Annotated in this window: 51 protein-coding genes; 31 read left to right on the forward strand and 20 right to left on the reverse strand. The window is 63.2% G+C overall.

Annotation, left to right across the window (positions count from 1 at the left end):
* Positions 1–232: 232 nt before the first annotated feature.
* The 6 genes from ACP7B7_RS16660 to ACP7B7_RS16685 all read left to right on the forward strand — a co-directional run bounded on the left by ACP7B7_RS16660 (position 233) and on the right by ACP7B7_RS16685 (position 9,887).
* Positions 233–2,341, forward strand: a complete 2,109-nt coding sequence (locus ACP7B7_RS16660) for a TonB-dependent siderophore receptor (protein ID WP_426077378.1) — start codon at positions 233–235, stop codon at positions 2,339–2,341.
* A gap of 63 nt (positions 2,342–2,404) precedes the next feature.
* Positions 2,405–2,800 carry a DUF2946 domain-containing protein gene (locus ACP7B7_RS16665; protein ID WP_426077379.1) on the forward strand — a complete coding sequence of 132 codons (396 nt, stop codon included), beginning with the start codon at positions 2,405–2,407 and terminating at the stop codon, positions 2,798–2,800.
* 88 nt (positions 2,801–2,888) lie between these two features.
* Positions 2,889–4,979, forward strand: a complete 2,091-nt coding sequence (locus tag ACP7B7_RS16670; protein ID WP_426077380.1) for a TonB-dependent receptor — start codon at positions 2,889–2,891, stop codon at positions 4,977–4,979.
* 77 nt (positions 4,980–5,056) lie between these two features.
* A complete protein-coding gene (gene dsdA / locus ACP7B7_RS16675) occupies positions 5,057–6,388 on the forward strand; it encodes a D-serine ammonia-lyase (protein ID WP_426077381.1) in 1,332 nt (443 codons plus the stop codon).
* A 40-nt stretch (positions 6,389–6,428) separates the two neighbouring features.
* A complete protein-coding gene (locus tag ACP7B7_RS16680) occupies positions 6,429–7,241 on the forward strand; it encodes a ferritin-like domain-containing protein (protein ID WP_426077382.1) in 813 nt (270 codons plus the stop codon).
* Positions 7,242–7,442: 201 nt separating this feature from the next.
* Positions 7,443–9,887, forward strand: coding sequence for a DUF262 domain-containing protein (locus ACP7B7_RS16685; RefSeq protein WP_308920937.1), 2,445 nt, complete (start codon positions 7,443–7,445; stop codon positions 9,885–9,887).
* Positions 9,888–9,939: 52 nt separating this feature from the next.
* Here ACP7B7_RS16685 and ACP7B7_RS16690 read toward each other — a convergent pair whose 3' ends face one another.
* On the reverse strand, positions 9,940–10,935 hold the full coding sequence (locus tag ACP7B7_RS16690; RefSeq protein ID WP_308920938.1) for an IS481 family transposase: 996 nt from the start codon (positions 10,933–10,935) through the stop codon (positions 9,940–9,942).
* 126 nt (positions 10,936–11,061) lie between these two features.
* On the opposite strand from ACP7B7_RS16690, the gene ACP7B7_RS16695 reads away from it, so the two are divergent.
* Positions 11,062–11,760, forward strand: a complete 699-nt coding sequence (locus ACP7B7_RS16695) for an MgtC/SapB family protein (RefSeq protein ID WP_374694319.1) — start codon at positions 11,062–11,064, stop codon at positions 11,758–11,760.
* Between the two features lie 121 nt (positions 11,761–11,881).
* Positions 11,882–12,127, forward strand: a complete 246-nt coding sequence (locus tag ACP7B7_RS16700) for a hypothetical protein (RefSeq protein ID WP_308920940.1) — start codon at positions 11,882–11,884, stop codon at positions 12,125–12,127.
* Here the strand turns inward: ACP7B7_RS16700 and ACP7B7_RS16705 are convergent.
* A complete protein-coding gene (locus tag ACP7B7_RS16705) occupies positions 12,111–13,229 on the reverse strand; it encodes a DNA topoisomerase IB (protein ID WP_308920941.1) in 1,119 nt (372 codons plus the stop codon). The two genes, ACP7B7_RS16700 and ACP7B7_RS16705, sit on opposite strands and share 17 nt — an antisense overlap.
* 88 nt (positions 13,230–13,317) lie before the next feature.
* On the opposite strand from ACP7B7_RS16705, the gene ACP7B7_RS16710 reads away from it, so the two are divergent.
* A complete protein-coding gene (locus tag ACP7B7_RS16710; protein WP_426077383.1) occupies positions 13,318–13,698 on the forward strand; it encodes a YkvA family protein in 381 nt (126 codons plus the stop codon).
* 2 nt (positions 13,699–13,700) lie between these two features.
* Here ACP7B7_RS16710 and ACP7B7_RS16715 read toward each other — a convergent pair whose 3' ends face one another.
* The 4 genes from ACP7B7_RS16715 to ACP7B7_RS16730 all read right to left on the reverse strand — a co-directional run bounded on the left by ACP7B7_RS16715 (position 13,701) and on the right by ACP7B7_RS16730 (position 17,778).
* Positions 13,701–13,856: a hypothetical protein gene (locus ACP7B7_RS16715; protein ID WP_308920943.1), complete on the reverse strand. Its 156-nt coding sequence runs from the start codon at positions 13,854–13,856 to the stop codon at positions 13,701–13,703.
* A gap of 114 nt (positions 13,857–13,970) precedes the next feature.
* Complete coding sequence (locus ACP7B7_RS16720) at positions 13,971–15,149, reverse strand: serine hydrolase domain-containing protein (RefSeq protein WP_308920944.1); 1,179 nt, start codon at positions 15,147–15,149, stop codon at positions 13,971–13,973.
* A gap of 146 nt (positions 15,150–15,295) precedes the next feature.
* The gene (locus ACP7B7_RS16725) at positions 15,296–16,591 is read right to left on the reverse strand and encodes a cation:proton antiporter (RefSeq protein WP_308920945.1); all 1,296 of its coding nucleotides are present in this window, start codon (positions 16,589–16,591) and stop codon (positions 15,296–15,298) included.
* A gap of 38 nt (positions 16,592–16,629) precedes the next feature.
* Positions 16,630–17,778 (reverse strand): mechanosensitive ion channel family protein, encoded by a 1,149-nt coding sequence (locus tag ACP7B7_RS16730; RefSeq protein WP_308920946.1) that lies wholly within the window; start codon positions 17,776–17,778, stop codon positions 16,630–16,632.
* A gap of 261 nt (positions 17,779–18,039) precedes the next feature.
* Between ACP7B7_RS16730 and ACP7B7_RS16735 the strand changes: the two genes are divergently transcribed.
* Genes ACP7B7_RS16735 through ACP7B7_RS16745 form a run of 3 tightly spaced genes read left to right on the forward strand, consistent with a single transcriptional unit; the run spans position 18,040 to position 22,947 of the window.
* Positions 18,040–20,316 (forward strand): alpha,alpha-trehalose-phosphate synthase (UDP-forming), encoded by a 2,277-nt coding sequence (locus ACP7B7_RS16735; protein ID WP_308920947.1) that lies wholly within the window; start codon positions 18,040–18,042, stop codon positions 20,314–20,316.
* Complete coding sequence (gene otsB, locus ACP7B7_RS16740) at positions 20,316–21,122, forward strand: trehalose-phosphatase (RefSeq protein WP_308920948.1); 807 nt, start codon at positions 20,316–20,318, stop codon at positions 21,120–21,122. Before ACP7B7_RS16735 ends, otsB begins: the two co-directional genes overlap by 1 nt.
* Positions 21,106–22,947, forward strand: a complete 1,842-nt coding sequence (locus ACP7B7_RS16745; RefSeq protein ID WP_308920949.1) for a glycoside hydrolase family 15 protein — start codon at positions 21,106–21,108, stop codon at positions 22,945–22,947. The genes otsB and ACP7B7_RS16745 overlap by 17 nt, the downstream gene beginning before the upstream one ends.
* Positions 22,948–22,990: 43 nt before the next feature.
* Here the strand turns inward: ACP7B7_RS16745 and ACP7B7_RS16750 are convergent, their stop codons facing one another.
* From ACP7B7_RS16750 to ACP7B7_RS16760, 3 genes are all read right to left on the reverse strand, one after another.
* Positions 22,991–23,593, reverse strand: coding sequence for a hypothetical protein (locus ACP7B7_RS16750; protein WP_426077384.1), 603 nt, complete (start codon positions 23,591–23,593; stop codon positions 22,991–22,993).
* Between the two features lie 71 nt (positions 23,594–23,664).
* Positions 23,665–24,126 (reverse strand): SMI1/KNR4 family protein, encoded by a 462-nt coding sequence (locus ACP7B7_RS16755; RefSeq protein ID WP_308920951.1) that lies wholly within the window; start codon positions 24,124–24,126, stop codon positions 23,665–23,667.
* A 239-nt stretch (positions 24,127–24,365) separates the two neighbouring features.
* Entirely contained in the window at positions 24,366–25,298 is a 933-nt protein-coding gene (locus tag ACP7B7_RS16760) for a LysR family transcriptional regulator (protein WP_308920952.1), read from the reverse strand.
* 121 nt (positions 25,299–25,419) lie between these two features.
* On the opposite strand from ACP7B7_RS16760, the gene mdcA reads away from it, so the two are divergent.
* The 9 genes from mdcA (at position 25,420) to mdcH (ending at position 32,692) form a co-directional block, all read left to right on the forward strand.
* A complete protein-coding gene (gene mdcA, locus ACP7B7_RS16765; protein WP_426077385.1) occupies positions 25,420–27,102 on the forward strand; it encodes a malonate decarboxylase subunit alpha in 1,683 nt (560 codons plus the stop codon).
* A complete protein-coding gene (locus tag ACP7B7_RS16770; RefSeq protein WP_308920954.1) occupies positions 27,102–27,965 on the forward strand; it encodes a triphosphoribosyl-dephospho-CoA synthase in 864 nt (287 codons plus the stop codon). Before mdcA ends, ACP7B7_RS16770 begins: the two co-directional genes overlap by 1 nt.
* Positions 27,952–28,260, forward strand: a complete 309-nt coding sequence (locus tag ACP7B7_RS16775) for a malonate decarboxylase subunit delta (protein ID WP_308920955.1) — start codon at positions 27,952–27,954, stop codon at positions 28,258–28,260. The genes ACP7B7_RS16770 and ACP7B7_RS16775 overlap by 14 nt, the downstream gene beginning before the upstream one ends.
* Positions 28,257–29,111: a biotin-independent malonate decarboxylase subunit beta gene (locus ACP7B7_RS16780; protein ID WP_426077386.1), complete on the forward strand. Its 855-nt coding sequence runs from the start codon at positions 28,257–28,259 to the stop codon at positions 29,109–29,111. Before ACP7B7_RS16775 ends, ACP7B7_RS16780 begins: the two co-directional genes overlap by 4 nt.
* On the forward strand, positions 29,108–29,920 hold the full coding sequence (mdcE, locus tag ACP7B7_RS16785; RefSeq protein ID WP_426077387.1) for a biotin-independent malonate decarboxylase subunit gamma: 813 nt from the start codon (positions 29,108–29,110) through the stop codon (positions 29,918–29,920). Before ACP7B7_RS16780 ends, mdcE begins: the two co-directional genes overlap by 4 nt.
* A 61-nt stretch (positions 29,921–29,981) precedes the next feature.
* A complete protein-coding gene (madL, locus tag ACP7B7_RS16790; protein WP_308920958.1) occupies positions 29,982–30,389 on the forward strand; it encodes a malonate transporter subunit MadL in 408 nt (135 codons plus the stop codon).
* Entirely contained in the window at positions 30,382–31,146 is a 765-nt protein-coding gene (madM, locus tag ACP7B7_RS16795; protein ID WP_426077388.1) for a malonate transporter subunit MadM, read from the forward strand. The genes madL and madM overlap by 8 nt, the downstream gene beginning before the upstream one ends.
* The gene (locus ACP7B7_RS16800) at positions 31,146–31,766 is read left to right on the forward strand and encodes a malonate decarboxylase holo-ACP synthase (RefSeq protein WP_426077389.1); all 621 of its coding nucleotides are present in this window, start codon (positions 31,146–31,148) and stop codon (positions 31,764–31,766) included. Before madM ends, ACP7B7_RS16800 begins: the two co-directional genes overlap by 1 nt.
* Positions 31,763–32,692: a malonate decarboxylase subunit epsilon gene (mdcH, locus tag ACP7B7_RS16805; RefSeq protein ID WP_426077390.1), complete on the forward strand. Its 930-nt coding sequence runs from the start codon at positions 31,763–31,765 to the stop codon at positions 32,690–32,692. The genes ACP7B7_RS16800 and mdcH overlap by 4 nt, the downstream gene beginning before the upstream one ends.
* Here mdcH and ACP7B7_RS16810 read toward each other — a convergent pair.
* Entirely contained in the window at positions 32,670–33,626 is a 957-nt protein-coding gene (locus tag ACP7B7_RS16810; RefSeq protein ID WP_426077391.1) for a LysR substrate-binding domain-containing protein, read from the reverse strand. The genes mdcH and ACP7B7_RS16810 overlap by 23 nt on opposite strands.
* A 153-nt stretch (positions 33,627–33,779) precedes the next feature.
* Between ACP7B7_RS16810 and ACP7B7_RS16815 the strand changes: the two genes are divergently transcribed.
* On the forward strand, positions 33,780–34,742 hold the full coding sequence (locus tag ACP7B7_RS16815; RefSeq protein ID WP_426077392.1) for an aromatic alcohol reductase: 963 nt from the start codon (positions 33,780–33,782) through the stop codon (positions 34,740–34,742).
* 55 nt (positions 34,743–34,797) lie between these two features.
* Here ACP7B7_RS16815 and ACP7B7_RS16820 read toward each other — a convergent pair whose 3' ends face one another.
* A complete protein-coding gene (locus ACP7B7_RS16820) occupies positions 34,798–37,128 on the reverse strand; it encodes a TonB-dependent receptor (RefSeq protein ID WP_426077393.1) in 2,331 nt (776 codons plus the stop codon).
* Between the two features lie 325 nt (positions 37,129–37,453).
* Here ACP7B7_RS16820 and ACP7B7_RS16825 point away from each other — a divergent pair, with 325 nt between their 5' ends.
* Both ACP7B7_RS16825 and ACP7B7_RS16830 read left to right on the forward strand, forming a co-directional pair.
* Positions 37,454–38,632, forward strand: a complete 1,179-nt coding sequence (locus ACP7B7_RS16825) for a hypothetical protein (protein WP_426077394.1) — start codon at positions 37,454–37,456, stop codon at positions 38,630–38,632.
* The gene (locus ACP7B7_RS16830) at positions 38,629–39,654 is read left to right on the forward strand and encodes a DUF4034 domain-containing protein (protein WP_426077395.1); all 1,026 of its coding nucleotides are present in this window, start codon (positions 38,629–38,631) and stop codon (positions 39,652–39,654) included. Before ACP7B7_RS16825 ends, ACP7B7_RS16830 begins: the two co-directional genes overlap by 4 nt.
* On the opposite strand, the gene ACP7B7_RS16835 is transcribed toward ACP7B7_RS16830, so the two are convergent.
* Positions 39,651–40,913 carry a PepSY-associated TM helix domain-containing protein gene (locus ACP7B7_RS16835; protein ID WP_426077396.1) on the reverse strand — a complete coding sequence of 421 codons (1,263 nt, stop codon included), beginning with the start codon at positions 40,911–40,913 and terminating at the stop codon, positions 39,651–39,653. The genes ACP7B7_RS16830 and ACP7B7_RS16835 overlap by 4 nt on opposite strands.
* Positions 40,914–41,130: 217 nt before the next feature.
* Here ACP7B7_RS16835 and ACP7B7_RS16840 point away from each other — a divergent pair, with 217 nt between their 5' ends.
* From ACP7B7_RS16840 to ACP7B7_RS16855, 4 genes are read left to right on the forward strand one after another with little or no spacing between them, the layout of a single operon-like run.
* Positions 41,131–41,961: an alpha/beta fold hydrolase gene (locus ACP7B7_RS16840; protein ID WP_426077397.1), complete on the forward strand. Its 831-nt coding sequence runs from the start codon at positions 41,131–41,133 to the stop codon at positions 41,959–41,961.
* A 14-nt stretch (positions 41,962–41,975) separates the two neighbouring features.
* On the forward strand, positions 41,976–43,520 hold the full coding sequence (locus ACP7B7_RS16845; RefSeq protein WP_426077398.1) for an ATP-binding protein: 1,545 nt from the start codon (positions 41,976–41,978) through the stop codon (positions 43,518–43,520).
* Positions 43,521–43,536: 16 nt separating this feature from the next.
* On the forward strand, positions 43,537–44,448 hold the full coding sequence (locus ACP7B7_RS16850) for a cupin-like domain-containing protein (RefSeq protein ID WP_426077399.1): 912 nt from the start codon (positions 43,537–43,539) through the stop codon (positions 44,446–44,448).
* Positions 44,449–44,483: 35 nt separating this feature from the next.
* Entirely contained in the window at positions 44,484–45,494 is a 1,011-nt protein-coding gene (locus ACP7B7_RS16855; RefSeq protein WP_426077400.1) for an alpha/beta fold hydrolase, read from the forward strand.
* Between the two features lie 194 nt (positions 45,495–45,688).
* Here ACP7B7_RS16855 and ACP7B7_RS16860 read toward each other — a convergent pair whose 3' ends face one another.
* Complete coding sequence (locus ACP7B7_RS16860) at positions 45,689–46,906, reverse strand: MFS transporter (protein ID WP_426077401.1); 1,218 nt, start codon at positions 46,904–46,906, stop codon at positions 45,689–45,691.
* A 246-nt stretch (positions 46,907–47,152) separates the two neighbouring features.
* Complete coding sequence (locus tag ACP7B7_RS16865) at positions 47,153–48,160, reverse strand: aldo/keto reductase (RefSeq protein ID WP_426077402.1); 1,008 nt, start codon at positions 48,158–48,160, stop codon at positions 47,153–47,155.
* 102 nt (positions 48,161–48,262) lie between these two features.
* Between ACP7B7_RS16865 and ACP7B7_RS16870 the strand changes: the two genes are divergently transcribed.
* Positions 48,263–49,180 carry a LysR substrate-binding domain-containing protein gene (locus ACP7B7_RS16870; protein ID WP_426077403.1) on the forward strand — a complete coding sequence of 306 codons (918 nt, stop codon included), beginning with the start codon at positions 48,263–48,265 and terminating at the stop codon, positions 49,178–49,180.
* Between the two features lie 17 nt (positions 49,181–49,197).
* Here ACP7B7_RS16870 and ACP7B7_RS16875 read toward each other — a convergent pair whose 3' ends face one another.
* Together ACP7B7_RS16875 and ACP7B7_RS16880 are read right to left on the reverse strand one after the other, a co-directional pair.
* Positions 49,198–49,575, reverse strand: a complete 378-nt coding sequence (locus tag ACP7B7_RS16875; protein ID WP_426077404.1) for a c-type cytochrome — start codon at positions 49,573–49,575, stop codon at positions 49,198–49,200.
* Between the two features lie 72 nt (positions 49,576–49,647).
* Entirely contained in the window at positions 49,648–50,400 is a 753-nt protein-coding gene (locus ACP7B7_RS16880; protein WP_426077405.1) for an AraC family transcriptional regulator, read from the reverse strand.
* Positions 50,401–50,492: 92 nt separating this feature from the next.
* On the opposite strand from ACP7B7_RS16880, the gene ACP7B7_RS16885 reads away from it, so the two are divergent.
* Positions 50,493–51,407 (forward strand): NADP-dependent oxidoreductase, encoded by a 915-nt coding sequence (locus ACP7B7_RS16885; RefSeq protein WP_308920973.1) that lies wholly within the window; start codon positions 50,493–50,495, stop codon positions 51,405–51,407.
* A gap of 21 nt (positions 51,408–51,428) precedes the next feature.
* Here ACP7B7_RS16885 and ACP7B7_RS16890 read toward each other — a convergent pair whose 3' ends face one another.
* Together ACP7B7_RS16890 and ACP7B7_RS16895 are read right to left on the reverse strand one after the other, a co-directional pair.
* On the reverse strand, positions 51,429–51,914 hold the full coding sequence (locus ACP7B7_RS16890) for a DUF6328 family protein (RefSeq protein ID WP_308920974.1): 486 nt from the start codon (positions 51,912–51,914) through the stop codon (positions 51,429–51,431).
* A gap of 76 nt (positions 51,915–51,990) precedes the next feature.
* Positions 51,991–52,722 (reverse strand): hypothetical protein, encoded by a 732-nt coding sequence (locus tag ACP7B7_RS16895; protein ID WP_426077406.1) that lies wholly within the window; start codon positions 52,720–52,722, stop codon positions 51,991–51,993.
* A gap of 269 nt (positions 52,723–52,991) precedes the next feature.
* Here ACP7B7_RS16895 and ACP7B7_RS16900 point away from each other — a divergent pair, with 269 nt between their 5' ends.
* Positions 52,992–53,426: a YidB family protein gene (locus ACP7B7_RS16900; protein ID WP_308920976.1), complete on the forward strand. Its 435-nt coding sequence runs from the start codon at positions 52,992–52,994 to the stop codon at positions 53,424–53,426.
* Here ACP7B7_RS16900 and ACP7B7_RS16905 read toward each other — a convergent pair whose 3' ends face one another.
* Both ACP7B7_RS16905 and ACP7B7_RS16910 read right to left on the reverse strand, forming a co-directional pair.
* The gene (locus ACP7B7_RS16905; RefSeq protein ID WP_308920977.1) at positions 53,427–54,527 is read right to left on the reverse strand and encodes a LacI family DNA-binding transcriptional regulator; all 1,101 of its coding nucleotides are present in this window, start codon (positions 54,525–54,527) and stop codon (positions 53,427–53,429) included. It lies immediately after the preceding gene.
* A 170-nt stretch (positions 54,528–54,697) separates the two neighbouring features.
* The gene (locus ACP7B7_RS16910; protein ID WP_426077407.1) at positions 54,698–56,716 is read right to left on the reverse strand and encodes an Ig-like domain-containing protein; all 2,019 of its coding nucleotides are present in this window, start codon (positions 56,714–56,716) and stop codon (positions 54,698–54,700) included.
* Positions 56,717–56,758 lie beyond the last annotated feature (42 nt).

Here is a 56,758-nt window from a genome sequence, read left to right on the forward strand (position 1 = left end):
ATCAGGCCACCGCCGCCACCTCCCGCTCAGATCGTCAACCCCGTCTTCCCCCATTCCCCGCGAAGAACCAAAAAATAAGCTGTCTACATCGCTGGCCATCAACCTCGATGACCAGCCACAGCTGAGCCGCTGAAGCACTTCAATGACATTTCTTGCGAATGATTCTCGTTACCGATATCATGTCGGTAACTGCTAGTTTCGATTGACTGTCTTATTGAAGGTTTCACCATCCATGCCCGCCGTATTGCTCCCCCGTTTGCTCCCCCTCGCTGCCGCGCTGTCGCTGGCTTTTGTCCCCGCTGTCCACGCTCAAACTGATGACGACACGGTCATGCAAGCGGTGCAAGTCACAGGCGCCCGCGCGCAAGGGCTGGTGCCGCTGACCACCGAAGCCGGCAGCTTTCGCGGCGCCAATATCATGGACGTGCCGTCGACCGTCAACGTGATCACGCGCGAATTGCTGGAACTGCAGGGCGCCGCCGGACTGTACGACGCGGTGCGCAATACTGCCGGCGTCACGCGCCAGCAAAATGGCGGCGAAACCTGGGACCAGCTCGTCATTCGCGGCATTGCCGTGGAAAACCGCACCAACTATCGCCTGAACGGCTCGATGCCGGTCATGAATTTCTCGCAGGTGCCGATGGAGAACAAGGAGCGGGTGGAGGTGCTCAAAGGCGCGTCGGCCCTGTACTACGGTTTTACTTCGCCGGCTGGCGTGGTCAATTTCGTCACCAAGCGCGCCGGCAGTACGCCCGTCACCAGCCTGGGCCTCTCGCTGGACGACCGTGGCAGCGCGGTGGCCAATATCGACCTGGGCCGGCGCTTTGGCGAACAGCAGCAGTTCGGCATGCGCATCAACGCGGCCGGCGGCACCTTGGGCTCATACCTGGACCATGTCGGCAACGGCAACCGCAGCTTTGTATCGGCGGCGCTGGACTGGCGCGTGACCAACAAGCTGCTGCTGAAGGCCGACTTGGAATACGACCGCCGCAAGGTCACCGAACAGGCGGGCGTCAACCTGCCCACCGCCGTCAATGGCGTGATCACCTTGCCGCGCGCGGTCGATCCAAGCAAATTGATCGGCCCGGACTGGGCCAAGTTCGAAGCACAAACGAAAAACGCCCAGCTGCGCGCCGATTATGCCTTGAGCGACCGCTGGGCGCTGACGCTGGAGGCGGGCCGCTCGGAAACGGCGCGCGACCGCCGCCTGGCCATCTTCCGGTTGAATAACGCCGCCGCGCTGGCGACGGGCGCGGGCCGCATCACCGGCAATATCCAGCATGGCGTGAATACCTCCGACCTGCTGCGCGCGGAACTGGCCGGCCAGTTCAACACGGGATTTATCGCCCATGAACTGACCCTGGGTGCTTCGCGCACCGACAAGTCGCAAGACCCGATTTACCAGCGCAATTACACGATCGCCTCGCAAAACCTGTACAACCCCGTCCCGATAACGAACGTGGTGTTCGGCGCGGCACCGGCATCGCCCACCACGGCGGCGCTGGAGACACGCGACACGGGCCTGTACGCGCTAGACCGCATGGTCTTCAGCCCGCAATGGCAAAGCGTGGTGGGCGTGCGCCGCAGCAGCTACCGCAGCGACCAGGGTGCCAGCCACTATGACGTCAGCAAGACCACGCCGATGGCCTCGCTGATCTACAAGCTGACACCCGCTGTGTCATTCTATGCGTCGCTGGCGCGTGGCCTGGAAGAGGGCGAGACGGCGCCGACCGGCAGCGCCAACCAGGGCGTCAAGATGGCGCCCGGGGTCAGCAAACAGCAGGAACTGGGTGCGCGCTGGATGACGCCGGCAGGCTCCTTGCTGTCGGCCGCGCTGTTCGATATCGTGCGCCCCGGCTATTACACCAATACCAGCAACCTGTTCACGTCCGACGGCGAGCAGCATTACCGGGGCCTGGAACTGGCCACGCAGGGCAAGCTGACGCGCCAGTTGTCTTGGCAGACCTCGGCGCAGTTCCTCGACCCGAGCTTCGAGCATATCAATGCGCTGTACAACGGCAAGGCGCCCGAGAATGCCTCGAAACGCACGGGCAGCGCCTTTGTCTCGTATGCCTTCGACGGCGTGCCTGGCCTGTCGCTCAATGGCGGCGCGTATTACTACAGCGCGCGCCCGGTCAATGACTTGAACCAGGCCTTCCTCGGCGGTGTGACTCTGTTCAGCGCGGGCGCCCGTTATGCGGGCAAGGTGATGAACAAGTCGGTGGTGTGGCAGCTGAACGTCGACAATGTCGCGGACAAGCGCTACTGGGCCGGCGCCGGCACGCGGCTGGCGTCCGGCGCACCGCGCGCGGTCAAGCTGAGCATGAAGGTCGACCTGTAAGGCAGCGTTGCTTTCTTGACGGCGGTGCTGGGAACGGGGCAGGGCGGCGGCTATAATGTCGCCATGTTCACCAGCAAAGCCAGGGCAAGATGGGTACTGTGGATGGCGTGCTGCGCCATCCTCCTGGCCGCGCTCGCCCCCACGCTGTCGCGCGCGCTGACCGTCGCGCAAGGCGGTGCCGTCCCCAGCCTGGAAATCTGTTCGGTGGCCGGCGGCATGAACATGGTGCCGCTCAAGCTGTCCCTCGACGATTCCACGCCCGCCAAAAACGCCATGCAGATGGGCGATTGCCCGTGCTGCGGCATGCATGCGGCCGTGCTGGCGCTGCCGCCGGTGTCGCTGGCGCCTGCTTCCGGCGCGCTGATCAAGGGCTTGCTGCCGGTCCTGTTCTACCAATCCGCCACGCCGCTGTTTGCCTGGACCCCGCTCCAGCCGCGCGGCCCGCCCGCCGCTTTCTGATTCCCCGCTCCGTTTGAACCGCTGCCTGCCGCACCCAAGGTGCGCGCCGGCGGCCGTTCGTCTTGATCATCGAACCGAAAGCAGCATCATGAACCACACACCCTTATTGATTTCCCTCGCGCTGGCGTTGCCGGCATTGGCCCACGCAGACCACGGCGACATCGTCCTGCCCGAACAGAAAGTCATCGTCAGCGCGCTGGCCAACGGCTATCCGGCATCGAGCGACACGGCGCAGATGCTGGGCAATCTGCCCGGCTATGGCGTGGCGGCCGGCGGCGGGGTGTCCGGCCTGCCGGTGGTCAACGGCTTTGCCGACGACCGCCTGAAAATCCGCATCGACGGCATGGAAATCACATCGGCCTGCGCCAACCACATGAACGCACCGCTGTCGTATATTGCGCCGTCGCAGGTGCAGCGCATCCGGCTGATCGCCGGTGTCACGCCCGTCAGCGCGGGCGGCGACAGCATCGGCGGCACCATCGAAGTGCACTCGAACGCGCCGGTCTTCGCCGCAACCGGTGCCGGACCGCTGACGCAAGGCAGCTTCGGCTTGCTCGGCCGCAGCGTCAATAACAGCGTTTCCAGCAATGTGACGGCATCCGCAGCCACTGACACGTTCTCCATCGGCTACAGCGGCGCCTACACGCGCAGCCGCAGCTACGAAGACGGCCATGGCGACAAGGTGCTGGGTAGCATGGTCGAGAGCATCAACCAGTCCATCGTGCTGGCGGCCAAAGGCGATGGCCAGCAGCTGACCCTGCGCGCCGGCGTGCAGCATATTCCCTACCAGGGTTTTCCGAACCAGTACATGGACATGACGGACAACCACGGCCGCTTCGCCAACCTGGCCTGGCAGGACAGTTTCGGCTGGGGCGTGCTGGACGCGCGCGCCTACTGGCAGCAGACCGACCATGAGATGGGCTTTTTCAGCAGCGAGCGCCCCGGCACCATGCCGATGGTCACGCATGGCAAAAACACGGGGTATGCGCTGCAGGCCAGCCTGCCCACCGGCGTGGGCGAGCTGCGCCTGGGCCACGAATTCCACGCTTTCCGCCTCGACGATTACTGGCCGGCGGTGCCCGGCTCGATGATGATGGGGCCGCGCACCTATCTCAATATCAACGACGGCAAGCGCGACCGCGCGGTGCTGTTCGGCGAACTGGAAAGCAAGCTCGATGCGCGCTGGACCAGCGTGCTGGGGCTGCGCGGCGAATCGGTGCGCATGGACACGGGCGACGTGCAATCGTATGGCACTGGCATGATGAATATGGCCGACTCCATGGCGGCCAACGCTTTCAACGCCCGCTCGCGCCGCCAGCGCAACACCAATATCGACGCCAGCGCACTGGCGCGTTTTGTGCCCGACGCGTCCGGCAGCTATGAATTCGCGCTGGCCCGCAAGGCGCGCTCGCCCAATCTGTACGAGCGCTACTCATGGGGCAGGGGCACGATGGCCATGACCATGACCAACTGGTTCGGCGACGGCAACGGCTATGTCGGCAATATCGACCTGAAACCGGAAACGGCCTATACCGTCGCCTTCACCGCGGACTGGCATGGCGCGGGTGACGACAGCTGGTTCGTGCGCGTCAATCCGTATGTCAGCCGCGTCAGCGACTATATCGACGCCGACGTGATCGCGCCGTTCAATCCCTATATGCAGATGGGAGCCAAGGGCAACTTGCTGCGCTTCGCCAATCATGACGCCAGATTGTACGGTTTGAATGTGTCGTGGCAGGCGCCGCTGGCGGCCAGCCCACGCTGGGGCAAATTCACCGCCACCGGCAACGCCGCGTACACGCGCGGCAAGCGCAGTGGCAGTGGCAGTGACGGCGATTTGTACCGCATGATGCCCCTGAATGCCCTGCTGGGCATCGAGCATGCCGTCGGCGCCTGGAGCAACCGCATCGAAGCGAAGGTGGTGGCGCGCAAGGACACGGTCGATGCGCGCCGGCTGGAACCGGAAACCGGTGGCTACGCCATCGTCAACCTGCGCAGCCAGGTGGCGCTGAACAAGCTGGCCAGCATGCATGTTGGCGTGTCGAACGCCTTCAACCGCGCCTATGCCGACCCGCTGGGCGGCGTGTATCTGTCGGGCTTGCAGGCGAACGGCGGCACGCTGCAAGCCTTGCCGGCCGAGGGGCGCTCGATTGATGTGGGCTTGCAGCTGAAGTTTTAAACAGCCACCCGCACGCGCAGCTTTGCCATCGGCGGCGCGATGCGGTCTAATCATGGATTGCTTACCAAGGAGGTCCCATGTTGCCACCCCCATCGATCGCCGTCCTGCGCGCCCAATATCCGCTGATCGAACGCTTGTCAGCACTGCAGCCTGTCAGCTGGTTCAACCCGGCTATCGCGCCCGCAGCCGTTGCGCTGGGCGACGTCGGCCTGGATGCGAACGACGTGGCAGCCGCCAGCGCGCGCCTGGCCCGCTTTGCGCCGTTCCTGGCGCGCGCGTTTCCCGAAACGCAGGCCGCCGGCGGCGTGATCGAGTCGCCGCTGGTGCCGCTGCCGGCCATGCAGGCGGCGCTGGCGGCGCGCCTGGGCCGCGCGATTCCCGGCCAGTTGTGGCTCAAGCAGGACAGCCACCTGCCGATTTCCGGCTCGATCAAGGCGCGCGGCGGCATCTACGAGGTATTGAAGCATGCGGAAGGGCTGGCGCTGGACGCGGGCCTGGTCACGCAGCACGACGATTACGGCCTGCTGGCCAGCGAAGCCGTGCGCGGTTTCTTCGGCCAGCATGCGATCGCCGTCGGCTCGACCGGCAACCTGGGCCTGTCGATCGGCATCATGGGCGCGCGCCTGGGTTTCCGGACCACCGTCCACATGTCGGCGGACGCGCGCCAGTGGAAAAAGGACAAGCTGCGCGAACACGGCGTGACCGTGATCGAATACGCTTCCGACTACAGCGTGGCGGTGGAGCAGGGCCGCCGGCAAGCCGAAGATGACCCGACCTGCCACTTCGTCGACGACGAAAACTCGCATGACCTGTTCCTCGGCTATGCGGTGGCGGGCGAGCGCCTGAAAAAGCAGTTCGACGCGCAGGGTGTGCTGGTCGACGCCAGCCATCCGCTGTTTGCCTACCTGCCGTGCGGCGTGGGCGGCGGCCCCGGCGGCGTGGCCTTCGGCCTGAAGCTGGCCTTTGGCGACCATGTGCACTGCGTCTTCGCCGAACCGACGCATTCACCGTGCATGCTGCTGGGCGTGCATACGGGCTTGCATGAGCTGATCAGCGTGCAGGACATCGGCATCGACAACGTGACGGCCGCCGACGGCCTGGCCGTGGGCCGGCCTTCCGGCTTTGTGGGACGCGCCATGCACCGGCTGATCGACGGCTACGCCACCGCCAGCGACGAAGAACTGTACCGGCTGCTGGCGCTGCTGGAACAAACCGAAGGCTGGCGGCTGGAGCCGTCGGCGGTGGCGGGGTTTGCGGGGATCTTGCCGGTGCTGGAGCGGCCCAGCTATGCGTCAACGCTGGCAAATGCCACGCATCTGGTGTGGGGGACGGGAGGGAGCATGGTGCCTGAGATCGAAATGGATGCCTATGTTGCTCGGGGACGTGATTTGCTGGGACAGGAAATTTGATACACTGCGCCCCTTGTTAAAAACGCGCACCCAGGCTCCCATGCACTTATCTCCCCCGCTTGACCACGCCCCGCAGGAACTGCGCGCCTGCGCACTGGCCTGCCTGCTCGAACCCGATCCGGCGCGCAAGGTGGTGATGGTGGCCGCCATGGTACAGGCCCGTCCCGCCCCCGATCCCGCCGCAGCATTGCAGCCCCAGGGCGACATCCCCGGCCGCCCGGAACGCCCGGAGCTGGTGCCGCCACGCCTGGTCGGCCGGCGCTCGATGATCACGCAGGAAGGCCGCGCCATGCTGGTGCATGCGCTGGCGCATATCGAGTTCAACGCCATGAATCTGGCGCTGGACGCGCTGTGGCGCTTTCCGGATCTGCCGCTGGAATACTACACGGACTGGCTGCGCGTGGCGGCCGAGGAGGCCACGCATTATTCGCTGCTGGTGGCGCACCTGGACGTGCTGGGCCACGCCTATGGCGACTTTCCGGCCCACGACAGCCTGTGGGAAATGGTCGATAAAACGCGCGGCGACGTGCTGGCGCGCATGGCGCTGGTGCCGCGCACGCTGGAAGCACGCGGGCTCGATGCGATACCGCCGCTGCGCGCCAAGCTGGCGCAGGCCGGCGACATGGCGGCCGCCGCCATTCTCGATATTATCCTGCGTGACGAAGTGGGGCATGTGGAGATCGGCAACCGCTGGTACGGCTACCTGTGCGAGCAGCGCGGCCTGGAGCTGCGCGCCACCTATGCCGAACTGGCGGCGCGCTACGAAGCGCCGACCTTGCGCGGACCGTTCAACTTGGAAGCGCGGCGCCGGGCGGGGTTTTCCGAGCTGGAACTGAGCGACCTGCCGGTTTGATACCGCAAAGCACGCTGGAGAGCAGGCGTATATAAAAATGCATGTTTATATTTTATCTGAAACATCGATCTGTTATCGCAATATTTTTAAAATAAATTAAAAAATTAATTTTTTTAATTTTATGGATTTTTAAAATAAAAATATTGATTAATTTATTGCATATATTTACACTTTGGTTTTTGCCTGCTACAGGGAAGTGTGATGAAATTGAATGATCCGGCGATTGAGGTCCAATCAAATTATTTGTTGGCGATTGAGGAGGTCGTGGCTTGGCAAATAGAGGGTTTGCCTGTCCTGAGAAAAAATGGCATGCGCTCCCGCATCCATGCCGAATTGCCCGCTTTGCAGCGAGGTGCCGTATGGAGCGCTGGTAAGGTGGAGGCATTCTGGGATTCTTTGATACGCGGTTTCCCCATCGGATCTTTCTTGCTTTCTCCGTATGACGGGAAACTGGGACGCAGTGATTATAAACTAGGAAGTAATACTGCTCAAGGCACTCATATAGATCGATTTCATTTGCTTGATGGGCAACAGCGCGCAACTGCAATAGCAAGTGGATTTGTTGATGTGTGGGCTGATTCGCGTACTGAACATGGACTCGCGCTGTGGGTTGATTTGGGCAATCGCTCCAGTCCAGCGGGAGATCGCGCATTTCTATTTCGCCTTTTGACCCGTTCACATCCTTGGGGATACCGGGCAGTAGATCCCGGCATGCGTCTGACTCATGGATATATCCGTTCAGCCTTGACCAGCTATCGTACAATCGCGAATGATCCCACTGTGCGCGGTGCAACATTGCCTTTGCGTTTTGCCTGGCCTTGGGATTCTGTGTGTCCTATGCCTGTTGCTATATTGATCAAGGCCGCAGCACACGAGGACTGGCGTGCAGAACTGCAGCGCCAGTTACAAGCATTGCCCATGTGGCATGAGGACGCAGCCTTGATTGATCAAAACAAGCTTGTTGTCCAATGGCGGAAGGCGCTGGAGGGAGAGTTTTATGCGCGGTTGGAGTGGATGATCGCAGCGTTGCGTGAAGAATTACACACCCGGACAATTCCCGCGCTTATCATGCATGAGCGAGCATTACCCCACGAATTGCAAGCAAATCCTTCTGAAAACGGCATCGAGCCATCGGTTGATGCCATTGAGACGCTGTTTGTACGCATAAACACGGCCGGGGTGCCACTCAGCACTGAGGAATTAATCTATTCCTCGCTTAAGGCAGTGTGGCCAGATGCACCCAAAGAACTGGATGCTTTACTCGGCAAGCAACGTATCGTGGCACCTGAGCACATGGTGACCTTTCTATACCGTTTGCATCTGGCTTTTCCAGTTGACCGCGTCACTGACAAGCTGCCTTTGACGCCTGATGTTGCTTCGTTCAGAACCGCCATGCGCGACGATGAAAAATTGGAGGCTTTTCAGACGTTTGTCACTGACAGGGTGCGTGGCGCCACCCTCTTGCGCTTGTTTGACCTCGTGCGACTTAATGGCCCCATGGATAAGGCCTCATGGAAATTGCCGCCTACTTTGGCTGCAGCTATGTTTTCGGGCGGGAAAGGGCTGGAACTTCTGTTTATCAGCGCCGCTTGGATACTACGCCTGGAAAGGGCCGGTGTCGGTATTACGCAGCTAACGGTAAAACAGCAGAGACGATCACTAGGATTTCTGGTTGCCATGTCCGAATTTGCTATCTTGCCAGAGCAATGTATCGCGCGTTTGTGGGAGGAATTGTATCAGTTTCCAGTAGATAAATTGCCAGATTTTTTCAATGCCAAGCGTTATGAAATGCTATTGCCAACTCACAAAGATAATTTTGTTATGTTACCTTTGGTGCCACCTCATGTACTTGCGGACGTAATACGTTGCCGGGTTACCGGTGGTCAAAAAGGATTTCCTGGTCCTGCCCATACTGAATTCTGGAAAGCAGAGCCGCTGTGGCATCACTATTATTCTCGCCTCACACCTGAAAGTTTCAGTCAACTCGAATCTGGTCTGCGCAATTGGTTGTACATACAGAATATGGAGGAGAAGGGAAAAGATATCCCTGATGATGCAACAAAGAAAGATCGTCGTCGCTTGGCCTGGAAAAATTTCTTTGATCGATTGTGGGATAAACGTTCTTTGGTCGATTATGCTCAGCGAGCTTGGCTGATGCGCTGGTTTCCTGACTATGACCCAACGCTTCCTGGTCAAATGGAAGATGTGAATCGTCCGTGGGATTATGACCACATTCATCCCCAAGGTTTGTTATGTAATGAAATGCCCTCGGCAATCCGGGACTGGCATCGATCAATCGGCAATTTGCGTGCGTGGCCGCTAGAATTGAACCGTGCGGATCAAAAGGATGCTCCGGCGAAAAAGCTTTTGAAGGCGAAGGGCGGCGATGAACTTGATGCCAACAATTTTGGCTTGGTTGACGGTGCAGCCATGCGTGCAGCCAGCTTCATATGTGAAGATCAGCAATGGATTAATTGGACTGGATGTGTCCCGGATGAAAGCAGATTTCACCAACGCTATCTGGCTATTTATCCTGAATTCAAAGACGAGGGCAATGCGCTCGTCAACGCTGTGACTTCGCGCTTTTGCGCCATCTATACACATTGGTTCGAGCACCTTGCACTAGGGGAATTACAGCGAAAATAGCAAAGATGTGGCGTGTCAATCAATATGGCTAGCAGCGCTTGTATCAAGGAGGCTAGCTGTCAAGACCCGCTTGGTTATAAACACGTTTAACGAATAATTCTGGCTTTTTTGCCTGCCATTTCTTCATTGCCTGAATCGGCGTTTCGTTGTTGAGAGCACGCTGTGGGATGTTGTGGTTATAGATTTTCAGGTAATTGCGCAGTGTTGATTCGAGCTCGGCCCTGGACGCGAAGCGAGTCTGGTTGACGACCTCGCTGACGCGGCCGTTGAAGCGTTCAACCATGCCGTTGGTCTGCGGATGACGTGGCGGGATCAGGCGATGTTCGATCGCCAGTTGCTTGCATAGAACGTCAAACGCGTGCTTACCGCTGGGAATCCGCTCGCCCGTTTCCGGGTCTTTTTTCCTGCTGCTAAAGCGGTCGGTGAACTGGCTGCCATTGTCGGTGAGCAGCTTGACGATGGCAATCGGACAGGCTTTGTTGAGCTTGATCAGGAAGTCGGTGCTACTACTGTCGGACTGGTCGGCATAGATCTCCATGAAGACCCAGCGCGTGGCGCGGTCGATGGCGACGAACAGGTAACGGCGTTCGGTTTCATCAGGCATCTGCGGCAAGTACTTGATATCCATATGTAAAAAGCCGGGCTCGTAGTCCTTGAACGACTTTTTGGTGACGGGCTTGTCGGTTTCCCGGGCGGCCAATTCAAGCAGGCTGGAGACACCATGGCGACGCAGGCAGCGCCCCAAGGCGGCGCGCGAAAGCGCTGGATTGACGAACTCGCGGGCCACCGCCAGCAGGTCGTCGGTGGGCAGCAGCAGCGTGGTACGCAGCTCCACGACGATCAATTCCTGCGCAGGCGTGAGCGTGGTGTGCATGGTACGTGGCCGGTGCGAAAGATCCTCGGCGCTGTCGCGGTTCTGCCATTTGCGGATCGTCAGACGACTAACGTTGTAGCGCTCAGCCAGTTCCCGTTGAGAGAGCGTCGAGTTGCGGATTTCGTCCCGGATCAGATGAGTGGTGCGGGCTTGGCTGTGAAGGGCTTGGCTCATGGCGCTGGTAGTTGGGTGACAGAATTCAACAGTGTACTCAAAAGCAACCTAGCCCTGAAAAATGGCAGGCTGCGAGTTGGAATATGATCACCCAAATCTAAACACTTAAGGAGAAGCGCAATGGCATTGGCATCGGAATGGGAACTGGTAGGACGGCTGGCGTTTTCGGCCTTGCTGGGCAGCGTGATCGGCTATGAGCGCGAGCGGCTGGCGTGGGTGGCGGGGCTGCGCACGCATATGCTGGTATGCGTGGGGTCGACCCTGATCATGATCGTGTCGGCCTATGGTTTTTCCGAGGTGCTCAGCGAGCGGGTGACGCTCGACCCTTCGCGGATGGCGGCGCAGGTGGTGTCGGGCATCGGTTTCCTGGGCGCCGGGGCGATCCTGGCGCGTGGCGAGATCGTGCGCGGGCTGACGACGGCTGCCAGCGTGTGGTCGGTGGCCGGCATCGGCCTGGCCGTGGGTGGCGGTCTGTACACGCCGGCGGTGGCGGCGACCGTCATCATCCTGATTATCCTGGCGGGCATCAAGCCGCTGGAAAAGCGTTTTATCGGCAGCCGCCAGCGGCGCGAGCTGTTGATCACGGCCGAGCGCGATGCGCTGTCGCTGGACAAATTGCATGAAGCGCTGGGCGCTGGCACGACGCGGGTGCAGCAATTCATCATTCGCCAGAAAGAGGGTGTGCCGCAGCTGGACGATATCGTCATCACGTTTGCGCGCGTGACGCCGATGCAATTTCTGGCGCTGCAAAAACGCCTGGAAGCGGTGCCTGGAGTATCGAGCGTGAAGGACCCGGATGCCGACCAGGATGCCCCGCAACCCTGATGTAGCCTAGGGTTGAGCTTGTCAGCATAGTCCTACCTCAGCTGCGGTAGCTGTCTGATTGTATGCATTGTGAAAACACGAGATGATGATTCCACTCTGCAACCAATCAACGGACAACGCCATGAACAAGCCAGCGATCAACAAAAACAACGGTGTCAACAAGCCCTTCGTGCTGATCTGCCTGTTCACGGTATCGACCCTGGCTGCCACCGTCTGGAATGGCGATGTGAATGCTGAAACGACGGCGGCCAAGGCCACCATCGCCGCGCCGACCCAGATGGCAGGCGATGAAGGTCGCGCCTTGCCGGCATGCGGCATGCGCGAACTGAGCCTGTCGGCCCAGTGCCAGCCTAGCGGCGACGCTTGAGCTTCTGTTTGATCGGTTCTTCGCTTTGCAGGCGCCGTTGCAGCAGCGCCAGCACGGCCGCTTCCTCCGGCGCCAGCGCATGCAGGTCTTCCTTGAGTTCCTGTTGCGCGCGCGCTTTCAGTCCCTCCAGCAAGCTGCCGTCCAGGTAGGAATCGAGTACCGCCGGATGCACATAGCATTTGCGGCAGATCGACGGCGTATTGCCCAGCTTCTTGGCCACAGACTCGATGGCCTGCACGATATTTTTCTTGGCCTGCGCCTCGGAATCGACTTTTTCAAATTCTTCCAGGGCCAGCGCGGCCAGCAGGGTGCCTGACCAGGTGCGGAAATCCTTGGCCGTGTAGTCCTCGCCGGTAATGTCACGCAAGTAATCATTGACGTCGCCTGAATCGACGCCATGGCGCTGCCCGTCTTCATCGAGGTACTGGAACAGCTCCTGGCCCGGCAAATCGCGGATGGTTTGCAGCACGCGCGCAAGGCGCCGGTCGCTGAGCTTGATGTCGTGGTGCACGCCGCTCTTGCCGCGGAAATGGAATTCCACGCCGCTGCCAGCCACTTTCACATGGCGCGTGCGCAGGGTGGTCAGGCCGAACGACTTGTTGGTGCGCGCATATTCTTCGTTACCGATACGCATCATCGTCAGTTCCAGCAGGTGGACGATGGTGGCCAGCACTTTTTCGCGGGGCATGCCGGGCAGCTTCATGCCGGCCTCGACGGCTTTTCGGATGGCGGGCAGGGCGCGGCCAAAGCTCAGCATGCGTTCGTACTTGGCTTCGTCGCGCACCTGGCGCCAGCGCGCGTGGTAGCGGTATTGCTTGCGGCCACGGGCGTCGCGGCCGGTGGCCTGCACATGGCCGTTGGCGCGGGCGCAGATCCAGACGTCGGTCCAGGCCGGCGGTATCGCCAGCGTCTTGATGCGCGCCAGGATATCTTCGTCGCCCAGCTTCTTGCCGTCGGCGTCCAGGTAGTGAAATTTGCCGGGCTTGCCATGGCGGGCGATGCCGGGTTGATGATCGCCCACATAGCGCAGGCCGGCCGCCCTGGCAATCGCCGGCGCCGGATCGGCAGTGGGGGTTTCAAGAGCGGGTGTTTCCATTTTCATGTACGGTACTCCAGGGTTCGCCATAGGCGATTTATGATAATGTGCGCGTTCAAGCAGCCAGGCCGCGTGTGGCAAAGAGGAGCAGCATATGTTTGGCAAGAGAAAAACTCTCGATCAGGATCATTCCGCCCAGGCCAAGGCCTACGAAAAGAAATATACCGACGACAGTTTCTGGGACAAGGTCATCAAGTTCGCCAAAACGGCCGGCCGGGAAGTGATCGAAAAGGCGCTGTGGCTGTATTACGCCGCGCAGCAACCGAGCACGCCGCTGTGGGCCAAGACGGCCATCTACGGCGCGCTCGGCTACTTCATTTCGCCGATCGATGCGATTCCCGACATCACGCCGGTGGTGGGCTACGTGGATGACCTGGCCGTGCTGGCCGCCGCCGTGGCAACGGTGGCGACCTATATCACGGCCGACGTCAAGCTGCGCGCCGCCGACAAGCTGCAGGGCTGGTTTGGCGCCTGAGCTTATGCCGCCGGCTGTCCCTTGACGGCATTGCGGTATTTTTCTTTCGCGATCGCTTTTTTTACCGCCTCGTTGGCGATATTCGATGCCTTGATGCGGGCTTTTTCGCTTTTGCTGCGTTGCTGGGCGATATCTTTGTTGCCGATGCGATTGGTCATGCTGGTCTCCTGATATAGGTCAAGTAAGGTCAAATAAAGTCGATGTGACCGTTCCAGCATACTTCCCTGGCAGTTCGCCACCGTGCGGCCGCCCACACAATGGCGCCAGGCACCTTACTTCTTGACCGTCTCGTTGGCGCGCGCCAGCAGGCGCTGCACGACTTCCTTCTGGAAGCTGCGGAACTCGCGGTCGGCGCTGATGTTGGAAAACGCCAGCACGGCCGTCTTGCTGGCCGTATCGACGCAGACCACCGATGCCGCGCCCGGGTCGCCGCCGCTATGCGAGGCCAGCTGCATGCCGTCCAGGTCGCGCAGCACCCAGGCCAGCGCCTGGCGTACCTGCGCGTCGGCGGCGGCCATGCTGACCGGCTGCGGTTCCAAAAAGGCCTTGACAGTCTCTTCCTTCAGATAGCGGTGGCCCTTGACCATGCCGCCATTGCTGAAAATCGCCAGGAAGCGCGCAAAATCATGGGCCGAACTGCGCAAGAGGCCGGCCGGCCAGTCGGGATAGCCGACCGGCGGCAGCACTTGCAGGCCCGGGTCCTTGTCTTTGTAGGGCTGGGCCACCGTCGTGCTGCGCGGCAGGCCGGCCAGTTTCCAGGCCGTGTCATCCATGCCCAAGGGGTCGAACAGATGATCCTGGGAATAGATATCGAGTCCTTCGGGGTTCAAACGCCCGACCAGATAGCCGAGCAGGGCGTAGCCGACATTGCTGTAGCGCCATTCGGTGCCGGGCCGTCCCGCAAACGACAGGTCGGCGTCGTACCAGCCGCCACCGCGCGACAGATAGCCCTTCAAAAAGTCGCGCAGGGGCAGGCGCGGGTCGCCCTCGACGGAAAACGCCGGCGTTTTTTCGTACACGGCGTCGGAAATGCCCGAGGTATGGGTCAGCAGATGGCGGAAGGTGATCGGCACATCGGGATATTTCGGATGCAACAGGGGAAAATCCAGATGCGGCGCGACCTTGTCGTCGAGCTGGAACAGGCCTTGCTCATGGAGCATCATGATGGCGGTCGCCGTCACCACCTTGCTGACGGAGGCGATATGGAATGCCGTGTCGGCGTCCGCTTGTTGCCCGTCTTCGACATCGGCCATGCCATAGCCGCGGGCAAAGATGGTCTTGTCGCCGCGCACGATGGCCACGCTCATGGCCGGTGTTTCGGTGCGTGCCAGCCCGTCGCGTATAAAGGCGTCAAAGTCGGTTTCCCAGGCCGTGTCGGCGGGATTGGTGGCGCAGCCGGTTTGCAGCAGGGCAAGCGCGACGCCCAGTCCCAGTACGCTTCGTCGTTTCATGGTGTCTTTTCTTTCTCGGCTAAATTCTTGCCAGGTGCGGGCGTTTTGACGTTTTGATTATCTTATCTTAACAATATTTTCTCAAAAAGCAGTGCCAATTGGCAAAACATTGCTGCGCAGCAATGACAAGCGTCGCAGCGCGCCGTCTATTCCCGCCAATAGCGATTCAGCATGGGCGTGACGCTGATACCGTGCGCGACGATGGACACCATCACCACCACGATGGTGATATGGCTCAGTTCGCGCGCCAGACCCACCGGCAAGCCGTGGTTGATGGCATAGCACAGGTAGTACACCGAACCGATGCCGCGCACGCCGAACCAGGCGGCCATGCCGCGCAGGCGCAGGCTGGTGTTCGATCCCAGCAAACCCAGCAGGACGCTGACCGGGCGCGCCACCAGCAGCAGGAACAGCGCCATGCCGACCGTGCGCCAGTTCCAGACCGACTGGCTGACGGCGCCGCCCAGCAGCAGCACCAGCGTCAGTTCCGACAAATGTTCCAGGTGTTCCTTGAATACCAGCGACTCGGCGCTGACGGTCAGCGGTGCTTGCGGTTCCTGCGGCTTGACGGCCGACCCCGCATGCACTTCCTCGGCCTGCAGCAGGCCCTGCTTGTCTTCGGGCGCGCCGGCCAGGCGCAGTTCGGTCTGGCGCAGCGCCACGCCGGCAAAAAAGACGGCCAGGAAACCCCAGGCGTGCAGCCAGGTGGTCGCGCCATACACGACGGCGATCAGGCCCAGCCCGACCAGGTCGTCCAGCACTTCGTGCTTCGGATCCTTGCCGCGCAACTGCCAGCCCAGCCAGGCCAGCAGCGCGCCGCCGGCCACGCCCAGCGCGATCGCCGCCGCGCTGGCCCATAATAAATCGTGCCACAGCCAGGTCCAGCCGGTGTGGCCCAGCTCGTGATAACCGAGCAGGCCCAGGCCCAGCATCACGAAAGGAAAGCCACTGCCGTCGTTCATGCCCGCTTCGCAGGTGAGGGTAAAGCGCAGCTGGTCGCTGTCGCCGGGGCGGCGCACCTGCACGTCGGTGGCCAGCACCGGGTCGGTGGGGGCCAGGATGGCGCCGATCAGGATGCCCGCGCCCAGCGGCAGATCGAGCACCAGGCAGGCAAAGGCGGCCACCAGCCCCACCGACAGCGCCATCGACAGCCAGGCCAGGCGCAGCGACGGCAGCCAGCGTGCCAGGCTGAACGGCACCGGCATCTTGACGCCGGCCGAGAACAGGGAAATCAGGACGGCGATTTCGGTCAGGGTTTCCAGCAGCGGCGCCTGCTTGACCAGGTCGAGCGAAAACAGGCCCAGTACCATCGGGCCGACCACCAGGCCCACGCCCAGGTAGGCCATCGAGGAAGTGAACGGCAGGCGGGCGATGCTGGTGGCGGCCAGGCCGCGCGCCAGCATCAGGCAGCCGATCAGGATGAACCAGGCGGTGGTGCTCATGTCGGTTTTCCTTCAGGCTGGGGTGTTTGAAGCAGAGCTTACACCTTGGCGGTCGGCGCGCCGTCGATAATCGTCTCGAGCGCGTCCGGGGTGTTGATGACCCTGGCCGCGGTGGTGTTGAGCTCGACCGGGTCGATCGACGAGCGCAGGCGCGGCAGACCGTGTGGATAATGCTGGGCCACATAGCCGAGGATGCCTTCGCGTATCACGCAGCGCAGCTCGAATGCGTCGCCCGAATTGTTGGCGCTGATCAGGAAACGCAGCTGCATGGCGCGGTCGGTGGCGTCCGTTACCTGCACCTTGCAGACGCGCTGGTCCCATAGCGGCGATTCCTGGCAGATGCGGTCCAGTTCGGCGCGCAGCGGCTCGACCGGCACGCTGAAGTCCAGCCACAGGAACACCGTGCCGAGGATGGTGGACGAGGTATGGGTCCAGTTCTCGAACGGGTTTTCGATAAACCAGGTCAGCGGCACGATCATGCGGCGCTCGTCCCAGATGCGCACCACCACATACGTGCCCTTGATTTCCTCCACGCGGCCCCACTCGCCATTGACGATCAGCACGTCATCGATGCGGATCGGCTGCGAAAACGCAATCTGCAGGCCGGCGATAAAGTTGCCCAGCACGGGCCGGGCGGCAATACCGGCCACCAGGCCAGCCACACCGGCCGAGGCCAGCAAACTGGCGCCGATCTGGCGCGCCCCGGGCAGGGTCAGCAAGATAAACGACAGGCCGAGGATGATCACGATGGCGTGTGCGCTGCGCGTGAGAACCCTTGCCTGGGTGATCAGGCGGCGCGCGCGCAGGTTGTCGGCCACGTCGACCGGATTGATTTGCGCGATGGTCAGGCTGAGCGCTTCGATGCATTTCATGGCCAGCCAGGTCAGCGCCACGATCAGCGCCACGTTGGCCAGGTGCGACATGCCGACCAGGCCTGGCGTATCGCCCGGCGCGCCGGCCAGCACGATGCGCAGGCCAAACATGATCAAGCTCAGTTGGCTGGCGCGAAACGCCACCCGCGTGACATGGGTGGTAAACGGGCGGCCATTGGCCAGGCGCTTGAGCAGGCTGATGCTGGCGCGGTGCACCGCCATGGCGATTAGGGTGGCGATAATGGCGCTGAGCAAAACGGTGACTGCGGAAGCGAGCCGTCCTCCCATCAACGAATGGTAGGTGGTGAGATCCATGGGCTAAAACTCCTTGTGACTTGTAAATGAATGGCAGCAAATGTATATTTTAAAGCCTGACGGCGGCGCCGGGGCGTGCGTTGACTAACGGACAAGACGTTTCCTATGGGAGATACTGAAAGTACCTCATGATGCGCGTTCTCGGCGGAATTGAAGTTTCAATAAGGAAACCAACAGAACGACGCTACATGGAAAATATTGGCATACTTGCCATGCTTTTAGCTTTTGCAAAGGAAAATGATGATTTTAAGATCGCTCAGAATGTCCTTGCGTTTCATTCTGCCACTCGCCCTCGTGCTGGGACTGTTCGCGTATATCGTGGTCCCGCTGCTCGACAACATTACCTTGCGCTGGTATGTGCGTGACCTCGACAGCCGCGCCGAATTGCTCGCTGGGACCTTGCGGCCGCCACTCACCCAATATCTGCCTGAAAACGATACCGCCCGTATCGATGAACTGTTCCAGGGCGCCACGCGCGACGAACGTCTGATCGCGCTGGGCTTCTGTGACAACGCCGGCAAACTCATCTACAAGACGGCACAGTTCCCCGCCTCGATCGGCTGCTGGACCACTCCAAGCTCGGGCGGCCTGTACAAGTCGCTGGCGCAATTGCCGCAAGGCCAGGTACACCTGAGCGAAACGCCCGTCATGAGCGACGCCCACCAACTGGGCCGCCTGGTACTGGTGCAGGACATGACGTTTGTCGAGCGCCGGAATACCGATACCAAACGCTTCATCTTTGCCTTCCTGGCCGTGCTGGCCGTGCTGATTTCCTTGATGACCGTGTTCGTGGCGCACCTGAGCTGGCGTGGCTGGCTGGCTGCCGTCAAGGATGTGCTGCGCGGTGAATTGCTGTCCAAGAAGAATGTTGCCGCGCCAACCGATGCCACCCCCGTGCCCATCATCGCGCCAGCGCCTGCCGAAATGCAGCCGTTGATCGGCGACCTGCGCGAACTGCTGCAGGAATACCATCTGGAACGCCAGGGTGAAAACAATGGCTGGACCTCCGAATGGACGCCGGAAAAACTGCGCGGCCTGCTCGAAGCGGACCTGGCCGGCGATCAGGTGCTGGTGGTGTCGAACCGCGAGCCGTATATCCATGCCAAATCGGAAGACGGCACCATCAAGGTGCAGCGCCCGGCCAGCGGCCTGGTGACGGCGGTGGAAGCGGTGATGCGCGCCTGTTCGGGCACCTGGATCGCCCACGGCGCCGGTTCGGCCGACCGTGAAACGGTGGACAAACTCGACCATGTGCCGGTGCCGCCCGACAATCCAAGCTACACCTTGCGCCGCGTCTGGCTGACGGAAGAGGAAGAGCAGGGCTATTACTACGGCTTCGCCAACGAAGGCATGTGGCCGCTGTGCCATATCGCCCACGTGCGCCCCGTGTTCCGCTCGTCGGACTGGGACCAGTATGTGAAAGTGAACCGCCGCTTTGCCGACGCCGTGATCGCCGAAGCGAAAACCGACAACCCGGTGGTGCTGGTGCAGGATTACCACTTTGCCCTGTTGCCGCGCATGGTGCGCGAAGCGCTGCCGAAAGCGACTATTATTACTTTCTGGCATATCCCCTGGCCGAACTCGGAGTCCTTCGGCATTTGCCCATGGCGCGAGGAAATCCTCGACGGCCTGCTGGGCAGCACGATTTTGGGCTTCCATACGCCGTTCCACCGCAAGAATTTCCTGGAAACCGTCGACCGCTACCTGGAAACCCGCATCGAGCCGGAAGCGTCGACCATTTCCTATGGCGGCGAGATGACCCAGGTCGAGGACTATCCGATCTCGATCGCCTGGCCCGATGAAGATCCGAACCTGCCGGACGTGGCCACCTGCCGCGCCGAAATCCGCGCCGCCATCGGCGTGCCGGCCGACCATTTGCTGGGCATCGGCGTCGACCGCCTCGACTACACCAAGGGTATCGTCGAGCGCTTCCAGGCCGTCGAACGCATGCTGGAACAGCAGCCGGGCATGGTGGGGCACTTTACGTTTATCCAGATTGCCGCGCCTAGCCGCGCGTCGCTGGACGAATACCAGAGTTTCGACACGCGTGTGCGCAAGATGGTCGAGCGCATCAACCGCCGCTTCGGCAGCGGCGATTATGTGCCGATCCTGCTGAAGGCCGAGCACCATGGCCAGGATGCGCTGCAGCGTTTCTTCCGCGCCTCCGAGGTCTGCATGGTGACCAGCCTGCATGACGGCATGAACCTGGTGGCCAAGGAATTCATCGCCTCGCGCGAAGACGAGATGGGCGTGCTGGTGCTGTCACAATTCACGGGCGCCGCCCGCGAGCTGCACGAAGCGCTGATCATCAATCCTTACCATATCGAGCAGGGCGCTGAAGCCCTGTACCGTGGCCTGGTGATGCCGCCGGTGGAACAGCGCGAACGCATGAAGAGCATGCGCGCGCGTGTCAAACACTTCAATGTGTACCGCTGGGCCGGCCGCATGTTGCTGGACGCCTCGCGCCTGCGCCAGCGCGACAAGGTCATGACCAAGATCGACGCTCACCGCCGCCTCAGCCGGCGCAAGGGGGTTTGATGGCGGTAACGACAGATACCTTGATCGACGACAGCGCGGTGCTGGCGGGCTTGTTCGACACCCCCGGCTGCGCGATTTTCCTGGACTTTGACGGCACCCTGGTCGACCTGGCGCCCACGCCCGACGGCGTGCGCCTGGAAGCGGGCGTGGCCGAGGCGCTGGCGCTGCTGTCCAGGCGCCACAAGGGTGCGCTGGCGATTATTTCCGGCCGCCCCGTGGCGCAGATCGACGCCATGCTGGCGCCACTGGTATTGCCGGTGGCGGGCGTGCATGGCGTGGAGCGGCGCGGCGCCGATGGTCAATTGCGCCTGGCGGCCACGCCGGACGTCTCTCCCGTGCTGGCCAGGGCGCAAGCCCTGGCCGCCTTGTACCCCGGTTTGCTGGTGGAACAGAAACGCGGCGCCGTGGCCCTGCATTACCGCCTGGCGCCGGAATTGCAGGAACTATGCGTGCGGGAAATGACGGACGCCGTGCAAGCGTGCCCCGGTATTTTGCTGTTGCATGGCAAAATGGTGCTTGAAGCCAAGCCTGCCGCCACCGACAAGGGCGGCGCGATCGCCGCCTTCATGCTTGAAGCGCCATTTGCCGGCCGGCGCGCCGTGTTCGCCGGCGACGATACCACCGACGAAGCCGGTTTTGCCTTCGTGGAACAGGCAGGCGGGCAGGGCGTCAAGGTCGGCAGCGGCGCCAGCGTGGCCTCGCTCAGGCTGGCCAGCCCGGCCGCACTGCGCGTGGTGCTGTTGCACGCGGCCGTGCTTGCCGCATCCCCCCAAACTCAAGGAGTAGCCGATGACGACAGCCTATGACACACCGAGCGGCGCCCCTGCGCCGGCCTCCAGCAAACCATCGGCCCAGGCCAGCCTCAATTGCGGCGTGGTGGGCAACTGCGCCTTCAGCGCCCTGATCGACCAGGCCGGCCAAGTGGTCTGGTCCTGCCTGCCCCGTTTCGACGGCGACCCGGTGTTCAACACCCTGCTGGACGACACCGAAAACGGCAGCGTGTGGGGCATCGATATTGAAAACTATGCCCGCACCGAGCAGTTTTACGAGCCGAACACGGCCGTGCTGCGCACGCGCTTGTACGACACCGACGGCCGTGGCGTGGAAATCACCGATTTCGCACCCCGTTTCCTCAGCCGCGACCGCATGTTCCGTCCGCTGATGCTGATCCGCCGCGTGCGTCCGCTGGACCGCGCCGTGCGCATCCGCGTGCGCCTGCGTCCCCGTTTCGACTGGGGCAAACTGGCGCCGCAGATCACCCAGGGCAGCCACCATATCCGTTATGTGGGCCCGGAACAGACCCTGCGCCTGAACACCGATGTGTCACTCAACTATGTGCTGAGCGAATCGTATTTCGTGCTCGACAAGACCGCCAACTTCCTGCTGGGCCCGGACGAAACCCTGGCCGGCGGCATCGACGAGACGGCGCGCATCTTTGAAAAAGAGACCATCAACTACTGGCGCACCTACACGCGCCGCCTGGCCGTGCCGCTGGAATGGCAGGACGTGGTCATCCGCGCGGCCATCACCCTGAAACTGTCCTTGTACGAGGACACCGGCGCCATCATCGCCGCCATGACCACCAGCATCCCGGAAGCGCCGGGCAGCAGCCGCAACTGGGACTACCGCTATTGCTGGCTGCGCGACGCCTTCTTTGTCGTGCGTGCGCTGAACAGCCTGTCGGAAGTGGGCACGATGGAGGAATATTTGCGCTGGCTGACGAATATCGTCGCCCGCTCCAAGGGTGGCCATATCCAGCCCCTGTACGGCATCGGCCTGGAAGAATTGCTGCCGGAATCGCTGGTCGATCACTTGCCCGGCTACCGCGGCAACGGCCCCGTGCGCGTGGGCAACCAGGCGCAGGAACACTTCCAGCACGATGTCTACGGCAATATCGTGCTGGGCGCGGCGCAAGCTTTCCTCGACCACCGTTTGTTCCACCGCGCCGGCAAGGCGGAGTTCACGGCGCTGGAAGCGGTCGGCGAGCAGGCTTTCAAGCTGCACGCGGAACCGGACGCCGGCATGTGGGAGCTGCGCACGCGCGCCCGCGTCCATACCTCGTCGATGCTGATGAGCTGGGCGGCCTGCGACCGCTTGTCCAAAGTCGCCCACAAACTGGAGCTGCCCGACCGCGCCGACCACTGGCAAAGCCGCGCCACCCTGATCCGCGAACGCCTGCTGCGCGAAGCGTGGAGCGAAGAGCGCCAGGCCTTCGCCGAAAGCCTGGGCGGCCGCGACCTAGATGCGTCGGTACTGTTGATGGCCGAAGTCAATTTCATCGACCCGATGGACCCGCGCTTTATCGCCACCGTCGACGCGCTGGAAGCCTCGCTGTGCGACGGCCCCTATATGCGCCGCTACGAAGCCCCGGACGACTTCGGCAAGCCCGAAACGGCCTTCAACATCTGCACCTTCTGGCGCATCGACGCCCTGGCCCGCATCGGCAGGAAAGAAGAAGCACGCCAGATCTTCGAAACCATGCTGATGGCCCGCAACCACGTGGGCCTGCTGTCGGAAGACACGCATCCCGTGACGGGCGAAATGTGGGGCAACTTCCCGCAGACCTACTCGATGGTGGGGCTGATCAATTGCGCGGTGAGGTTGTCGGCGCCTTGGGATAGTGCGATCTAGAATGATCACGGGCATCTGTCGCTTGCGGCAGATGCCTTGCACATTACTTCAATTTCATGGCGGCCTTCAGGACCCTGGCCTCCATGGTTCCGTCAATGATCTCTATCTGTCCGCTGGAAGATTGGTAGTACATCAAGGGCACGGACACAGGTCGGTAGCCCGGATCCAGAGTGATCAGCAGCTCGGTGTTGCTGTTCGCCGTGGATACCGACGCTTCGGACGGTTCCGCCGTCACTGTCAGCATCGTGCCGGACTTGCGCATCGCTGCTTCATTGGCCGACATGAGGCTGCTCGGGTCCGCCGAATCGAGCGTGGCCGCACCGAGCATTGCGCCGTCATCGCCCAACAAAGCCACCGGTATCCACACGAATTCGACCTGGTCTTTCAACAGCATCGTCTCCCGCCACAGGTCACTGCAATAGGAGCAAGCGGGGTCAAAAAACACCCAGGCCCTGTTCGGCGAACCCGCTCCCACGGAGAATCCCTTTGCTTCTTTTTCCACCCGTGCCAGCATTGCGGCGCGTTGCTCCTGCGTCAGGCTTTTGATGTGCGCCGCCATCATGGTTTCTGGCGGTGCCTTGATGATGGGCGCACAGGCGGATAGGAATAAAAGCAGGAATGGAAAAATAATAGTGGTAAAATGCATATTAATTTGATCAAAGTGTTTCTACCAGCGAGGGCGGTCTCAAGTTCCAGCTGCAGTTTGATCCATAACAGTTATTCAATTTTGATATCAAATTGATTAACGTCGTAAAGCTTCTTCTCGGCCATCCAGGCGTCAAGCAGATTTCCTTCGATCGGTTCATATTCTTCCCACTCGGCGTCCCATTGCACAACGCTTTCATTCGCATCCAGAAGTATAAACCAAGTGGTTCCCGTGCCGTTACCGCCTATGGCAACGGCTTGTTTTAGCCAGTCAGGAAAATAATCTTCACTACGAAAGAATTGTGTAAAGGTGACGAGTGATTCTGCACCGGGTCGGGGGCGGTCAAGAATGGGAAAAAGAAAGCTGGCAGCGGTCGGCCCTAGAAAACCATTAAAATCGAAGAAAAGCTTCTTGAGCTGCTCGGGCAATCGGTGTCCGAGTAAGTTCTCTGCCTTGGCTATCATTGTGGGGTCGGCAGGTTTTTCAAAAACACCAGCAGGGAAAGCTTGGCGAACATCTTCTGGTGTAAACATAATGTCTTTTCAGTAAATGCGTCATCTTTTTGATTGGAATAAAAGATAGGAGGCGGTATGCGGCAGACTGAACGAAATTTCTCTCAGTGCTATTTATTTCCTGATTTTAACTCCAGTTTGCTGCGGCATAGTTAAAATTTCCACGTCAGACAATAGGACACGAAGCACTTCTCTACCGATTGCCCGCTGGCGACATAGTCAGGATTTTTTACTATCTTATTATTTCAATATGTAGCCTGCTATCGCGACGAGCTGTTGACGCTTTGGCTACCCCGCCCATACAACCTGCACTCCGCCGCCAACGCCAGCAAATTCGCATCGCGCTCCCGGCTATTCAGCATCAACAAAGTGATTTGCTGGTGCGAACTGTAGCGCTCATCAAGCGGCAGCAATTCGATGCGCGAGCTGAAGGCGCGTACGCGTCCCGGCAGCAGGCTGTAGCCGATGCCGCCGCTGACGAGATTAATTAGCGAAAAGATATCGCCCACGCGCATCGTGGTGTCCGGTACAAAGCCAGCCAGCTCAAACGCATGGCTGAAGCTTTGCGAGGTGACGAAGCCTTCGTTGAGGGTAACGAATTTTTCATTGCGCAGCGCCTGCAGGTCGAGGGACGTCTGTCCCGCGTACGGTGAATGCAATGGCGCGGCCAGATACACATCATCCTGGAACAGCGGCACCGACACCAGGCCCGCATGATGTTCCTCTTCCTGCACGCCGATAATGATGGCGTCCAGCCGACCGTCCGCCAGGCTTTGCAGCAGTTCGCGGTTCGACCCCAGTGTCAAATCGATATCGAGGCCGGGGCGGCGCAGTTTCAGGGCGATCACCAATTGCGGGATGCAGTGCAGGGTCAAGGAATACAGCGAACCGATCTTCAGGCGGACCGGGTTGATGCCCGACATTTCGCGCACCTTGCGCACGCCTTCTTCGCACTCGGCCAGCGCGCGGCGCGCCGATTCGGCGAAGGTGTAGGCCGCGTGCAGCGGGATCAGGCTGCGGCCTTCGCGCTTGAACAGGGGGCAGCGCAGGCCGTCTTCCAGGCTGTGCAGGGCGCGGTGCACGCTGACGGTGCTCTGGCCCAGCGCGTCGGCGACGCGCGATAAATTATTCAGCTCCATAAAGCTCAGGAACACTTCGAGCTTTTTCAGCGTGATTTCTTCATTGATGGCCATGGATCACCGTGAATATCGTTAGTTCATTAACCTGAGAGTAATGAACATGGTAGCAGGTTGATTGAAGCGTTGGCACCTTTCCCTTATCGTGGAAGCTCGATAGTCGACAAGGGGAGACAAGATGTCCACCACCACCCAAGCGCCACCGCAGCGCAAAGAGGGAGGCAAGCGCTGGGACACGCGCCGCACCGAGAAGCGGCGCCGGCTCGATGCCGTGCGCCAGTTCGCCGATGGACCCGTGCTGCAAAAGGGCGATATGGTCGCCGTACTGGAAGCGCTGCTGGCGCCCGGCGACCGCGTCGTTTTGGAAGGCAATAACCAGAAGCAGGCGGATTTTTTGGCGCGCATGCTGGCCAAGGTCAATCCGGACAAGATCAACCATCTGCACCTGATCATGCCCAGCGTCAGCCTGCCCGAGCACCTGGACCTGTTCGAACGCGGCATCGCCCGCAAGCTCGATTTCTCGTTCGCCGGCACGCAAAGCCTGCGCATCGCCCAGTTCCTGCAGGACGGTTTGCTGGAAGTGGGCGCCATCCACACCTATATCGAACTGTATGCGCGCCTGTTTGTCGATCTGACGCCAAACGTGGTGATGGTGGCCGGCTATATGGCCGACCGCCAGGGCAATCTGTACACGGGCCCCAGCACGGAAGACACGCCCACGCTGGTCGAATCGGCCGCCTTCCGCGACGGCATCGTGATCGCCCAGGTGAACCAGATCGTCGACGATGTGAGCGATTTGCCGCGTGTCGACGTGCCGGGGTCGTGGATCGACTTCGTGGTGGAAGCGGACAAGCCGTTTTTTATCGAACCCTTGTTTACCCGCGACCCGCGCGTGATCAAGCCGGTGCATGTGCTGATGGCGATGATGGCGATCCGGGGCGTCTACGAAAAGCACCAGGTGCAGTCGCTGAACCACGGCATCGGTTTCAATACGGCCGCCATCGAACTGATACTGCCGACCTATGGCGAGCAGTTGGGCCTGAAGGGCAAGATCTGCCGCAACTGGGTGCTCAACCCGCATCCGACCCTGATCCCCGCCATCGAGACGGGCTGGGTCGAGAGCGTGCACTGCTTCGGCGCCGAACTGGGCATGGAAGGCTATGCGGCGGCGCGGCCCGATGTGTTCTTTACGGGCCGCGACGGCTCGATGCGCTCGAACCGCGCGCTGTGCCAGCTGGCCGGCCAGTATGCGGTCGACCTGTTTATCGGCGCCACCCTGCAGATGGATGGCCTTAGCAACTCGTCCACCGTTACCAATGGCCGGCTGGCCGGTTTTGGCGGCGCGCCGAACATGGGCCACGATCCGCACGGCCGGCGCCATCCGACCCCCGCCTGGCTGGACCTGATCGAGACCGACGATCCGCTGGCGCGCGGCAGGAAGCTGGTGGTGCAGATGGTGGAGACCTTCCAGGACGGCGGCCAGCCGACCATCGTCGAATCGCTCGATGCGGTGGCGGTCGGCAAGGCCAGCGGCATGCCGCTGGCGCCCGTGATGATCTATGGCGACGACGTGACCCACGTGCTGACCGAGGAGGGCATCGCCTACCTGTACAAGGCGCGTTCGCTCGATGAACGCAAGGCCATGCTGGCGGCGGTGGCTGGTGTCACGCCGATCGGCCTGCGCCACGACCCGAAGACCACCGCCAGATTGCGCAGCGACGGCCTGATCGCGCTGCCCGAGGATATCGGCGTGCAGCGCGGCGAGGCAAGCCGCTCGCTGCTGGCGGCGAAAAGCATCGCCGACCTGGTCGAATGGTCCGACGGCCTGTATCAACCGCCCGCCAAATTCAGGAGCTGGTAATGAACACCATGATGACAACGAAAACCACGGCGCTGGCGCGCCAGGTGCTGCAGGCGCTGCTCGACGAAGTGACGCTGACGCCCAAACCGGGCCTGGTCGACCTGCGCAGCCGTGGCGCGCACACGGATTTGAACTGGGCTTTGATGTGCCATTCGGCCTGCGCGCTGCAGCCGGTATTCCAGGCCATGGCCGATGCCGGTGCGGACAGCAGCGACGACGATGCGCTGCGCCAGCGTATCGGCGCCATTGGCCGCGAGGGCGAAGCGGTGATGATGGCGGCCACCGGCGGCGTCAATACCCATCGCGGCGCGATCTGGGCGCTGGGCCTGCTGGTGACGGCGGCGGCGCAATTGCAGGAGCGCGGTGACCCTTTGGTACCAACGGCGGTGGCGGCGCGGGCCGGCGCCCTGGCGCGCCTGACGGACCGCAGTGCACCGCTTGATACCGGCAACAAGGGCCAGCTGGCTTGCCGCCGGTATCACGTCGGTGGTGCGCGCGGCCAGGCGCTGGCCGGTTTTCCGCATGTGCTTGACGTGGCTTTGCCAACCCTGCGCGCTGCGCGGGCACGCGGCGACAACGACACCACGGCGCGGCTGAACGCCTTGCTGGCCATGGTCGCCAGCCTGGACGACACCTGCGTGCTGTCGCGCGGTGGCGTGGACGCTTTGCTGGCGGTGCAGGCCGGAGCAAGCCAGGTGCTGGCCGCTGGCGGCGCCGGCACGCGACAGGGCACCCAGGCGCTGCTGGCGCTGGAAGCGACGATGCTGGAACTGAATGTCTCGCCGGGCGGCGCGGCCGACCTGCTAGCGGCGACCCTGTTCCTCGATAGCCTGGAAGAAGGAGAACAGCATGGAAAAGCGTGACTATACATTTCCCGCCGGGCGGCCCGCAACAGGGCGCGCGCTGGCCGGCGTGGTCGGCTCGGGCGACCTGGAAGTGCTGCTGCAGCCGGGAGACGATGGCGTGACGCGCATCGTCGTCAACACCTCGGTCGACGGCAAGGGGGCCGTGTGGGACGCGCTGCTGGCGCGCGTGTTTACGGGCGAACTGCTGCCGGCGGCCAGCATCGTCATCAACGACTGCGGCGCCACGCCGGGCGTGGTGCGCATGCGGATCGAGCAGGCATACGAAGAACTTCAGGCGGGGAGGCCAGCATGAGCACCATCCAGGAACTTTTGCAGCGCGACAGTTTTATCGAACGCGGTGCGCGCAGCCGGGCCAGGGCCTTGCTGGATGCGGGCAGCATGCGTGAACTGCTGGACCCGTTCTGCGGCATCGGCTCGCCGTGGCTGCCGCAGCAGGGCGTGACGGCCCAGGCCGATGATGGCGTGGTGGTGGCCAAGGGCCTGTTTGACGGCCAGCCGGCGGTGGTGCTGGCGATCGAAGGCGGCTACCAGGGCGGCAGCATGGGCGAAGTCGGTGGCGCGAAGATCGCCGGCGCGCTGGAACTGGCGGCGCGCGACAACCGCAATGGTATTGCTACGCGCGCCGTGATCTTGTTCGAAACGGGCGGCGTGCGCCTGCAGGAAGCCAACCTGGGCCTGGCGGCGATTGCCGAAATCCAGGCGGCCATCGTCGACCTGCGGCGCTACCAGCCGGTGATCGGCATTACCGCCGGCACGGTCGGCTGTTACGGCGGCATGTCGATCGCGGCGGGCCTGTGCAGCTATCTGGTGGTGACGCGCGAAGCGCGACTGGGCCTGAACGGCCCGGCGGTGATCGAGCAGGAGGCCGGCGTGGACGAATTCGACTCGCGCAACAAACCGTTTATCTGGAGCCTGACGGGCGGCGAGCAGCGTTTTCATACCGGCCTGGCCGACGCTTACGTCGAGGACGACACGGCGCAGATTCGCGCCACGGTGGCCGAACTGTTTGTACGCGGCGTGCCCCAACAGCACCGCAGCGACCAGGCCGGGCATTTCCTGGCGCGCCTGGCCAAGGTCGACGCCACCGTGCAAGCCACGCCAGGCGCCGTGCGCACCATCTACAGCGAAGGAGCCGCATCATGAACCAAACAACAGATACCAGCCGAGGCGCCATCTGGCTGGCCGCCTTGACCGGCCACGCCACGCCGCTGGGCGATTATCCGCCGTCGGTGCGGGTGGTCGACGCGCCGCTGGCGGAGAGCACTGCCCGCTATATCGCCGTGCTGCCTGACCCCGACAACCGTTTTGCGCGCGCACGCACCGGCGAGATCGGCCTGGTCGAAGGCTGGCAGCTGGCGCGCGCGGTGCAACAGGCAGTGGCGGAGGACCGCGCGCTGCCGGTGAAACGGCCGATCGTGGCCGTGATCGACGTCGCCAGCCAGGCCTATGGCCGGCGCGAGGAAGCCTATGGCATCCACCAGGCGCTGGCCGGCGCGGCGGGGGCGTATGCCAAAGCGCGGCTGGCTGGCCACCCTGTCATCGGCCTGATCGTCGGCAAGGCCATGTCGGGCGCCTTCCTGGCGCACGGCTACCAGGCCAACCGCCTGATCGCGCTCGACGATCGGCAGGTGATGGTGCATGCCATGGGCAAGGCCTCGGCGGCGCGCATCACCTTGCGCACGGTGGAAGCGCTCGAAGCGCTGGCGGCGACGATACCGCCGATGGCCTATGACATCGGCAATTACGCGAGCCTGGGCCTGTTGTGGCGGACCTTGACGGTGGCGCGGCCCGATGCACCGTCTGGCGAAGACGTGGCGCAGGTGGCGGCCAGCCTGAGGGCGGCGCTGGCCGATATCCGTCTTGACCCCGAGCGGGGCCTGGCCAGCCGGTTGGGCGCGCCGCACCGCCAGGCTTCGGCCAGGGTCAGGGAGGTATTGAAACAGCAGTGGTAAGTGCAGGTGAAGAAAAGAGAAGACGCATAAGTCATTCCATTCCCATAACGGAGACAGTACCATGATCATTTACGGAACCGCATTACTGGCCTTGTGCCATTTGCTCGGCATCTTCCTGGGCGACCTGCTCGGGCAGCTGATGGGCGTGAAAACCAATGTCGGCGGGGTCGGCATAGCCATGCTGCTGCTGATCTGCGCGCGGCTCTACATGCAGCGGCGCGAGTGGATGCCGCAGATGACCGAGCGCGGCGTCGAATACTGGGGCGCCATGTATATTCCGGTGGTGGTCGCCATGGCGGCCCAGCAGGATGTGGTGGCGGCGCTGCGCGGCGGACCCGTCGCCCTGCTGGCCGCCATCGGCTCGGTCATCATCTGCGCCGGCGTGATTTCGCTGATCAACCGTGCCGAAAATCCGGCTGCCGTCGCTGCCGCCGAAGCAGCCATGTCCAAGGAGGTGCGTCATGCTTGAGATCTTTGAAAAAGCCGCCATCCATAACGGCCTGGTGACCGCTTTCGCTTTCGTCGGCCTGATCATGCTGCTGTCGGTGGCGCTGTCCAAATACCTGACCATGGGCCGCGTGCATGGCTCGGCGATCGCCATCGTGATCGGCCTGGGGCTGGCCTACTGGGGCGGCGTGCATAGCGGCGGCCACAAGGGCCTGGCCGACCTGTCGCTGTTCGGCGGCATCGGCTTGATGGGCGGCGCCATGCTGCGCGACTTCGCCATCGTCGCCACCGCCTTCGAAGTACAGGCCACCGAGGCGCGCAAGGCGGGCCTGATCGGCGTGGTGGCGCTGCTGCTGGGCGTGGTGCTGCCTTTCCTGGTCGGCGCCGGCGTGGCCTATGCGTTTGGGTATTCGGATGCCGTCAGCATGACCACCATTGGCGCCGGTGCCGTCACCTATATCGTCGGCCCCGTCACGGGAGCAGCCATCGGCGCCAGTTCCGACGTGATGGCGCTCAGCATCGCTGCGGGCCTGATCAAGGCCATCCTGGTGATGGTCGGCACGCCGGCCGCCGCGCGCTTCCTGCGCTTGAAAACGCCGCGCTCGGCGATGGTGTTCGGCGGCCTGGCCGGCACTGTTTCCGGCGTCTCGGCCGGCCTGGCCGCCACCGACCGCCGGCTGGTGCCGTATGGCGCGCTGGTGGCGACGTTTCATACCGGCCTGGGCTGCCTGCTGGGACCCTCGCTGCTGTTCTTTGCCGTCAAGGCGGTGGTGGCCTGATGCACGGTTACCGGGCCCATGATCTGCTATGGCTGGACGCCATGCCGGCCGCCGAGGCGCTGCCCGCCTGGGCGAGCGCCGCCTGGCTGGGGCAGGCGCCGCTGGTGGTGCGCCGCGCCACGACCGCGCCGGGCCGCCTGCCGGTGGGCTTGCGCGGCCCGGCGCGCAGCGAGCGCCATGCTTGCGAGATCGACGTGACCACTGTGCTGCGCCGCGTGACACCCGAGATGCTGTCGGCCCGCGTCGCCGCCATGCCGCCCGATGCCACTCAATACGCCGCGCTGGCCGCCTTGCGCACGGTGGCGCCGCTGCTGGACGCCACCGGCTGGGCCTGGGGGCCGACCGGCGGCGCCGGCTTCGCGCTGGCCAGCGGCCTGCCCGTGCTGCACGTCGACAGCGACCTGGACCTGGTGCTGCGCATCGGTGTGCCACCCGATGCGGGGCAGACGCAGGCCCTGCGCGCCATCGCCGCCGCCGTCACGCATTGCCGGCTCGACCTGCAGATCGATACCGGCCATGGCGGATTCGCGTATGCCGAATGGGCGGCAGGGCGTTCGAGCATCCTGTTGAAAACCGACCGGGGGCCGCTGCTGACGGCCACGCCATGGGAGCCTGCATGAGCGTGCTGTTTACCTTTCCGGGGCAGGGCGCCCAGCGCCCGGGCATGCTGCATGCGCTGCCCGGCGATGCGGCGGTGGCCGCCACTGTGGCGGAAGCGGCCGATGTGCTGAAACATGATCCCCTGCTGCTCGATACGCCAGCGGCGTTGGCTTCGACGCGGGCGGTGCAACTGTGCCTGCTGATCGCCGGGGTGGCCATGGCGCGCTCGCTGGCTGCGCGGGGGGCGCTGCCGGACATGGTGGCCGGCTTTTCCATCGGCGAGTATCCGGCGGCGGTGGTGGCCGGCGCCCTCGATTTTGCCGACGCCGTGCAGCTGGTGGCGCGGCGTGGTCAGTTGATGGAGGAAGCCTACCCCAGCGGCCATGGCATGGCGGCGATCATCGGCCTCGACAGCGCACAGCTCGACCCCCTGGTGGCCCGGGTCCACACGGCGGCCACGCCCGTGTATATCGCCAACCTGAACGCGCGGCGCCAGATCGCCATTGCCGGCAGCGACGCCGGTTTGCAGGCCGTCATGGCCCTGGCCTTGCTTCACGGCGCCAGCAAGGCCGAACGGCTGGCCGTCAGCGTGCCCTCGCATAGCCCGCTGTTCGATGGCGCCGCGCAGCAATTGCGCGCCGCTTTCGACCAGGTGACGCTGCGCCGGCCGCAGCTGGCGTATTTGAGCAGCAGCGCGGCGCGCACCCTGTTCGATCCGGAGCGCATCCGCGACAGCCTGGCATCGAACATGGCGCGGCGCGTGCATTGGGCCGATACGGTACGCCTGGCCTGGGAGAGGGGGGCGCGCCTCGCCGTGGAAATGCCGCCCGGCAGCGTCCTGACGCGGCTGACTGGGCCCGAGTTTGGCGAGGGGGTGGCGGTGAGCTGCGATGGCAATCGCATAGAGAACTTGCTGGCGCTGGTTAACAATCCACACCGGATTTGATCGCAGGTGCTTGTTCCAGAAGGGCCTTTCCACCCGCAGGTCCAGCCGCTGGCAGCGGTGCGCCGCCCAGCAGCCCCGCCATCCAGTCCACAAAAGCGCGCACGGAAGGAGAAAGGTGCCGGTTGCGAGGGTACAGCACGGACAGGGGCACTTCCGGCCCACGTTGCTCCGCAAGCACCCTGACAAGGCTTCCACCGCGCAGGTACGGCGTAGCGAGGAAATTTGCGATGCGAATCAGCCCAAGCCCCTCCAGTGCGCAGCTGATATAGGCATCGGTGTCATTGACGGCAATTCTGCCCCGTGTGCTGATCGTCTGTTCCGCTTCGGCGGCCGTGAACCGCCAGTCCATCGCGCGTCCGGTACGTCCTGAATGAAATTCCACGACGCGATGGTTTGCGAGGTCGTCCAAAGAGAGCGGAACACCGTGACGCTTCAGGTAGCCGGGTGAGGCGCAGGTGATCCACTCGAAGCTTCCGATATTCCTGGCCACCAGCAGCGCCGATGACTGTGGCGTACCTGAGCGCACCACGCAGTCGAGACCCTCCTGAATGATGTCCACAGGACGGTCGCCGAGGGTGAGAACAATGTCGAGCTCAGGATAACGTTCAAGAAAGCCGTCGATTGCAGGTAACACCACTGCCCGGGCAAACGACGATGTCATGTCAACGCGCAGCCGGCCGCGTGGCTGACTTGCGCTGTCGGACAATGCCGCCTCGACGCTTTCAATTTCCAGCAGTATCTGCTGACAGTGCTGGTAGTAGAAGCTGCCATTGGATGTCAGGCGCAAGCTGCGTGTCGTACGCTGCAACAGATTCACGCCAAGTGCCTTTTCCAGCTCCTGGACGGATCGGCTGATGGTCGAGCGCGGGATCGACAGTGTCTTTGCTGCGCCGGCAAAACTGCCTGCTTCAACGACACGTGAAAAAACCTGCATCGAGCGTATCCTGTCCACACCATATCCTGGCAAAACTGAAGAGGTGCTGATTATCCCATTTTTTGCAATTCAAAGAGCATGACGTGGGGACTTATGTGTTTTGGGTACGCTTCTTATACTCACGCCACACTCAACTCTCCGGACAGGAACTTCGTGAATAACAAGCTGGAACATATTGAACTCGACAACATGCTGGTCCTCGGTGCCGGCGAACTTGGCATGGCCGTATTGCGCCAGCTTATGCTGCGCCGAACAGATACAACTGACTCGTTGACGGTATTGGTGTCGCCGCGTTCCCTCGACACACCGAGTCCGGAGCAGGCCCGGAATTACGACGACCTGCGCGCTGCGCATGTGCACCTGCTGCCTTTCGATCTTGCCGCGTGCTCCGATGACGATTTGCTGGCGCTTTTGAGCCGGTTTCACACCGTGATCAATTGCACGGGATTTGTCGCGGGGCCGGGAACGCAAATCAGACTGACCAATGCAGCGTTACGCGCCGGCGTGGCACGGTATTTTCCCTGGCAGTTCGGGGTCGACTACGACATTGTCGGCAAGGGAAGCGGCCAGCCTGTCTTCGACGAGCAATATGACGTAAGGGCATTGCTGCGGGCGCAGACGCGGACCGAGTGGGTGATCGTATCGACAGGGATGTTTACCAGTTTCCTGTTCCAGCCGGCTTTCGGACTGGTCGATATGGACGCCGGGATCGTGCGAGGCTTGGGAAGCTGGGACACCAGGGTAACCGTGACGACACCCGAGGACATCGGCCGATTGACGGTTGAAATTCTGCTTGAGCCGCCCAGGATAGCGAACAAGGTAGTCCATGTCGCCAGTGATACGCTGTCTTATCGCGCACTCGCCGATCTGGTCGAAGAGGTCACGGGACGTCGCTTCCACAGGGAGTTGCTGACCATCGACATGCTGGCTGCCGAACTTGCACGGCATCCGCAGGACAGTATGGCGCGCTACCGGCTTGGCTTCGCACTCGGTGACGGCATGTGGTGGGATAAGGCGAGCACCTATAACGTAGCGCGCGGCATTCCAACGACCGATACGAAGGCATGGCTGCAGCAGAACCGGCCGCGCCAAGCGCAAGGGGCACGAAGTGACTGACCAGCCATCTGTGCCCGTCAGTCTCATCAGCCATGGTTCAAGAGAGAACGGCGCCTTAAATCTTGCCCGTCACCCCCAGCTGGAAGCCCCGGCCCGGCAAGGGCGCGATGTATTTCAGCGGCGAATTGTGTGGCCGCGCATCTTGATCGAGCAGGTTGGAGGCGCTGACAAACACCTCGATCTCCCTCACGCTCGAATTGGGCAGCTGGAAGGCGCGGCTGAGCTGGAAGTTGACCATGGTGTACCCGTCGAGCGGCACTTCGTCGCTGACGCTCTTGCCCATATATTTCTGCTTGTCGTAGCGGGTGCCGGACAGATTCGCCTTCCAGTCCTGGTTCTCCCACAGCAGATTGGCGCCATAGCGGTTGGTGGGCATGTTCGGCAGGTACTCGCCGTCGTTGTGGGCGCGCAGCGAGTCGGGATTGTCCGCCTTGTTCTTGACCAGGTCGGCAAATGCCGAGAGGGCCAGCTTGCCGCAGGCGCCCAGGTCCAGCGCCTGCGATGCATCGACCTCGAAGCCCTTGACCGTGGTATCGGTCTGCTTCCAGTACTTTAACGGCAGGCGGTTCGCGGTTTGCAGGCCCGAGTGTCCCAGGTAGAGGTAGTTCGCGTACTTCATGCTATAGGCGGTGGCCGACGCCTTGAAGCCGCGGTTGCCGAACAATATGGTGAACTCGGTCGTTTTGGCACGCTCGGCCTTCAGGTTCTGGTCGCCTTCTTCCTGGGTCATGATGGAGTAGTGGCGGTTGCTGGCATACAGCTCGTTGACCTCGGGCGCGCGCTGCGACGATGAATAGCGCAGTTTGGCGCCGAACAGCCGGCCCAGTTCGGTTGAAGCACCGAGGTTGTAGCTGTTCAGACTGAAGTCCCGGTCTTCGAGCCTGGAATTTTTCGCATTGCGCGAAGTCTTGAAGCCACTGTTCTCTATTTCGTGTTCCACTTTTTCACGGCGGAAACCGGCGTCGAACGAGGCCCAGGCGAAGTCCAGGTTCTGCTTGACGAACAGGGCGCTGCTGGTCGTGTTCACGTCCGGCAGGTACAGCTGCGAGCCGCTGCCGCTGATCTCCCTGGCTTGATAGTTCACGCCAAGCATGCCGGTCAAGGGCCCCGCGCGCCGTTGCGCCAGCAGCAGCTCGGCCTGGTTCGTGTCGAACTGGTAGTCGTTTGCCTTGGTGGCGCCCAGGCGCTCGCCCGACGCGTTGTTCAGGCGCGAGACGCGCAATTGCGCGCTTTCAACATACGGCACGGGCTCAAGCAGCTTGGCTTCCAGCGCATATTTATCCTGCCTGATCACGACGCCGACCGGCATCCCCTCGGCATAGTTGGAGCCGAAGGACAGGTTTTCCATGGAAAAGCCCGGCACGCCGTACTTGCTTTCCTTGCTGTCGACACTGGCCGCGACGTAGCCCCCGTCGAAAAAGTAGGTCGTGCCCACCGCAAAGTGGGCATTGCTGGAATAGCTGTTGCCCAAGGTGCCATGGTAGTCGGGCGTCACATCGCGGTTGATCTTGTTCTGCACCGTGGTGGGCGTGCCCGGAACGTAGGCCGGGTTGACGGGATTGACATACGTCTTGCGCTGCCAGACCGAGGTCGGATTATTGGTATAGAAGGAAAAATCACCGTCCGCCCAGTCCGGATTTTCCGTCATGAACTGGTCGATATACGGCTGCGAGGACTTGTTATAGACCTGCTGGATGCGCGCTTCCTTCTGGCAGCTGTCGGCCAGGAAGGTGTTCACGCCACCCTTGGCCGGGAACAGCTGGCTGTTGCACACCGATGCCTTGCTGTTGCCGGGAATAGTGTAATGCGAGATTTTCTGGAACGACAGCTGCACATTCGTCGAGAAGTGCTTCTGATCGTTGAAGTTCAGGCGCAGGCCCTGGGCGTCGGCGTTGTTGAATCCCTTGCGCAGCACCAGTTCCACTTCTTTTTCCTGGTCCTCCATCTTCCTGGAAACGAGGCCGGAATCGACATCGACGCTGCCGCCGATCGCATTGCCGCCGAAGCGCACGCTGTCGGACGATTTGTTCACGGTGGCGCTGCGCACGAAGAGGGGATCGAAGGGGATATTGATGTCGCCGCTGAGCGCATTCATGCCCAGTATCGACTGGCCGTCTTCCAGGATCTGCACCCGGTTGCCGGACAGGCTGCGGATCACCGGCGCGCCGGCATTCGGCCCGAAGGCGCTGCTTTGCACGCCCGAGACATGTTCCAGCATGCCGCCCAGCGTGCCGTTTTGGGCCTGCTGGTTTTCGACCACCACCACGCTGTCGATGTTTGACGGCCGCTCGGCCTGGATATTGATGGTCTGCAGGGTGATTTCTTCCGAGGCATGAGCGTATTGGAAAGTGGACAGGATGGCAGCTGCAAGGACGTGAAGGCGCATGGCTTACTTTGAATGGATAGTGATGGATGAGGGGAGCGGTTGCGCCCCATGACAGGGGCGGAAGCACCGATTCAATGCAACTCAATTGCAATTATTTTGCAATAATAGCTGGCGCGCAATATTGTTGCAAGTCAATTGCATTTAATGTCAATTATTGGACTGGCGCTGGCGCAACTGCGGCTCTTCGTTAGCGGCGTGAGAATGTGCGTATTTTCAATATTAATAAACTGATATTCTGTTTCTGCCTGTCAGTCAGCCTCGTGCCAGCCAATGGCAGCCTCGATCAATCTTTTCTCCGGCTGGGATCCTCTTGATATTACGCAGATTGTCAACCACTTCCTTGCGCCATGCGCTGCCGCTGCTCATCGCCCTGAGTTGTGTTTCCGTTGCCGCGCAGCCTGCCAATAAAATGTATGAAGGCATGCTCAATGACATGCGCGCCGAAGTGCAGCATGCTTTCATGCTCAACCAGGAATTGCCACTCGATCCTGGCCTGCGCGCGGCGGCCGACGAGTTGAAGCGCACCCATCTGGCCCGGCTCGACAAATTGCTGCTGCGCTGGCTCGATGAGGAAGGCGCGCGCATCGGCAGCCTGGACCAGACCGGTGCCGCACAGGAGCTGTATGCGTCGGTGCTGGCGCGCCTGCTCAATGAACTTGCCCTTTGGCAGCTCGATGCCGGCGATGCGGCCTACGAGGCGGCCACGCTGGCGGTACTCAAGACTTCGCCCGGCGTGTGCGAGAGCACGGGCACATGGGGAGACAGCGATTTTTCCAGGCGCGTCATGCGCATCCAGGCCATGCCGGCGGCGCAACGCGACGCCGCGCTGGCAAGCGAAGGCCAGTTGCTGGCGCGCTGGGGCGAAGCCCGTCCGGCGCCCCCGCCGTTGCCCGATCCGCTGCCGCAGGACGCGGTCAGCGCGCTGCTCAAGCGCTGGCAGGATGGCGGGCCGCGTCCGGCACTGGCGCTGCCGCCGGTGCTGGCCAGTGAGTTGCTGTCCAGTCGCACCGCATACGCCAGCCTGTCCAAAGATGACCAATGCGCCGTGCAGCTGTGGTGGTTGCGCCTGCGCCTGCGGCAGGGCGTCACGCCGGCCGACGCCTTGAGCGCGTTTCGCTATGCCACTCTCAATACACTGGTCGACCGTTACGGCGAGTCACCAGCCGCCGATGAGCCGCCCGAGAGCGGCAGGCCCGTCTATCCCCGGCTGGCGCGCCGTTTCGGCGTGACCGGTGCCACCACGGTACGTGTGCGCCTCGATGGCGCGGCGCTGCCGCAACAGGCCGCCGTGGTGGCACGCAAGGTGATCGTGCCCGGCATCCGCGATGTGCGTCCGGTTGCGTTTGAACAGATTTTTGATGCCGCAGTGCTCGACTTTGCGATGACCAAACAATTCTACAAGCCTGTCGCCGATGGCGGCAACTTCACTTTCAAGCTGGTGTGGAATCTCAACGAGCAGGCGAAAGACGGACCCGCCGCCAAGTCCAGAGGAGTGCAACCATGAGCAAGCCGGCACGTGGCGCGCGCGGCGTCGGCCTGGCCCTGCTGGCCGGCGCATTGAGCATGGCCCTGACAGGACCGGCCCTGGCTGCCCCTGAAGGGTCGCCGGTACGCGATGGCGCGAGGGATGCGTTCTGGCTTGGCGACTTTGCGGCGCTGGAAAAGCAGTACGCGCCTCTCAGGCAAGGTGGCAACTACACCATCGACGGCAAGCTGGAACTCGACCTGTTCCGAGAAGGGCTGGCGGCGGTGTTCGATCACAATGCCATGCCAAACGAGCCCTATGTGCGGGAAGTGGACGAACTGACCTTGCAATGGGCGAAGGAACACCCGCAATCGGCCCTTGCACACACCCTGCACGCCAGGGCGTTGCTCAGGCATGCCTGGTCTTACCGTGGCAACGGCTACGCCGGGGACGTGACGCCCGAGGCGATGCGGGAGTTCGAGCGTTATCTGCGCAGTGCGATGGATTACCTGAAGGACCATGCCGACGTGGCCTTGCACGACAGTTACGCGCATCTGACCCTGCTGGACATCGGCAAGGCTTATGGCCTTAGCCAGAAGCAGATGGAGGCGATTGCAGAAAATGGCTTGAAGCAAAACCCGCGGGATGCGATTCTGTATTTTTCGGTCGTCGGCAGGCTGTTGCCGAAGTGGGGTGGCGATGCAAAAACGCTGGACCGCTACATCCGCCATGCCACCGCGCAAACGCAGGCGCAATACGGCACCGGCCTGTATGCCTGGCTCTATTCGACGGTGGCCAAGGAGCAGTATGGACACGCCTTGTTCGACGCCAGCCTGGCCGACTGGCCGACCATGAAGCAGGGCTTTGATGACCTCATGGCGCGCTTTCCGGACAGCGTGATGCGCCGCAATCGCTACGCCTATTTTGCCTGCAGGGCCAGGGACAAGCCGGTACTGCAGGCCCAGCTTGGGTTACTCGCTGGCAAGCTGGACGTGAAGGAGTGGGGCGACAATGGCGAGCGCAGCCTGGAAGGATGCCAGCGCTGGGCCAGCGAAAGCTAGGGCCGCACCGCCTTCAGCTTGTGCGCCTGCAGCCGGCGCGCGCGGCGCTTGCGTTCCCAGATCACGATGCCGGTGACCGACAGCATGGCCACCATCACGCCCATGAAGGACATCATGATACGTCCCGGCATGCCGAGGATGCGGCCCGAATGCAGCGGAAACTGCAGCTGCACGAAGACGTCGGCGGCCGTGCCTTCCCAGGGCTTGTGCTGGCCGATGATGCTGCCGTTCATGCCATCGACATACAGGTTGGACAAGCCCATGCCGGCCGTGCCGAATTCGTCGGCCGGATCAAAAAACGACACGTTATAGAAGGAATAGTCGCCGCCATAATAGATGCCGCCGATCGGCGAGGTGATGCCGCGCTGCACCGCTTCTTTTTTCGCAATCGCGACCGCCTGCTCGAAGCCGACCACCGGTCTGACATAGGTGCCGAACGGTGCCGGCGTCTGGGTTTCATAGGGGCCGGGCGTGGTTTTCGAGACCAGCGACATGACCGGGTAAAACACTTCGCGGTACAGGTTCAGCGAGAACGAGGTGAACGCCACCACGATGATGATGCCCCAGACCCACAGGCCGCCCGCGCGGTGCAGGTCGAAATTGAGCTTGTAGCCGCCGGCTGCCCAGCGCAGCAGCCAGGACGGTTTCCAGCGCTGCCACCAGGTGGCGGGGCTGCGGTGCGGCGCGGTGTCGTCGGCCGCGCGGGCGCGCAGGCGGCGCGGCGTGGTGAGGTAGAACGCCACCACGCTGTCGAGCAGCCAGACCAGCGCGACGGCGCCCATCAGCCAGTAGCCCCAGCGGTCCGTGCCCCAGAAGGCCGGTACGTGCAGGCTGTAATGCAGGTGGCGCAGGAAGGGCATCAGGCTGCGGCGCGACAGGGAAATGGCGGTCGAGTCGCGGGTGCCGGTGATCTGCGCCGTGACGGGGTCCACGTACACCGTGTTGTAGTCGAGCACGAAGGGCTTGCCGGTGGCCGGATCGGTCAAGGGGCGCACCAGGAACTGCGCCGCATGGCCTTCTTCGAGGCCCAGAGTGATGTAATTGACTTCCACGCGCGGATCGGCGGCCGCCACTTTTCCGGCCAGCACGAAGGGCTGCTGCAGCGGGCCGCGGCCCGGTGTTTCCATGATGTCGGCATTGAGCCATTCGTCGAGCTCGTGGTCCCACGAGGTGACGGCGCCGGTCAGGCCGGCGACGATCAGGAACAGGGCGACGGTGAGGCCGGCCCAGCGGTGTACAACGGTCCAGAAAGCGCGCATGCGATAGCAGTCTTCAGAAACACGGGCGTGTCGGTGCCAGCGCACACAAGCAAACACATGTGAAATTATTAATGGGAATCGTTCTCATTATCCGCTGTGACGCTTTGTTTGGCAAGGAAGCTTGGCATTGCCCGGGATTGCCATCCACGGGCGGCCCCATGTTAAGATGCCAGCGAGGATATGGCCCTCTTTACAGTCAATATAAGGCGAGACCGGCATGCATATCGAGCAGCGCAACAATATCCGCATCAACCAACCCGCAACCCCGGCAGATGGCGCCCCCATCGCCACCATCGTCTTTGCGCATGGCTTCGGCTGCGACCAGACCATGTGGCGCTACCTGGAGCCGATGTTCCGCGATCGCTACCGCACGGTGCTGTTCGACCTGGTCGGCAGCGGCGGCTCGGACCTGTCCGCCTATGATTTCGACAGTTACACCAGCCTGCACGCGCACGCCGACGATTTGCTGCAAGTGATCAAGGCGGTCGGCGATGGCCCGGTGATCTGCATCGGCCACTCCGTCAGTTCCATGACAGCCTTGCTGGCTTCGATCGCCGAACCGCGGTATTTTGCCGCGCAGATCATGCTGGCGCCGTCGCCCTGTTATGTCGACGATCCCGACGCAGGCTATTACGGCGGCTTTTCGCGCGCCGATATCGACGACCTGTTGGGCGCGATGGACAGCAACTACCTGGGCTGGGCCAGCACCATGGCGCCGGTCATCATGGGCACGCCAGGCCAGCCCGCGCTGGGCCAGGAACTGGCGCACAGCTTTTGCCGTACCGACCCGACCATCGCCCTGCATTTTGCGCGCACCACCTTCTTGTCCGACCACCGCGCCGACCTGCCGCGCAACACCACGCCGGCCCTGATCGTGCAATGCGATGACGACTTCATCGCGCCGATGCCGGTCGGCGACTACCTGCGCGCCAACCTGCCGCACAGCACCTTGCAGGTGATCGAGAACATGGGCCATTGCCCGCACATGAGCGCGCCGCAAGCCTGCCATGCGCCGATCCGCGCCTTTCTCGACGGCCTGCATCTCTGAAGCGGCGCCGTAACGTGACGTTCCTGCCTGACGCCGAGACCCTGTTCCAGCACGCCGCCTGCGGCTTGCTGCTGTGCGCCGACGACGGCACTATTCTCAAGGCGAACGCCACCTTCTGCGGCTGGCTCGGCTATGCCGAACACGAACTGGTCAGCAAGAAAAAACTGCAGGACCTCTTGAGCATCGGCGGGCGCGTGTTCCACCAGACCCACTGGCGCCCGCTGATGCAGATGCAGGGAAGCGTGGCCGAAGTGCTGCTCGACGTGCGCCAGCGCCAGGGCGACAAGCTGCCGATGCTGTTCAATGCCGTGCGGCGCGACCATGGCGGCGTGCGCTATGACGAAATCGCCGTGTTTGTCGCCACCGACCGCCGCAAGTACGAGCAGCATCTGCAACTGGCGCGCAGCGACGCCAGCGCCCTCAATGCCCGGCTGGCGCAAGCCGACCGGCGCAAGGACGAATTCCTGGCCACGCTGGCGCATGAGTTGCGCAATCCGCTGGCGCCCATGCGCAATGTGCTGGAAGTGCTGAACCTGGCGCAGCTCGACGACCCGCAGCTGCGCTGGGCGCGCGATGTGCTGGGGCGCCAGGTCAGCCACATGACCCACCTGGTCGACGACCTGATGGAAGTGTCGCGCATCACCCAGGGCCGCATGGAATTGCGCCGCCAGAGCGTGGAACTGGCGCCGGTGCTGGACATGGCGCTGCACAGCGTGGCCAGCCTGGCGGACAAGGCTGGCCATACGGTGCAGGTGGAGCAGCCCGACGAACCCATCTGGCTCGACGCCGACCCCACGCGGCTGTCGCAGATGATCGCCAACCTGCTGACCAATGCCGTCAAGTACACGCCGGCCCGGGGCCATATCTGGCTCGGCGTCGCGCGCAGTGCCGGCGAAGTCGTGATTACCGTGCGCGATTCCGGCATTGGCATCGCGCCCGAGCACCTGCTGACGGTGTTCGACATGTTTTCGCAGCTGGAACCGGCCCTGTCGCGCGCCCAGGGCGGGCTCGGCATCGGCCTGTCGCTGGTGCGTGGCCTTGCCCAGCTGCATGGCGGCAGCGTGAGCGCGCGCAGCGCCGGCGTGGGGCAGGGCAGCACATTCGAACTGCGCCTGCCGCTGCCGGCCGCGCCGCCGGTCGCCGCCGAACCGCCGGTCAGCCGCCAGTTGCAGGCAGGCACGCGGGTTGGCAAGGTACTCGTGATCGACGACAATGCGGACGCGGCCGACACGCTGGCGATGGCGCTCGAGATCCTCGGCTACGAAGTGGGCACGGTCTATGATGGCCCGTCCGGCATCACCCTGGCCGCCGCCTTCGCGCCCGATGTGGTGCTGCTCGATATCGGCCTGCCGCAGATGAACGGCTACGAGGTGGCGCGCCATCTGCGCGGCCAGCCTTGCGGCCGTGACGCCATTCTGGTGGCGGTGACCGGGTGGGGCCAGGACAAGGACCGCCAGCTGGCCTCGGACGCGGGCTTCGACCTGCACCTGACCAAGCCGGTCGACTTTGTCGAGCTCGATGCGGTATTGCAAAAGATGCTGGCCGCGAGGCCGGCCTGAATCACCTTTCAAGAATATGTCGACAGAAAAAACGCATTTGCAGCAACGCTTGCCACCGCGCAGTGCCATTCCCTCCACCCCCGAAGCAATGCTGGCCAAAAAGCAGGCGCGCGAACAGAAAGACGCGCAGGTGCGTGGCGTGCCGTCCATCGACGCCATGCGCGAGGCCATCAAGCGCGCCGCGCGCACCTTGCCGGCGATTACCGACGTGCCGCGCGTTGGCCCGCTGGACGCCGCCCGTTTCCGCGCGCTGGCCGCGCAAGGCCTGCCGTTCCTGATGACGGGCGTGGTGAAACGCTGGCCTTTGTGCCAGCTGACGCCGCAAACCCTGCGCGAACGCTACAGCCATTTGCCGGTGCGCGCGCGCGTGGGCGACTATATCAATACCGCGTTCGCGCCCGACCGGGCGATGCAGGACATGTCGATGCTGGACTACCTGGACCTGGTGGCGCAGGGTAGCCATGACTTGCCGCCCTACCTGGGCAACCTGGAATTGCGCGAACTGAACAGCCTGTGCCACTGGCCCGCGTATTTCGACAAGATCGGCCCGCCGCGCTACTGGCTGGGGCCGGCCGGCACCGTCACGCCGCTGCACTGCGACTATGACGACAATCTGTTCGCACAGATCTGGGGCAGCAAGCGCATCATTTTGTCGCCGCCGCATCATGACGAATTCCTGTATCCGCGCGAAGCGAACGCGATTTTGTTCGGCTCGCCGTTCGATCCCGAAGCGCCCGACTACGAACGCTTTCCGCTGGCGCGCCAAGCAAGCATGATCGAATGCCTGGTCGAAGCGGGCGACATGCTGTACGTGCCGGCCGGCTGGTACCACCAGGTCAGGTCGCTGGCGTTTTCGCTGTCGTCGAACCGCTGGGCCAGGGCCGTGCCGTTTGCCTTGCGCGGCGACGCCGGGTTCGACATCGGTTAGACTGGCTGTTCGCCATTTTCCGGGAGCACTCAACGATGCCGCGTCGTCTTACCACCCTGGCCAGCCTGCTGCTGGCCGCCGCCTTCTCGCCGGCCCATGCCGCCGCCACCTACGGGCCGGAGCTGCAGGGTTTCAGCTATCCGCACCCTGTCCAGTACTACAAGTTTGTCTCGCAGGGCGAGCAGTTGCAGATGGCCTATATGGACGTGGCGCCGACCGGAAAGGCCAATGGCAAGACGGCCGTGCTGATGCACGGCAAGAATTTTTGCGGCGCCACCTGGGACAGCCAGATCACGGCCTTGCGCGACGCCGGCTACCGCGTGATCGCGCCGGACCAGATCGGCTTTTGCGCGTCCAGCAAGCCGGCCCACTATCAATACACTTTCCAGCAGCTGGCGGCCAATACGGCCGGGCTGCTGAAACAGGCGGGCGTGACGCGCGCCGTGCTGGTGGCCCATTCGACGGGCGGCATGCTGGCCACGCGCTACGCACTGATGTACCCGCAGGCCGTGTCGCAGCTGGTGATGGTCAACCCGATCGGGCTGGAAGACTGGAAGGCGCTGGGCGTGCCGTACCGCACGGTCGACCAGTGGAACGAGCGCGAACTCAAACTGACGGCCGACAGCGTGCGTTCCTATGAAAAAGCGACCTATTACGGCGGGCGCTGGAAACCGGAATACGAACGCTGGGTCGACATGCTGGCCGGCCTGAACCAGGGACCGGGCAAGCAGCTGGTGGCCTGGAATTCGGCGCTGATCTACGACATGATCTTCACCCAGCCGGTGATTTACGAGTTTCCGAAATTGACGGTGCCCACCGTGCTGATGATCGGCGACGCCGACACCACCGCGATTGGCAGCGATATCGCCCCGCCCGAGGTCAAGGCAAAACTGGGCAAGTATGCGGTACTGGGCAAGGATGCCGCCGCCCTGATTCCCAGCAGCCGATTGATCGTGTTCCCGGGCATGGGCCATGCGCCGCAGATGGAAGAGCCGCAGGAGTTCAATCGGCAGTTGGTGGAGGCGATGGAGAGTGTCGCGCCGTAAATGATGCGTCGGTGGGACCAGGCTGAAGGCCGTAATCCGACAGCATTGCTGGCGCCACGGGTGGTGTCGGATTACGCGCAAGCGCTAATCCGACCTACGCCAAACCGTTGAAACGCGTAGGTCGGATTAGCGGGGCCGCAGGCCCAACGTAATCCGACAACATTGTTGACGCCACATGTTGTGCCTGAAACTGTTCAAGCCGGCTGCACGCCCGCCAGGTTGCGGCTGCGGTTTTCCACCATCACCGAAATGCCCAGCACCACGATGCCGCCGCAAGCCAGCAAGGCGCCGACCCAGCCGGTCGACTGCAGGCCCGCACCCATGGCGATCGCGATGCCGCCGGCCCAGGCGCCCAGGGCATTGGCGATATTGAAGGCCGAGTGGTTCAGGGCGGCGGCCACGGTCTGTGCGTCGCCGGCCACGTCCATCAGGCGGGTCTGTACGGCTGGCGCGACGGCGATGCCGGCGCCGATGGCGAACAGGTTGATCGCCGTCAGCCAGACATTGGTGGTGGTGTAGCTGAAGGCGATCAGGGCCACCACGTTCCACACCAGCACGCCGAAGATGGTCCATAGGCGCGAGCGGTCGGCCAGCCAGCCGCCGACCATGTTACCGACCGTCATGCCGATGCCGATCACGGCCAGCAGGATCGAGATCACCAGTGGCGACACCTTGGTGATTTCCGTCAGGGTTGGAGTAATGAAGGTGTAGACGGCGAACATGCCGCCGAAACCGATCGCCACCATCAGCAGGGTCAGCCACACTTGCAGGCGGCGGAAGACGCCCAGTTCACGGCGCGGGCTCGAATCGCCGGCCGCCACTTTCGGCACGAAAATGCGCATCATCAGCATGGTCAGCAGGCCCAGCGCGGCGACCAGCAAAAAGGCCGGGCGCCAGCCCATGGTCTGGCCGATATAGGTGGCCAGCGGCACGCCGAAGATATTGGCCACCGTCAGGCCCATCAGCACACGGGCGACGGCCTGGCCGCGCCGGTCCGGTTCGGCCATGGCCGCGGCCACCAGCGCCGCCACGCCGAAGAAGGCGCCGTGCGGGATGCCGGCCACGAAGCGGGCCACCACCAGCAAGCCGTAGTTGGGTGCGATCGCGCTCAGCAAGTTGCCGCCAGCGAACATCAGCATCAAGCAGATCAGCATCAGCCGGCGCGGCATGCGCGCGAGGAAGATCGTGATCAGCGGCGCGCCGACCACCACGCCCAGCGCATAGGCGCTGATCATATGACTCATTTCCGGCAGGGTGGTGCCCAGGTCATTCGCCACCACGGGCAGGATGCTCATGGAGGCGAATTCGCCGGTGCCGATCGCCAGGCCGCCGATGGCCAGGGCCAGGTCGGCATAGCCAGCGCCAAAAGGCGCATTAACGCGCGGTATGAATGAGTCTGCGGAAGCGTGCATGTTCTAAGGTTCGGTAAGGGGTGGAGACGGGAGGGAGTGGCGCGCCCGGGTTCTGGCTGCCACAAGCGTTATTGTATTGGATACGGGCCGGCTCTGCAGGCGGCGGTATAAAAATGCTGCGCCGCACACAACAGCTGGCCGGTATCAATACGGCGCCCGCCTGAAGCAGACCGGCGTGGTATTGAGTTGTTTGACAAGTTTGTTGTCATAAAGTCTGCTGCGGTGCAAACAGAGCCGTCACTTTTGTCAGCCAGGCAGTGGCGCGTTGGCGGCCACCAGTTGCTCGGCGCGCATCTCCTGCCAGAAGGCAGCGGGGATCACGCTGTTCAGTGCCGCCATGTCTTCGGCCAGGCGGCCAGGGCGGCTGGCGCCGGGAATCACGGCGGCCACGGCCGGGTTGGCCAGCGAGAATTGCAGGGCGGCGGCCTTGACGCTGACGCCATGGCGCGCGGCGATCGCCTTGATGCGTTCGACCTTGGCGATGATGTCGGGCGAGGCCTGCTGGTATTCGAAATGGCTGCCGCCGGCCAGGATGCCCGAGCTGTAGGGGCCGCCGACGACGATGTCGACGTTCTGCAGTGCCGCCTCCGGCATCAATCGCTGCAGAGCACGTTCATGGTCGAGCAGGGTGTAGCGGCCGGCCAGCAGGAAGCCGTCGGGCTGGGCTTCGGCCAGGCCCAGGGTCAGTTCCAGCGGTTCCACTTTGTTCACGCCGATGCCCCAGGCCTTGATCACCCCTTCTTCGCGCAGGCGGGTCAGCACGCGGAAGGCGCCGGTGCGGGCGATTTCGAATTGCGCCAGCCAGTTGTCGCCATGGAAGTCCTGGGCAATATCGTGCACCCAGACGATGTCGAGCCGGTCCGTATCGAGGCGTTTCAGACTGTCTTCGATCGAGCGCAGGGTGGCGTCGGCCGAATAGTCATCGACGATCTTGTTCGGGCGGCCGAATTCGAACAGCCCGCCTTTTTCGCCGAGTTCGCGGCTGGCCGGGTCTTCCACTTCGTCCAGGATCAATCGGCCGACCTTGGTGCTCAGCACATAGTCGTCGCGGCGGTGTTTTTTCAGGGCCGCGCCCAGGCGCAGTTCGGCCAGGCCGGCGCCATAGAACGGGGCGGTATCGAAGTAGCGGATGCCGCTGTCCCAAGCCGCGTCGACGGTAGCCAGCGCTTCGTCTTCGGGAATATTGCGGAACATATTGCCCAGCGGTGCAGTGCCAAAGCCCAGTTTGCCAGTCAGCAGGTGTTTGATGCTCATGATGTTTTCCTTGAAGGTGTTGGGTAGTGCAATCAGAATAGCTGGACAAGTTAAGCCCGTCCAAGACATAATTTGCGTAACTTAAGTCTTTGAAGGTCTGACATGCTTGACATCCGCCAGTTGCAATACTTCGTCGCCGTGGCCGAGGAAGAACACGTGGGGCGCGCCGCCGAGCGTTTGCATATTTCGCAGTCTCCGCTGAGCCGGCAGATCGCGCAACTGGAAGACAAACTGGGCTTGACCCTGTTCGAACGCAATGCCCAGCGCATCCGCCTGACGCGCGATGGCCGCACGTTCCTGGCCGAAACCCAGGCGTTCCTGACGCATGGCAACCGGCTCGAAGCGCTGGCCAGGCGGCTCGGCAGGGGCGACGAAGGCGGCCTGTGCATCGGCTATATCGAGAACGCCATGCATTCGGGCGTGCTGCCGGACGGCTTGCGGGCGCTGCGCCTGAGCCGGCCCGCCGTCCATGTCGCGCTCTACAATATGCATTCGGCGGAACAGGTGGAAGGCTTGCGCCAGCGCAGCCTCGATATCGCGCTGCTGTGCGAGCCGCCGCTGCCGGGCGACCCCGATCTCGATTGCGCACAAGTGCTGAGCGACCCGATGCTGTTGGCCATGCCGGAAACGCATGCGCTGGCGAGCAAGGAAACCCTGACGCCGGAAGACCTGGCGGGCCAGGAATGGATCGCCGTGCTGCACAAGGAAAGCGCGCTGAAACACGATCATTTCGTGGCCGCCTGCGCCCGCGCCGGTTTTACGCCCGATATCCGCATGGAAGCGACCGAACCCTTGACGGCCCTGGGGCTGGTGGCGGCGGGGCTGGGCATGGCCATGATCCAGCACAGCCTGCGCCAGCATGCGCCGGCGGGCGTGGTGCTGCGCGGCTTGCCGTGGTTTAACTATCGCACACCGCTGTGGGCCGCCTGGCACAAGGTCAACCTGCGTCCGTTGGTGGGCATCTTTCGTGCAACCTTGCTGGCGCAAGCCGGCGTCGACAGTGCGGCGGCCGAGGCCTGAACCGCCGTATGTCGATCTCAGCGGTTTTTTAAAATCACGCCGCTCATGTAGTCATTGAGATCGCGAAAATCCTTCACCTTCCAGGCGTAGGGCGCAATCTTGACGCCATTCTCTTTCAGCGTTCGTGGTATCAGGTCGCCATTCGGACGCAGTATCACCGACGAGACGATCACGCCCGGATAATCCTGCAGCCGTTTTTTGAAAGCGGATGTCGTCAGGTCGGGTGTGCGGGGAGTGCTTTTAGTCGCCAGGGGTCCCGTTCCCCTGATATCGGCGCCGTGGCATACGGCACATCGCTGTACATACAGATTTTTGCCGTTGAGATTCTCCGCGAACGATGGCGATGCGTTAATGAGCGATAAGATTCCCAGCGTGGCGATCAATACTGTTTTCATTGTTGTTAATTTCTGAATGCATTTCAATGGCCGCCATCCTACTTCCGGGCGCCCTGGCTTGCAAGAGCGGACTCATTGCCCAGCCGGCCCAAGGAATTGCGTCGGCGTCATGGCCGTGACCTGCCGGAAGGCGCTTGAAAACGCGGCCGTGCTGGAGAATCCGAACTCGGTGGATACGCGGGCGATCGGCGTGCCCCTGGCCAGGCTGTCCATCGCCTGCACGATGCGCGCCCGTTGCCGCCAGGCCTTGAAGGTCAGCCCGGTTTCTTTCGGGAACAGCCGGCTGACGCTGCGGACCGAGGTTGCCGCGCGAGCGCTCAGTTCATACAGGCCCAGCAATTGTTGCCGGTCGGTGAGCACAACCTCGGCCATGCGCCGCCCGACCGCGCTCGCCGGCAGCGGCAGGAACGTCGGCGCATGGGCCGTTTCGGTCAGCTCGTGCAACATCAATTTGACGATCAGCTCGGCTTTTGCCATGCCGATACCGTCCGCCATCGCCGCCGTGAGCAGGGAGCGCAGCAGCGGCGTGACGCGCAGCGCGAACGGCCGGTCGACGGCGATCGGGGGCGCCCACGCGCCGACCATCGCCGGCTGCCACTGCACCATCCACAATCGGGCATCGGACAGTACCTCCAGCCTGTGCGAGGTGCCCGCGGGTATCCAGACGGCCAGCTGCGAGGGCACCAGCCAGCGCCCTTCAGGCGTATGAATCTGCACCATGCCTGCGGCGGCATAGATCAGTTGCGCCTCGTCGTGGGCGTGCATGGGCAAACCCATGCCGCGCCGCTTGCTGCCGCGATGGATGGTGAAAGCGGGTTCCTGCATGGATTGGCCTTTGTGCGATGTGAGCAGGCGTTACATCGTGTAGCGCCTGGTCTACCATTGTCTTGTATCACCAAAACAAGTCAAGGATAAACATGAAAGCAATCATCATCAACGAATACGGCGACAACCACGTGGTGCAACTGGTGGACGCGGTTCGCCCCGAACCCAAGGCTGGGCAATTGCTGGTCAAGGTGCATGCGGCCGGCGTGAATCCGCTCGACTGGAAGATCCGCGATGGCGCGGGTCAGCGCATGGGCATGACCCTGCCGATCGGCCTGGGCAGCGAGATGGCCGGCACCGTCGAACAGCTGGGCGAGGGCGTCGGCGATTTGAAAGTGGGCGATGCCGTGTTTGGCATTATCCGCTCGGGCGGTTTTGCCGAGTATGCCATTGCCAGGGCCGGCGAGATGGCGCTCAAACCGCCCAACCTGGACTTCATCGAGGCGGCGGCCGTGCCGCTGGGCGCCCTGACGGCATGGCAGGCGATGTTCGGACTGGCCGGCTTGAAGCCTGGACAGCGCCTGTTCATCACCAACGCTTCGGGGGGAGTCGGCGCGCTGGCGGTGCAAATCGCCAAATCGATCGGCGCGCATGTCACGGCCATGGCATCGAGCGCGAACGAAGCGTATGTGCGCGGCCTGGGCGCCGACGCATTCGTCGGTCACGACCGGCAGCTGTTCGAGGACGTCGTGCGCGAGATGGATGTGGTGTTCGACACGGTCGGCGGCGACATTTTCCAGCGCGCCTTTGCGAGCCTAAAAAAGGGTGGTTTCATGGTGACGGCGGTCGCGTTTCCCCAGGATGAGGCGCGGCAGCATGGCGTCGGCGTGGCGCGCGTGTTGTGCAAGGCCGACGCCGCGCAGCTGGCGGCCATCCGCATGCTGGTGGAAGCGGGCCAGCTCAAGGCGAAAGTGGGCGCGGTACTGCCGCTTGGCCATATCCGCGAAGCGCTGGCGCTGGTGCGGGCGGGGAGTACGCGTGGCAAGGTGGTGCTGCAAATCGCCTGAGCTGCAGGCCTGGCCGCCAGCTCAGATCGTCGTGCGGTGCCGCAAGTACATTGGCATCCACCACCACATGGCCATGATCAGCGTGCCGATGATGGCGCAGGCGACGATGCCGGCCACCTGGCCGAACACTTCCGAGATGACCAGGTTGGTACCCAGGGTAAATGCGAAGGCCAGCGACAGGGCGCCGGCCATCATGATGCGGTCGGCCACGCGCTTGAAGCGCTCGCGGTCGTTCAGTGGCCGCATGATGCGGTGCTGGATGGCGGGCGCGCTCAGCAGCACCAGGCTGGTCATGGACAGGAAGAAGGTGGCCAGGAAGACGATTTTTTCCGCCTGCACGATTTTCGCAAAGCCGCCGTTGAATGGCAGGATGATCAGAAAGGCCGTGAGCATCTGCGCGCCGGGCAGCAGGATGCGCAGCTCGCTGAGCAGGTCGGACAGGTCGCCGCTGTCGCTCGCGTCCTGCTGTTCCTTCTGGTCCCGCTCGGTATCGATATTGTTGACCATGTTGCGACTATCCCGCTTGCTGTAAAAATGCCAGTCTAGGCCGGATCGCCGGCCCCGACTGTGGGCGTGCGCACATTCAGAACCATTGCCGCCAGCGCTGCGGCGTGCGCAAGGCGAATTCGCGCAGGCGCTGCAAGGGATTCGAGACCATCGCCTGCGCGCTCTGGCTGGCGTCGTGGCCGCAGTTGCCGCAGTAATGGCGCCGGTGCGCTTCCTGCGCGAAGTCGCCCAGGTCCAGGTGCGGATGGCCGCAGCGGCCACAGTCGCTGCAACCCAGCGGTGCACCTTGTTGTAGCGCCTGCACGTAGGCCAGCGCGGCCGGTGGCGTGATATTGATCTGCACCACAGACGGATGAAACAGGCCCGGCAAGGCACGGCAGTCGATCGCCAGCGCCATCGCGGTGCGTACCAGCAGGGCGCCGCCATCGTCGGACCTGGCCTGCAAGTGCAGCAGGCGATCGTCGCCCAGGCTCAGGCTGCTGGCGTGATGGCGGGCCGGATCGAACACTTCCGGGTACAGCAGATAGCCCATCGGGCTGTCATGCAGCTTGCATTGCCGCCGGCCGGACGCCTCCAGCTGCGCCAGGTCGGCGTTCACGCCCCAGTAGCACTGGTGGGTGCGGCACCACTGGCGTGGCGCGCCGTTGCGAAATTTGCCGGCGTCGACCAGCTCGCATTGCACGATGGCATCGCTTCCCGCACCGGCCTTGAAGTGCCCGGTGATGCTTTGCGTGGTGACGGCGATATGCCCCACCGTTGCTTGCAGGGGCCAGCTGATGCCGGGCAGGGTCAGGGGAGGCATCGCCATCAGCGTGCTTCCTTGGGGAGATTGAGCGGGGCCGGGAAAAAGGCGCCCGCCTGCCAGCGGCGATCAGCCCTGCGTTCCAGCAAGAGAAAGTCGGCGACGGTAGCGGCCATGGCGCATCCCCCAATGAAGTCGTGGCGAAAAAGGCCATCATAGTATTTTTTCAAGGGGTGTGGCGCACGGGCACGAGGAAAGGCGCCGCCGGACGCAGTACAATCATGCGGGGCAGGGACGTTCCCTGCCGCGCACATGGCTGACATAGGGAGAAAATCATGGGTTTGTTTGATCAACTGGCAGGACAGGCCATCGATATGCTGGGGAACAAGGGAGACGTGGCGGGCGCGGCGGCAGGAGGCCAGTCGGGCTTGCTGGCCAGCGTGATGGACTTGATCAACCAGCATGGCGGCTTGGCGGGCCTGCTGCAGAAATTCCAGGAAAGCGGCTTGCAGGACCAGGTGGCCAGCTGGATCGGCACGGGTGCGAACGCGTCGGTGTCGGGCGAGCAGGTGCAAGGGGCGCTCGGTGCGGACACCATCAGCCAGATCGCCGCGAAACTGGGCCTGCCGCAGGATGCGGCCTCGGGCGGCCTGGCGGCGCTGCTGCCGCAACTGATCGATCATCTGACGCCGAACGGCCAGGTGCCGGAAGGCAATGACCTGATGGCGCAGGGCTTGAATTTGCTGAAGGGCAAGTTTTTCGGACAATAATCAGGCGGCCCGCAGGCCCAGCTGCTGGCCCGGATAGCCGGGCTCGCCGCTAAGGCGGGCCGTGCTGCCTTCGATCAGGCAGGAAACATACTGCCGCCGTTCCGCCGCGCCGGGCCGCCGTTCCATCAACTGCAGCAGCATGGCGACGGCATCGGCGGCCATTTTTTGCGTCGGCTGGCGCAGGGTGGTGACGTCATAGCTGAGCCAGCCCGACGCCTCCAGCGCGTCGAAGCCGGCCACCGACATGTTCAACGGCACTTGTATGCCCAGCAAATGGCGTGCCGTGTCGAGGCAGCCGATGGCCATGATGTCGTTGCCGCAGATAACCGCGTCCGGCACCCGGCCCAGGCGGTCGATAATCTTGCGCAAGCCCTGGCCGCCGCTGGCGTAATCATAATTGCCGCTGACCACCACCGGCAACGGCAGGCCCAGTTCCAGCAAGCGCTCGACCATGCCGGACTTGCGTTCCTGGGCCGTGGTCGAGTCGCCGGGGCCGTCGATCATGGCGAACTGGCGGTGGCCGGCCTCGGCCAGGCGCGACACCAGCAGGCGCGCCGCCTCGGCCTGGTCGCACAGCACGGCATGCACGGCATGGCCGCGCGGGCAGCGGTTGTACAGCACCAGCGGCACTTCGCGCCGCGCGAATTCGGCCAATTGCTCGTCAGACAGCCAGGCCGCCACGATGGCGCCATCGACCTGGTATTGCCAGACATCGCACAAGACCTTGCCGACGTCGGCCTCGCGTTCCAGTGTAAACAGCAGCAAGCGCTTGCCCTGGCGCGCGATCTGCTCGCTCAGGTCGGACAGTACTTGAGGGTAATACAGATTGGCCAGGTTGGAGACGATCACGGCCACCAGGTTGGAGCGGCGCGTCGACAGGCTGCGCGCGGCCGCGTTCGGAATATAGTCGAGCGCGGTGGCCGCCTGCATCACCTTGGCGTGGGTGGTGGGCGAGACGCTGGCGCCCGGCTTGAAGCTGCGCGACACGGCCGATTGCGAGACGCCGGCCAGCAGCGCCACGTCATAGGAGGTGACCCGGCGCGCGGCGCCATCGACGGGGCCGCTGCCGGCCCGGCTTTCAACTGCAGTCTGTTTTCGCATGGGATCCTGGCTCGCCACCTGTCTCGGGTAGTCTTGCGGTCCTGGCCGCGCCAAGTGCGGGGCGGCCGGGTCGGACGGTGAGCATAGCGCAGAAGATTGCTTCTTGGCAAGACTGTTTCTTTTGTATACGGCAAAATTATTTTGCTGGCAAGAACCCTTGCCGGCGCCAGCTATTGCGCCGTATCGCAGGGCCCCGTGCCGTAGGGACTGGTCTGTCCCGGTGGCGGCACGCGGCGTGCGCTGAAATCCGTGGCCAGGGTGGGCAAGGTCAGCTCCGTGGTGGACGCCGCCTCCGTGCCGGCCACGCTGCCGCGCACGCTCAGGGCCAGTTGCACCCAGGAGCCGTAGTTGCGCGGATAGCTGATGGTGAGCGTGGCCAGGCCCAGCGCATCGGTCTGGCCGCTGGCCGTGACCGTCAAGGGGATGCCGGGGTCCAGCACGCCGTTGCCGTTGAGGTCGTAGGCCGCATCGAAGATGCCGTTGCGCAGCACGTCTTCATTGGCGCAGCTGTAGCGGGGCAGCGCCAGGCGCCAGGCGCCCGTGTCGGGGAACTCCTGCTTGTCCGCCTCCCACACATAATAGCCCTTGCCGTAACGGCTGGGCCAGCCGGCCGCCGTGATGGCCACGCCCGGCACGGCATTGCCGGCGCTGTCGGAAACAAACACGGCGATGTCCTTCTGCAGTACGCTGGCGGAATATTCGCGCACGTTGTTGCCGGTGCCAAACTTGATCGACAAGGCTTTCCTGGCCACCGTCAGGCGCACTTGCGCCGTCGCGGCGGCCTGGGTCGCGCCGGCGATGCTGGCCTGGATCAGCACGCCATCGCGCCCGCTGTCGGCCGGGCCGGCCACATACACGGTGCTTGCCAGGCCGTTTGATCCCGTCAAGATATGCCCCGCCTGGCGCAGGTAGCCGCCGCTGGGGTCGCTCAAAATGCTAAACACCACCGGCGCATGCTTGACCAGGTTATTCGCGGCGCCGTCGCGCACCACGGCGCTGAGGGTGGCGACATTGTCGCTGGCACCAGCCGCGTTCGCGCCCAGCACGGCGGGGTCGGCCTGCACGCCGAGCTTGCTGGCCGCGCTCAGCAAGGCGACGAATTCCAGCCGCGTTTGCGCAGTGGGTCCGCCGGCCACCGTCGCCGTGATGGTGGCCACGCCGGCATTGGCCGACTGCACATAGCTGCGCGGCAAGTTGCCATTGGTAAATGTCAGGCTGGACGGCAAGGCGACGCCGCAGGCGCTGTCGGCATATAAAGTGCCGCGCGAGGTCGACAGGCTGGCGCTGCCGGTCCGCGCCACGTCGTTGGACTCGTAGCGCACATCGATGGCCTCGCAGGCCATCGCCGGCACTTCCTGCAATATTTCCCCGCCGCCGGCATCCATGCCCACGGCGGGCGTCAGGCGCAGCTCGCCGCCGGCCACCGTGTAGGCGTGCGAGACGGTGGCGCCGAGGGCGCTGGCCGACACCGCGTTATTGCCCAAAGCGCCAGCGGCCAGGCGCAGCAGCAGCTGGCCTTGCGCATTGCTGAGCGCTGCCGCGCCATCCTTGACCGCCAGGCCGGCCGCGCCATTGCCCGCATAGCTGATGGTGGCGCCGCTGACGGGCTGGCGCGCCGAGTCGCGCACCGTCACCGTGAAGTCCGCTTGCTGGCCCAGGGTCAGCAGGCTGGGGCCGGCCAGCTCCACCGTGCTGCCCGTCACCGCCACCGTGCCGCTGCCGGCCTGGCTGCCGACCGTGGCCGTGACCTTGATGCTGCGATTGTTCTTGTCGCCGCCGGTGCCCAGCACGGCACGCGCCTGGCCGTTCTTGTCGGTGACGGCGTCGACACTGCCCAGGATGCCGGAGTCGGCGGCAAACGCGATCTTGGCGCCCGGCAGAGCCAGATTGGCGGCGTCCTTCACCAGCGCGGTAACGCTCACTTCGCTGCCGGCCACGCCGCTCGATGCCAGTTCGGCGCCGGAAAACACCAGCCGCACGGAACTGGCCAGGCTGGCCGGGTCGCTGGGGGTCACGGGCGTGGTAACTGGCGGTATCACCGGATCGGGCAGGGTGCCGCCGCAGCCCGCCGTGCTTTGCAAGGTGCAGCCGCTGGCGGGCTGGGTGTCGGCGGCGCCTCCGCCGCAAGCGCCCAGCAGTATCAAGATGGATAGTGGCAAGGCGCTTCGGATCAATCGGCTAGTGGTCACGGCGGTCTCCAGGAACGGTCTAGTTGCTCGAAGTCAATTTCC

It is taken from the genome of Janthinobacterium sp. PSPC3-1, from assembly GCF_049896105.1.
Classification (GTDB): Bacteria; Pseudomonadota; Gammaproteobacteria; order Burkholderiales; family Burkholderiaceae_D; genus Janthinobacterium.

Coding starts and splice junctions, on each gene's coding strand:
- ACP7B7_RS16755 (WP_308920951.1), bottom strand. CDS start 24,126: ATGTTTACACCAGAAGATGTTCGCCAAGCTTTCCCTGCTGGTGTTTTT.
- ACP7B7_RS16760 (WP_308920952.1), bottom strand. CDS start 25,298: ATGGCCATCAATGAAGAAATCACGCTGAAAAAGCTCGAAGTGTTCCTG.
- ACP7B7_RS16885 (WP_308920973.1), top strand. CDS start 50,493: ATGAAAGCAATCATCATCAACGAATACGGCGACAACCACGTGGTGCAA.
- mdcH (WP_426077390.1), top strand. CDS start 31,763: ATGAGCGTGCTGTTTACCTTTCCGGGGCAGGGCGCCCAGCGCCCGGGC.
- ACP7B7_RS16700 (WP_308920940.1), top strand. CDS start 11,882: ATGAACAAGCCAGCGATCAACAAAAACAACGGTGTCAACAAGCCCTTC.
- ACP7B7_RS16865 (WP_426077402.1), bottom strand. CDS start 48,160: ATGAGCATCAAACACCTGCTGACTGGCAAACTGGGCTTTGGCACTGCA.
- ACP7B7_RS16775 (WP_308920955.1), top strand. CDS start 27,952: ATGGAAAAGCGTGACTATACATTTCCCGCCGGGCGGCCCGCAACAGGG.
- ACP7B7_RS16820 (WP_426077393.1), bottom strand. CDS start 37,128: ATGCGCCTTCACGTCCTTGCAGCTGCCATCCTGTCCACTTTCCAATAC.
- ACP7B7_RS16715 (WP_308920943.1), bottom strand. CDS start 13,856: ATGACCAATCGCATCGGCAACAAAGATATCGCCCAGCAACGCAGCAAA.
- ACP7B7_RS16905 (WP_308920977.1), bottom strand. CDS start 54,527: ATGCGAAAACAGACTGCAGTTGAAAGCCGGGCCGGCAGCGGCCCCGTC.
- ACP7B7_RS16710 (WP_426077383.1), top strand. CDS start 13,318: ATGTTTGGCAAGAGAAAAACTCTCGATCAGGATCATTCCGCCCAGGCC.
- ACP7B7_RS16705 (WP_308920941.1), bottom strand. CDS start 13,229: ATGAAAATGGAAACACCCGCTCTTGAAACCCCCACTGCCGATCCGGCG.
- madL (WP_308920958.1), top strand. CDS start 29,982: ATGATCATTTACGGAACCGCATTACTGGCCTTGTGCCATTTGCTCGGC.
- otsB (WP_308920948.1), top strand. CDS start 20,316: ATGGCGGTAACGACAGATACCTTGATCGACGACAGCGCGGTGCTGGCG.
- ACP7B7_RS16660 (WP_426077378.1), top strand. CDS start 233: ATGCCCGCCGTATTGCTCCCCCGTTTGCTCCCCCTCGCTGCCGCGCTG.
- ACP7B7_RS16895 (WP_426077406.1), bottom strand. CDS start 52,722: ATGGCGATGCCTCCCCTGACCCTGCCCGGCATCAGCTGGCCCCTGCAA.
- ACP7B7_RS16720 (WP_308920944.1), bottom strand. CDS start 15,149: ATGAAACGACGAAGCGTACTGGGACTGGGCGTCGCGCTTGCCCTGCTG.
- dsdA (WP_426077381.1), top strand. CDS start 5,057: ATGTTGCCACCCCCATCGATCGCCGTCCTGCGCGCCCAATATCCGCTG.
- ACP7B7_RS16770 (WP_308920954.1), top strand. CDS start 27,102: ATGAACACCATGATGACAACGAAAACCACGGCGCTGGCGCGCCAGGTG.
- mdcE (WP_426077387.1), top strand. CDS start 29,108: ATGAACCAAACAACAGATACCAGCCGAGGCGCCATCTGGCTGGCCGCC.
- ACP7B7_RS16800 (WP_426077389.1), top strand. CDS start 31,146: ATGCACGGTTACCGGGCCCATGATCTGCTATGGCTGGACGCCATGCCG.
- ACP7B7_RS16690 (WP_308920938.1), bottom strand. CDS start 10,935: ATGAGCCAAGCCCTTCACAGCCAAGCCCGCACCACTCATCTGATCCGG.
- ACP7B7_RS16680 (WP_426077382.1), top strand. CDS start 6,429: ATGCACTTATCTCCCCCGCTTGACCACGCCCCGCAGGAACTGCGCGCC.
- ACP7B7_RS16840 (WP_426077397.1), top strand. CDS start 41,131: ATGCATATCGAGCAGCGCAACAATATCCGCATCAACCAACCCGCAACC.
- ACP7B7_RS16750 (WP_426077384.1), bottom strand. CDS start 23,593: ATGCATTTTACCACTATTATTTTTCCATTCCTGCTTTTATTCCTATCC.
- ACP7B7_RS16850 (WP_426077399.1), top strand. CDS start 43,537: ATGTCGACAGAAAAAACGCATTTGCAGCAACGCTTGCCACCGCGCAGT.
- ACP7B7_RS16780 (WP_426077386.1), top strand. CDS start 28,257: ATGAGCACCATCCAGGAACTTTTGCAGCGCGACAGTTTTATCGAACGC.
- ACP7B7_RS16685 (WP_308920937.1), top strand. CDS start 7,443: ATGAAATTGAATGATCCGGCGATTGAGGTCCAATCAAATTATTTGTTG.
- ACP7B7_RS16730 (WP_308920946.1), bottom strand. CDS start 17,778: ATGGATCTCACCACCTACCATTCGTTGATGGGAGGACGGCTCGCTTCC.
- ACP7B7_RS16735 (WP_308920947.1), top strand. CDS start 18,040: ATGTCCTTGCGTTTCATTCTGCCACTCGCCCTCGTGCTGGGACTGTTC.
- ACP7B7_RS16725 (WP_308920945.1), bottom strand. CDS start 16,591: ATGAGCACCACCGCCTGGTTCATCCTGATCGGCTGCCTGATGCTGGCG.
- ACP7B7_RS16855 (WP_426077400.1), top strand. CDS start 44,484: ATGCCGCGTCGTCTTACCACCCTGGCCAGCCTGCTGCTGGCCGCCGCC.
- ACP7B7_RS16880 (WP_426077405.1), bottom strand. CDS start 50,400: ATGCAGGAACCCGCTTTCACCATCCATCGCGGCAGCAAGCGGCGCGGC.
- madM (WP_426077388.1), top strand. CDS start 30,382: ATGCTTGAGATCTTTGAAAAAGCCGCCATCCATAACGGCCTGGTGACC.
- ACP7B7_RS16835 (WP_426077396.1), bottom strand. CDS start 40,913: ATGCGCGCTTTCTGGACCGTTGTACACCGCTGGGCCGGCCTCACCGTC.
- ACP7B7_RS16810 (WP_426077391.1), bottom strand. CDS start 33,626: ATGCAGGTTTTTTCACGTGTCGTTGAAGCAGGCAGTTTTGCCGGCGCA.
- ACP7B7_RS16860 (WP_426077401.1), bottom strand. CDS start 46,906: ATGCACGCTTCCGCAGACTCATTCATACCGCGCGTTAATGCGCCTTTT.
- ACP7B7_RS16670 (WP_426077380.1), top strand. CDS start 2,889: ATGAACCACACACCCTTATTGATTTCCCTCGCGCTGGCGTTGCCGGCA.
- ACP7B7_RS16900 (WP_308920976.1), top strand. CDS start 52,992: ATGGGTTTGTTTGATCAACTGGCAGGACAGGCCATCGATATGCTGGGG.
- ACP7B7_RS16830 (WP_426077395.1), top strand. CDS start 38,629: ATGAGCAAGCCGGCACGTGGCGCGCGCGGCGTCGGCCTGGCCCTGCTG.
- ACP7B7_RS16745 (WP_308920949.1), top strand. CDS start 21,106: ATGACGACAGCCTATGACACACCGAGCGGCGCCCCTGCGCCGGCCTCC.
- ACP7B7_RS16875 (WP_426077404.1), bottom strand. CDS start 49,575: ATGAAAACAGTATTGATCGCCACGCTGGGAATCTTATCGCTCATTAAC.
- ACP7B7_RS16665 (WP_426077379.1), top strand. CDS start 2,405: ATGTTCACCAGCAAAGCCAGGGCAAGATGGGTACTGTGGATGGCGTGC.
- ACP7B7_RS16870 (WP_426077403.1), top strand. CDS start 48,263: ATGCTTGACATCCGCCAGTTGCAATACTTCGTCGCCGTGGCCGAGGAA.
- ACP7B7_RS16890 (WP_308920974.1), bottom strand. CDS start 51,914: ATGGTCAACAATATCGATACCGAGCGGGACCAGAAGGAACAGCAGGAC.
- mdcA (WP_426077385.1), top strand. CDS start 25,420: ATGTCCACCACCACCCAAGCGCCACCGCAGCGCAAAGAGGGAGGCAAG.